Below are 57,671 nucleotides of genomic sequence, written 5' to 3' on the forward strand. Positions count from 1 at the left end.
GGGGCGCTCCTTAGGTAGCTGCTCAACAGCGTCGAGGGTGCCACACGCTCGCCGCCGCCCATAGCATCTACAGCGCTTGTGGAGGGCGCGCTCGCGAGCGGCTTCGCTACCGCCGAGCTACACCCTCTCTTGCAGGTGACCTCGTTCGATACTCAGCCTCTTTCACTCGGCTCCTCGTTAGCTTTCTTCCGCAAACCTTGTCGTGTCTGGAACGGTCATGAATGTCGAAATCCCTACCAAGGGTAGCCTCAGAAGGGCCGCTACAACGGAGATATGAGCAGCGCCAATGGTGCGCTTACTCGGCACGCAACTTGCTCGATTTTGTCATCGGAGACGTGTCGGCGGTGCGTCGCGGAGCCCAGCGGTGACGAACAGCCTTGCGATCTCAGCCGAGCGCGTAAACGCCTGAACGCAGGAGAACCAAATGGCGACCAACCCGGTTCCAGATCATGTCCCGCCGGAAATGGTGGGCGACTTCAGCCTCTTTTCGTCGCCAGGCATGGCTCCGGCGCCCAACGGCGACCCGCACGCAGCAGTCGCTTGCGTGCATGCCGGACCGCGAATCTTTTATTCGCCCTGGAACACGCGTACGGGGCAGGGTGCTTGGGTCATCACTCGCGCCGCAGATCAGCGCCGGGTGCTGCAGGAGACCGAAAACTTTTCCAGTCATCGCAACGTCTTCGCATCCGCGCTGGGCGAAGACTGGCCGACGATCCCGCTCGAACTCGATCCCCCTTCCCATGCAGTCTTTCGCTCATTGCTCAATCCGCTCTTTTCGCCGAAGCGTGTAACGGAACTGGAGCCCGCCATCCGCGAGCGAGCGATAACGCTTATCACGAGGATCGCCTCTTCGGGCACAAGCTGCGACGCGATGAAAGATTTCGCCTACCCTTTCGGAGTCAGCATCTTCCTTCGCTTTATCGGACTGCCGGAGCACCGCCTTGAGACGTTTGTTGCCTGGGCGAGAGATCTGCTCCACGGCGATGATGTGAGACGGCCGGCGGCGGCTCGGACGATTGTAGCGTTCATAGACGAGCTGGCGGCGATGCGCCGCAAAAAGCCCGTCGACGATTTCATGAGCTTCATTGTGCAGGCGCAGGTCGAGGGCCGCGGGCTGACAGACCAGGAGGTCCGTGGCATTGGCGTGCTCGTTTTGGTGGCCGGGCTCGACACGGTCGCTACAGCCATAGGCTTTGACTTGGCCTACCTCGCGCGAAACCTGGAAGATCAGGAATTGCTCCGAAAAGAACCGGACCGGATCGTGCGCGCAGCCGAAGAACTGCTGCGCGCCTTTCCGACCGTCCATTTGATCCGCGTGGCACGGAAAGATATCGACTTCGAAGGCGCGCCGATCCGCAAGGGGGACTTTGTTTCCTGCGCCACCATGATTGCAAATCGTGACCCGGTGGAATTCGAATCTCCCAACACGGTCGACCTGACCCGAGAAGGCATCCGCCACGCCTCCTTTGGCTATGGTCCCCACCGTTGCCTTGGCTCACATCTCGCCCGGCGGGAAATTGTCATTGGCCTGGAGGAGTGGCTGGCGCGCCTGCCGCCCTTTCGGATCAAGGAGGGAACAGCACCCATCACCCATGGCGGCCAACTGTTCGGGATTGAAAATCTGATCCTGGAGTGGGGCTAAACCTAGCCCGGCCTGAAGCCGGGGCACAGACGTTGGAGGTCGCCTTGCGCATCATCGTTCACCAAGCCAGATGTCAGGGTCATGCGCAATGCGCGGCGCGAGCGCCGGCAGTCTTCAAGCTGGATGAGGCGGGTTACATCCTCCCCGGTGACATCGAGGTTGCGGACGGGGAGCAAGTGCTTGCGTCGGATGGGGTGCGATCCTGCCCCGAACTTGCGCTGGAAATCGACGATCCACCCGCTGCGCGAATCGTTTCGGAGGCCACCCTCAAACCGAAGACAGAGGTCCCGGAACACGTCAGAACCGCCGAATTTGCGACAGACCAGACGGGCCAAGCAAAAATTGTCGAACTGCTCGACCGCGAGGCGATCCGCGACTGCCTCTATCGGTATTGCCGCGGGACAGACCGCGCCGATGAGGCGGCGCTACGCAGTGCGTACTGGCCCGACGCACATGACAGCCACGGGGCGTTTCGCGGCTCGGCGGAGGGCTTCATTCGGTTTGCGCTCGATGTCTTCAAGGCCGGACCGCGCAACATCCATCAGATCACGAACATCCTGATCGAATTCATCAACGCGGCAGAGGCCACGGTCGAGAGCTATTTCACCGCGCTGCAACGCGGACCCGACAAAGACGGAGAAGTACGCCAGAAGCTTCTATGTGGGCGCTACTGCGATCTGTTTCAAAAGAGGGAAGGGGAGTGGCGGATTGCCGAACGCACCGTCGTGTATGACTGGCTCGAAGAGCAGATCCCATCGTCGGTGCTGGAGGCAGAACGCTTCGGCACGCGACAGCCGATCGGAACACCGTATCCGGACGATCCGGTCTATGCGCTCGGGAAGCCTCGCACTGCTTCTCACGACAATGCCTTCACAGCTTCGGAACCGCATCAGTGGGACGACGGACTATGAATACTTTGCAACGCCACAGCGACACCCTGCAAAGTAAAGATGCGGCCGGCAGGGACCCCGCGACGGCGTGACTGTGACAGCGCTCTGCTCTGCCACCACGATCGCACCAGGGACGCCGGTGTGCATCGATTTGCTGAAGCTTGGCAGAGCCGCTCATCGATCCTGAACCGGGTCAGATCGTGTTACAGAGCCAGTTGGAAGAATTCGACCAGGGACAATGCTGCCAGACCGAATTGTGGTTCGATCAGACCATTCCCGCCATCAACAACGCGCTGGGTCATGCGCGGGTTGAGTTCGCAACGGGTTGTACTTCTTGCGGCTTCTTGGCCGTTCAGATGGCATAAACGAACGTCCATCGGCCGCTCATGACCGGACGCTATAGATGCCTCTGATGACTAGCGCTTTCGGCACCCTGGACGGCTCCTGACGGGCTGCCCGAATATCTCACCTGCCGAGGCTTTGCTTGCACGGGGTAATGCCGCTGCTGAAGGGGGCTGCTCGAGCGCGGTCCCTTCACCGAGTCTAACCCAGGGTGAAGTCCTCGCGCTTGCGACGGTAGCGCGGTGACTTCGAAGGCGAGCTCAAGGCGTGGTCATGGCGGTCGACCCGCGGCCCGCTGTATTGGGCTGTATGGGGTCGAGCCTGCGCCGGCGCGTGCCCTAGTCAGACACATGTGCTCGCGGCGAGGCCGCTGCATCACGAGAGCAAACCAGGAGAACGGGACCATGTCCGCCCATAAAGACGCATGTGTCGGCGCCGGCCAATGCCCCACCATCGAGCCGGAGAGGGGGTTCGACGAGCATGTCCTTACCTGCGTTCTCTCGTGTGCGCTCAAGGAGGTCGAGGCTGGCGAAGCGACAGCGACGGAGTCAACAGGGCTTTCCGTTGCCGATCTGCGCGAGGTCCTGCCCCGGGGTTTGTCCCCAACCGCTATGGCGGCCTTAGCATTGGAAGACGTCAGCGATCCTGAGCCGGGCATGGAGGAAGAACTTCTGCGCGGCCTGCTGCTGGCGCATGCCCGGCCGAGCGACCCGGCGAGCGCGCGCTTCGCTAAGATCGTCGCCCGGCGTGCCATGCACGATGACCATCTTTGGCAGGATCTTGGTCTTCTCAATCGGGCCGAGCTCAACCGCCTGCTTGCCACGCATTTTCCGATGCTTGCAGCCGGCAATACCCAAAACATGAAATGGAAGAAGTACTTTTACCGCAAACTCTGTGAGGCCGAAGGGTTTTCGCTATGCACTGCGCCCAATTGCCGGGAATGTAGTGATTTCGACGGTTGCTTCGGCCCGGAGGAGGGCGAATGTGAAGAACGCGTCACATTTGATTTAGGGGCCGCTTTTGGTCACGAGGCCTTGAGGCCTTGATCGCCGTCCCGCCACAAGCGCTTTTCCCGGCGCCGCTGTATGGAGGAGGGGATGTTCATCGCCTCGCGATATTTGGTGACCGTGCGGCGAGCGAGATCTATGCCGCATTCCTTGAGTCGGTCGGCGATGTCATCGTCAGAAAGCATGTTGTCAAGCGATTCTTCGGCGACCATCGCTTTGATCCGATGGCGGACAGCTTCAGCGGAGTGCGCATCACCGCCTTCACAGGAGGCGATCGCGACAGTGAAGAAATACTTGAGTTCGAACACCCCGCGTGGGGTAACCATGTACTTGTTCGAGGTCACCCGGCTTACAGTCGACTCATGCATGTTGATCGCGTCAGCGACCGTCCTGAGATTGAGGGGCCGTAGGTGGGCGACGCCATATTCCAGAAAGGCATCCTGCTGGCGCACGATTTCGGTGGCAACCTTAAGGATCGTCTTGGCGCGCTGATCGAGGCTGCGGATCAACCAGTTCGCGTTTTGCAAGCATTCATTGAGAAATGTCATGTCTTTCGATTTTTTGGCGGCTCGGCAGGAAACCTCCGCTACATAGCTTTGGTTGATCAGCACCTTGGGCAGCGTGTTTGGATCAAGTTCGATCTGCCATCCACCTCCGGGCGAGCGCAGGACCCATACGTCCGGTATGACGCACTCCGGCGTTCCAGACTGGAATGTGTTTCCAGGCTTGGGGTCAAGCGCGCGGATTTCCTGCAACATGTCGAGAAGATCTTCTTCATCGACGCCGCAGCGCTGCTTCAATGTCTGAAAATCGCGTCGCGCAAGCAGATCAAGGTTGGCAACCAAAACCGCCATCGCCGGGTCGAAGCGGTTTTTCTCGCGTAACTGTATCTCGAGACATTCGCTGAGCGATCGTGCGAAGATTCCCGGAGGATCGAGGCGCTGCAAGAGGCCTAGCACCCGTTCCACTTGAGCCGGCTCGACCTTCAGGGTCTCAGCCAGATCCGAAGGACTCACCCGAAGATAGCCAGTGTCATCCAGATGACCGGCGAGTTGATGAGCTATCACCCGCTCGTGCGGTGTGAAGGCGGTGAGGGAGATCTGACGAGCGACATGGTCGTGCAACGTTTCGGCTAGGGCGACAAACTCCTCGTAGGCAGGACGTTCGCCCGGCGTGGCGTTTGTTGCGTTCGACTGGGATTTCCCTTGCCTGGGCAGGTCCGGCGACCCTGCCCAGGTCGGTCCTTCAACCTCGCCAGACAGCCCTTCTTCGTTTGGCGCATGCTCCAGAAGCGGATTTTTCTCGAGCTCCTGGTCCACGAACTGATGCAGTTCGGCATGCGTCAGTTGCAGCAGGCGAATCGACTCGATAAGTTGAGGCGATGCCGCAAGAGACTGTTTCTGAAGTAGGCTGAAGGACGATTTCATGGTCAGTTCGGTATCCTGTCAAAGAAGCTCTTGGCCGTGGCTAATTGGATCTCTCACAGGTCGACGCTTCTAAGCCGCGTCACGTTTGAACGACCTCACGGGACGCGCGCTCCAGAGCTTTGCGCTTTGCGCACAGTGTCGTCCAAAACGCAGTTGCGCATGGTCGATGTGCACAGGTCACGCAGCGTTCTTCAATGATTGAAGGACGTTCTGCGGGGATGAGACGCCATAGGGGTCGGTCTCGCAGTTGTGGGAGAAACCTTCCTCCTCAAACCACTGCTCCACCACGCCATTATTGAGCAGAGCCGCGTAGCGCCACGAGCGCATACCGAAGCCCAGATTGTCCTTGGCAACCAGCATGCCCATTTTGCGCGTGAACTCGCCAGACCCGTCCGGGATCAGCTCGACCTTCTGCAGCCCCAAGGACTTTCCCCATGCATTCATGACAAAGGCATCGTTGACCGAGAGGCAGTAGATCGCGTCAACTCCTTCTTTCTTGAAATCCTCGTAGAGATCTTCGAAATTGGGCAGTTGGTAGGTCGAGCAGGTCGGGGTGAAAGCGCCAGGCAGGGAGAACAGGATGACGCGCTTGCCGGCAAAGTAGTCGTCGGATGTTTTTTCTTCCCAGCGGTATGGATTTGGCCCCTGGATTGAATCATCGCGAACACGCGTGAGAAATGTGACGAATGGGACCTTCTTTTGACCGGTCATCAACTTGCTCCTTTTGAAGAAACTGGCGCACTGAATTTTACTGAGGCTGGCGCATACCGCGCTGGGGTGCTGCCGGGCGCGAGACAATGCCCACGCGGCTCCCGATCCTTTCCCGTTCGGGTGTATGGGAAAGGGCCCGGCTCCAGATGTTCGGATCTCCAAACCGGGCGATGCCAAGTGCTCAGCGAGGACAACCACCGCCGCCTTTGTCGATCGTTTAGAGCTTCGCGTGCCAGCCATGGTTCGGTATCCGCTTTCATCGTGTTCAAAGGGCTCTGAGCACGAGCAGCAAGAGGCATGCCATTTGCAATGAAGCTGCTTCTGCACCAACGTTTCCCTTTCGGACGACGTCTTTCGCCAGGCCGGATGCGCGCCATAGCCGTCGCGTGTTGTAGCGCGGATATTTACGCTTTCGCCGCGGCAAACGACGGACCACACAGCGCAAGCCATGCCAGGGCGCAGCCGCGGGCCCCACCGCAGCGAGGTGGCACAGTGTGCGCCCTAGCGGTGTTCGCAGAGGCAGGACTGACGCGAACGCACGCCTGTGGCAGCAATTCATGCGGCCGCTCTACGGCGATCGCCATGATCCCCAATCGATGAGGATCGAATTCGGCTCGGCCCCGATCATGGTATGCTTGGCGTTCCAACTGGCTTCGCCGGGCGCGTCGATCGAAACCTCTGTGTCGGAAACGGAACTAGAATTGTCGCAAGGCCGACCGAACGGTCGGCAAGAAGCGCCGCTGTTTAGCGCGAAGCGGCAGAACGCAACGGAGCGCCGACGGGCACGCAAATTGCTTTAATGATCTTGTCGGTGGGACGTCCGCGAATTCGAGGAGAGCCTCGGCTGCCCCTAACGACCCTTGATGCAGAAGCGCATTTTTCTTCCGCTCAACTCGACTCGCAAAAAGGATCTGCTATGACCGATATCGATCGCTTTGCCTGGCTGGCACTCAATCGGCATTTCAAAACCGATGATTTGACAGGTCTCGCTAGCTCGCGCCGAAAGTTTGCTGCCCATTTGCTGCCGGACGTTCAAACTGTCATTGAAGAGCAGATTGCGCCCTTATCTCCCAAACTCGTCGGCGTCCACCAGCGGCACGAGTTCGATGCCATGAAGCTATCGGACATGGTCATTCGCGAGGGTGGAACCGTCGTTGCGCTGACACCCTTGCAATATCAGGACACCGATATCGGCGAAGACGTGCCCTACGCGTCACTGCACAATGGCCTGTGGTTATTCCTTATCGGCGAAGAGCCTGTCGCGGTCCTCATGTCGCAGTTTTTTGACCGCTGGGGCGGCCGAACAGTTCAAGTGGAAATCGCTTATCTGCCTGGCGAGCAGGCCTGTGCCTTCTCGCGTGGATTTCTTTGCAAAATCCAGGCGGCAGGCGAAAGCTCGCGATACTACCGCAACAAGGTTCTCTCTTTTGAATACGATGCACGCAACTCCGGGATGCCGGGAGCGATGCGGGTTCATCGCCTTCCTGCCGTACCCCGGAACGACGTAGTGCTTTCGGAAGCAACTATGGCGCGTCTTGATGCCAACATCTTCGACCTTGATCGACACCGAGAGGGGTTGAAGCGCCTCGGCCAACACGCGCAAAAGGGTATTCTGCTTTATGGTCCCCCTGGTACAGGCAAGACACACGTCATCCGTTATGTTTCTGCCAACCTGCCCGGACGCACTACCGTTCTGGTTACGGCTGAGCAGACAGCGGCGATTGGGTTCTACATCGCGTTGGCCCGCACCCTTCAGCCGAGCATCGTCGTGCTCGAGGACGTCGACTTGGTGGGTCGGTCGCGAGAAAACGTATATAGCCCGAAAGCCGAACGTCTGCTCAACCGTCTGTTGAACGAAATGGATGGTCTTGAACCAAATGCAGATATCCTCTTCCTCCTGACGACGAACCGGCCGGAGGACATTGAGGACGCGCTCGCCTCGCGCCCAGGCCGCGTCGACGAAGCAATTGAGATCCCGCTTCCCGACGCCGGCTGCCGCGAGCGGCTGATCGCGCTTTATGGTCGTGCGCTCGTCTTCGAAAACGGAGCGGTGGCGGACGCCGTCGCGCGCTCGGAGAACAGCAGCGCGGCCTATATCAAGGAAATGGTCCGCCGTTTGGCTCAACGGAGCCTGGCACGGGATAGCAATGATGTCGTCTCGCGCGAGGATGTGGAGATGGTCTTCGGCGACACCCGAACATTGTCGAGCCGTCTCAATAGGCGCCTTGTCGGCCTCGGCGAGAAAACCTTAAAAAGACAAGGAGCCGAAGAAGATGAGAGTGGCTGCTGTGGCTAATGTTCTGCGGCCAGAGTTCGCCTTGCGCTGATTTCCAATGCTGAGCTCTTGCACGGCGCCGAAGGCGCCGCATACGTGCGGCCTCTTTCGGGCCGTCATGCCCCCGCCAGGCCACCTTAGCGATCGTCCCTTATCGAGCACGTCGCTTCCATCTCGGCGCGAGTCCATTCCGACTCAGGTGGACCCCCGCCCGTGAGCCGACGGCCTCAATTCCGGCCGGGTGGGCTTGCCACCGGTCGCACCGAGGCGCAAGCGCTTCGTCCGCCGCTCTGCAGGTCCAGGAGGCGCTGAAACCCGATCGTTTGGGCCTTCATTTCTGTTTGGGCGGATCTTGAAGGTGATCTGGCACGGTGGCTATGCGCATGCCGGTTCACCACCGGGCTGAAGCTGGCCGCGATCATTGGGGCCCGCGCGGCATGCTGGTCGGATAATCCGCTGTCGCTGCGCCTCTCGCAGCCGGTTCAGTGATCTCCCGGGCCGGCCATCCGTCCAAAACGTCGGCTGCGCGACACCTTGTGTGTCGGATTTGTCAGGTCCGCGCCACAGGCTCGGCGACCCAAGTCTGTGTTTGCCGCAGGCTGTAGCTCGATCCGCCAGATTGGCACGAGCTTTGCTCCCTCGGGGCGAGACCACGGCAGCAGCCGACGGGCCCTCCTATCGCGGGTCCCGCGATGGATACAACTAACGAAGGAATCCACCATGGCACTGCCGCACCGCATCTTCGAGAGCGGGTCACGAGATGGGTGGGCTGCAGCTCGGTTGGTCGGCATCGACCTTGCTCGCGGCTTGGCTGTCTTCGGCATGTATGCCGTCCATGTGGGTCCCGGCAGGGGCGAAGGACTGGTCGGGCGTATGATGGACTTCCCCTTTGGGCGCTCGTCCGTCCTGTTTGCCGTATTAACGGGTTTTTCGCTCATCCTGATTACCGGCCGCAACCCGCCGAAATCGGCGCTAGCCGGTAGACATGCCATTGCCAAGGTTGCAATTCGCGCCCTTATTCTGCTCGCGCTTGGCGAAATCCTGACCTATGTCAAGGCGCCGGTCTCCGTCATTCTGGCATACTACGGAGTCTGCTTCCTGTTGGTCCTGCCGCTATATCGGCTAAGCGCACAGCGGCTCGGGTTGATCGCGGCGGTGGCAGCATTGGTTCTCCCGCAGGTGCGTTTCCTCCTTCTCAAAACGTTTGGCTCCGGGAGCTCGGACCCCGAGTTGTTCACCCTCCTGGTCAGCGGCAGCTATCCCGCCTTGACCTGGGTTCCTTTGCTGATCGCAGGCATGGCCATTGCGCGCTTTGACCTTCGCACGCGCGCAATGCATTTGCGCCTTGGTGTAGCCGGCGTCGCGCTGGCCGTGTTGGGCTTTGGGGGATCCTCGCTCGCGCTGCACTTAATGCCTGGTGTAAGCGCCGAGTTGGCCGATTTGCGGGAACTTGACCTCACTCCCCTCTTCTGGTGGTGGCTGGACTTGGACGATCTCACAGCGAGTTGGCTATGGGTTGCCTCGCCTCATAGCGAGACGACGTTTTGGATTTTTGGCAGCGCCGGTTGCGCAATGATCATCGTGGCGGCTTGCTCGCTTGCTATGGATGCGCTCCCGTTCGTGCGAAAGCTGGTCTCGCCGATAATCGCGGTCGGCTCGATGCCTTTGACGGCCTATCTTCTGCATATTCAGGGAATATATGTGCTCGGAGAACCTCACTCGCTGTCCGCGCTCTTTGGCTTGATCGTGGTTGTAAGCGCTTTCGCGGTGCTTTGGCTGCGCTTTTTCCAGCGAGGACCGATGGAAGCGCTGATGGGTTGGATCGCAGATCGAGCGACGCGACGTCCGCTGAGCATCACGTCGGCCCGACTTTCGGATCGACAGTGACGCTCGCCAAAGGAAGGCGACTGACCGATGGGCCGACATAGCTGACAACTAAAATATCGCGCCCGCTCGGTACCATGGTGGTGGCTACCGCCGCCTTGGAAGCATTGGCCCGCGCGCCGCTTTGAGCATACGAAGTCCGAGTATCCTGGCGCATTGTGCGCGGTGTGTTTGATGCATCGCGAAAGTCCCTACTTTCGGATTGAGCGAAGCCCTGTCGATCTCCACGATAGGAGGCTGGCAACCTAGCGAATACGCCCGTTCCGCCGCTGAAGACGAACTCGCATTGAGATCAGGTGGCGCCATGCGCGCAAGTGCGTGGCAAAGCCCTCGCTGTCGGTTGACCGTGCCGTGTCGTTGGCTTGGTAGAGCCTGCGGATGGGCCACCGATGTGCCGTATGGCATTCGCTTGCCTTCTTTTCGAGGAAGTCTTTCGATATGAAACTGGTTAGTCGCTCTCGAAGAGAGATAGTCGCACGGGCTGAGAGCGAGTTGACGCTCCGCAAGTTGGATCCGGCGGGGCAACGCGCATTCTGCGCGCGCTTTTCTGTCACGGCCTGCTCGAATTTCTGGGCCTTCGGCATTCGCGCAGCTCATCGCGGGTTCGACTTGAGTTTCGGATCGTGCAGGCGTGCTGTCGGGAACCGCCTCTCAGCGACTGTTGCGCGCGATAAGGGTGGCGGGCGCAACGGTCGAACTACGGGCCGGCCCGGCGTTTTTCATGGCGGGGTTTTAAATCGAGACCAGAACGAGGCGACGCCTCAAGAACGGCACCTGCCAGCCATCCAAGCGCGACCCGCGCTCGCCCGGGCTGCGTAACCAACTCCGCCCGGGCGATCGCTGATGCACTTCCTGTAGCCGCGAACGGTGAAGCCGTCGAGGCGAGGCGCCCGGCACTGGTCGGGCCCCAAGCGGAGGCAGTAGCAGCGAACTCCACGCGGCCTATCCGATAGGCGAGACGAAGCCCTGAACCGACAAGATAGTCGTGGGCAGGATCGCGCCGCACGGCTGGTGCGATTGCATTGAGGGCTGAGCTGAAGGTCTCTCCCGTCAGGAGGTGTAGGTTGCGGCTTTCGGGCCGAATAGGAACGCTGTGAGAGCGGCGAGGAACGTGGCTACTGCGCTGTAGGCAAACACACTGGCGACGCCGGCATTGTTCACTAGCAATCCGCCGAAAATCGCACCGGCTGCGATGGCAATTTGGAACGTTGACGTCATCAGCACACCGGCGCTTTCGGCCTGCTCGGGAACAGCGCGCAGCACCATCCAAGTCTGTACCCCCACCGGCACCGCACCGAAGCCAAAGCTCCATACAGCAACCGCAATTGCCGAGGCGGACGCCGATGCTCCAGGCATCAGCAACGAGACAGCGGCTATCGCCATGAGCAGGGGCGGCAGCGCCGCGACTGCCTTGAGGCTGTGTTTCGCCAGGAATGCGCCGGCTAAATTGCCGAAGAAGCCGCATACGCCAGAAACGAGCAACAGCAGCGAGATCGTCTCGATATGGAGCGCCGGAATCTTCTCGAGGTAAGCCCGGACATAGGTGAAGCTGGCGAAATGCCCAGAAGCGACCAGCAATACGACCAAAAACGCGACCTTGATGGTTGGCTTCTTGATTACATTCAGCAGACCGCGGAATCCAGCCATTTCAACCGGCGGCAACGTCGGAATGGTTACGAGTTGCACCAGCAGTGTAACGGCATTGACGGCTGCGGCGATCGCGAAGGTGGCTCGCCATCCCCAGATGTCGCCGACATAGGCGCCGATCGGAGGCGTGCAAACGATGGCGACCGAAACGCCGGTGAAGATTATTGACATGGCGCGCGGCAGGAGGTGATTTGGAACGAGCCGCATCGCCAGCGATGCCGAAATCGACCAGAAGCCTCCAAGCGCAATGCCGAGCACGACGCGTGCCGCCAGGAAAACCGGCAGCGACCACGCGAGCTCAGCCAGAAGGTTGGACAGGATCTGAAGCAGCATCATCGCCCACAGGACGATCCTGCGGTCCAGGCGCTTTGTTATGAAGGCGACCGTCGGCGCAGAGATCGCCGCGGCAATCGCCGTCGCTGTCATCGTCTGTCCAGCCGCACCCTCTGTGACATGCAGACCATGCGCGAGCGGCGTCAGCACGCTGGCAGGCAAAAGCTCTGCCGCCACCAGCCCGAAGGTGCCCAGGGCAAGCGATATGACCGCGCCCCATGCGGGACGAGACCGCTGATCCGGCTTTTCTGGGCCGTGCAGAAAAGTCTCCATGAAGCCTGTCGCGGATTCGGTCATGAATAAGCTCGCCAGCTTGGGTGCACCTGCAACATGGGTTCGCTGCAGCGACCCGCATTCATGGAGCACGCCGTTGCCGGCGGCGTCGCACGAAGGGAATGTTCATCGCTGCCCGACATGTTGTGACAGCGCCGCGTGCAATATCAGTGCCGGTTCTCCGAGCCGGACGAGGATGTGATCGTCGGCAGTCGTCGCATCTGGCATGTTCCATGCCGACTTCGCGGGGGCCAGTCTCGAACCAGCCATGCGCAACCAGCTACCGAGCACGCACGTCTGATGTCCCGCGGCGGGAGGCGCGCAAGCCGGTCGCTTTGCCGCCGCCTGTATGCAGCCAAAGGTCGGCTCTAGCTCGAAGGCCCAGCTTCCTCCCTAGCGGTCTCGAAGCTGACGCCTTTTGTCGGGCTTTGTCGGGTCCGCTACAGGACTTGTCCCGACAATCACTTGTTTGGCAGCAAACACTTGTGGGAGCTCAGGCTGACTCGCGGGATATAAACGAAAAAATCCCTGTTGGTTATAAGCCAGTCTACTTGGCACGAGTCTTGAGACCCATTCGGTGTGAGGCGGCAAAAGCTGCCCATTGGCATTCATATTGCGGCCAGCCGCGACGGATGGAACGAAGGAAGGAAATCTATAATGTCAGGTCTGCGTCAGATCGCCTTTTACGGAAAGGGCGGCATCGGCAAGTCCACCACCTCCCAAAACACGCTCGCCGCCCTGGTCGACCTCGGGCAAAGAATCCTCATCGTAGGCTGCGATCCCAAAGCCGACTCCACCCGCCTGATCCTGAACTCGAAGGCTCAGGATACTGTCCTGCATCTGGCGGCACAGGAAGGTTCGGTGGAAGATCTCGAGCTGCAGGACGTGCTCAAGATTGGCTACAGAGGCATCAAATGCGTGGAATCCGGCGGCCCGGAGCCGGGTGTTGGCTGCGCCGGCCGAGGCGTCATCACATCAATCAACTTCCTCGAAGAGAACGGCGCCTATGACGATGTCGACTATGTCTCCTACGACGTGCTCGGCGACGTGGTTTGCGGCGGTTTCGCGATGCCAATTCGCGAGGGGAAGGCGCAGGAAATCTACATCGTTATGTCCGGGGAGATGATGGCGCTCTATGCCGCCAACAACATTGCCAAGGGCATCCTGAAATATGCCCATTCGGGGGGCGTGCGGCTCGGAGGCCTGATCTGCAACGAACGTCAAACCGACCGTGAGCTCGACCTCGCTGAAGCCCTGGCTTCCAGGCTCAATTCCAAGCTCATCCACTTCGTGCCGCGCGACAACATCGTCCAGCACGCCGAGCTCAGGAAGATGTCAGTTATCCAGTATGCGCCGGATTCCAAGCAGGCCGGAGAGTACCGCGCGCTGGCCGAGAAGATCCATGCCAATTCTGGCCAGGGCACCATCCCGACGCCGATCACCATGGAGGAGCTCGAGGACATGCTACTCGACTTCGGCATCATGAAAACCGACGAGCAGATGCTTGCCGAGCTTCAGGCCAAGGAAGCGGCCAAGACGGCCGCCCAGTAACGACCGATATTGGTCGCCTCTCGAGTTGGGGCGCCTTGCAAAGAACGGGCGCCTCATCGGTGGGGCGTCATCAGACACCTTGAAAGGGGTCCCATGAGCCTGGAATACGAGAATGATGGTGCTCTCCATGCGAAGCTTATCGAGGAGGTGCTATCGCAATATCCCGACAAAGCGGCGAAGCGCCGCAAAAAACACCTCAGCATCGCAAAGAGCGGGGATGAGGCTGGCGGGGAAAGTGAGATCCTTTCCGAATGCGACGTCAAATCGAACATCAAGTCCATCCCCGGTGTGATGACAATACGCGGCTGCGCCTATGCCGGCTCAAAGGGCGTGGTCTGGGGCCCAGTCAAGGATATGGTCCATATCTCGCATGGCCCCGTCGGTTGCGGCCAATATTCCTGGTCACAGCGACGCAATTACTATGTGGGCACAACGGGCATCGACACTTTCGGGACAATGCAGTTCACCTCCGATTTCCAGGAGAAAGACATTGTCTTCGGCGGTGACAAGAAACTGGAACAGATAATCGACGAGATCGAGATGCTGTTTCCGCTGAACAACGGCATCACCGTGCAATCCGAATGCCCGATCGGTCTCATTGGTGATGACACCGAGGCAGTTTCTCGCAAGAAGGCCAAGGAGTACGAAAAGACCATCGTGCCGGTGCGCTGCGAGGGCTTCCGCGGCGTCTCGCAATCACTCGGCCACCACATCGCCAATGACGCAATCCGCGACTGGGTCTTCGACAAGAAGGACGTCGAGTTCGAGGTCGGTGCTTACGACGTCAATGTGATCGGCGACTATAATATTGGCGGGGACGCCTGGGCCTCGCGCATCTTGCTTGAGGAGATAGGATTGCGCGTGGTCGGCAACTGGTCGGGCGACGCAACACTGGCCGAGATTGAGCGCGCGCCAAAGGCCAAGCTCAATCTCATCCACTGCTACCGCTCGATGAACTACATCTGCCGGCATATGGAAGAAAAGTATGGCGTCGCCTGGATGGAGTACAATTTCTTCGGACCGTCCCAGATCGAGACCTCTCTGCGCAACATAGCCAAGCATTTCGGGCCGGAAATCGAGGAGAAAACCGAGACGGTGATCGCCAAGTACAGACCGCTTGTCGACGCCGTCATCTCCAAGTACCGGCCGCGTCTCGAAGGCAATACCGTCATGCTCTACGTCGGCGGCCTGCGCCCTCGCCACGTCATCACAGCTTACGAGGACCTCGGCATGGTCATCGTCGGCACCGGCTACGAGTTCGCCCACAACGATGACTATCAGCGCACGGGCCACTACGTAAAGAACGGCACGCTGATCTATGACGACGTTACCGGTTACGAGTTGGAGAAGTTCATCGAGGGAGTTCGCCCCAACCTCGTCGGCTCTGGCATCAAGGAAAAATACCCGGTGCAGAAGATGGGCATCCCGTTCCGTCAGATGCACTCCTGGGACTATTCGGGCCCCTATCACGGCTATGACGGCTTTGCCATTTTCGCGCGCGACGTGGATCTTGCCATAAACAATCCGGTCTGGGATCTCTACCAGGCCCCTTGGAAAGCCCGCCCCGTGGGCGGGCGATAGCTGCCGAATAGACGCGCTGTCCCTGGCCTAGTCTCCCCAGAGAGACGATGAACGCCCGCGGCCTTGTGAGCCTCGGGAAGCCCGAAACGTCTCGACGTACCTGAGCTGCCGTATGGCGCGGCCAGATAAAAAAGAGGTAACACCAATGCCGCAGTCGGCCGAAAAGATTCTCGACCACGCTCCCCTGTTCCGCGAGCCGGAATACAGGCAGATGCTCGCAGAGAAGAAGCTGAATTTCGAATGTCCGCACCCGGATCAGATCGTTACCGATCAAGGCGAATTCACCAAGACCTGGGAATACCGCGAGAAGAACCTCGCCCGAGAAGCGCTTGTGATAAATCCCGCCAAGGCCTGTCAGCCCCTCGGCGCGGTATTCGCGGCTGCGGGCTTCGAGCGGACCATGTCCTTCGTCCATGGCAGCCAGGGCTGCGTAGCCTATTACCGCTCGCACCTTTCGCGCCATTTCAAGGAGCCTGCTTCGGCGGTTTCCTCCTCGATGACCGAGGACGCGGCAGTATTCGGCGGCCTGAAGAACCTGGTCGACGGGCTCGCCAACACCTACCAGCTTTACGACCCGAAGATGATCGCAGTGTCGACGACTTGTATGGCGGAGGTCATAGGCGACGACTTGCACAGTTTCATCGAGAACGCCAAAGACGAAAATTCGGTCCCGCGCGACTTTGACGTGCCCTTTGCCCACACGCCCGCCTTCGTCGGTAGCCATGTCGACGGCTATGATGGCATGCTGAAGGGCATTCTGGAGCACTTCTGGAAAGGCCAGGAGCGCACGGAAGCCAAGGGAACCATCAACGTCATTCCGGGCTTCGACGGCTTCTGCGTTGGCAACAACCGGGAACTGAAACGCCTGCTCAATGTGATGGGTGTGTCCTACACCTTCATCCAGGACGCGTCTGACCAGTTCGACACGCCATCGGACGGGGAATACCGTATGTATGACGGCGGCACGAAGATCGAAGAGGTGAAGGGGGCACTCGACGCCGAGGCGACGGTTTCACTGCAGTACTACAACACCCGAAAAACCCTCGACTACTGCGGGCAAGTCGGGCAGGCCACGGCTTCGTTCCATTATCCGCTCGGCGTCCAGGCGACTGACGAATTCCTGATGAAGATCTCGGCGCTTTCCGGGAAGGAAATCCCCGAGGCAATCCGGCTGGAGCGCGGCCGACTGATTGATGCCATGGCGGACAGCCAGTCCTGGCTGCACGGCAAGAAATACGCGATCTACGGCGACCCGGACTTCGTGTACGCCATGGCTCGCTTCGTCATGGAAACGGGCGGCGAGCCGACACATTGCCTCGCCACCAACGGCACCTCGGCGTGGGAAGCCGAGTTGAAGGAACTGCTTGCATCCTCGCCCTTCGGCAAGGACGCTCAGGTCTGGGCGGGCAAGGACCTTTGGGCTATGCGGTCACTGCTCTTCACCGAGCCAGTGGACCTGCTGATCGGCAATTCCTATGGCAAGTATCTGGAGCGCGACACCGGCACGCCGCTGATCAGGCTGACGTTTCCGATCTTCGACCGGCACCACCACCATCGCTTTGCGATCATGGGCTACCAGGGCGGATTACGCGTGCTGACGACGATCCTCGACAAGATCTTCGACAAACTCGATCGCGAGACGAGCCAGATGGGCGTGACGGACTATTCCTATGACCTCACCCGCTAGAAGACACGGCCGGCTTTTCGCACAGGCGGTTCGTTGCCGAATTGGCTTTGGGGACTGACGCGATGACCTCGCTCAGTGCCAAGATCCAGGACGTTTTCGACGAGCCCGCCTGCGACAAGAACCGCGGCAAGGATGCCAAGGCACGCAAGCAGGGCTGCACAAGCCCGCTGACGCCAGGAGCGGCAGCGGGCGGTTGCGCCTTTGACGGGGCCAAGATCGTCCTGCAGCCGATCACTGACGTTGCGCACCTAGTCCATGCGCCGCTCGCCTGCGAGGGCAATTCCTGGGACAACCGCGGTGCAGCTTCGTCTGGGCCAACCTTGTGGCGCACAAGCTTCACGACCGACCTTACCGAACTCGATGTGGTGATGGGGCAGGGCGAGCGGAAGCTCTTCAAGGCGATCCGCGAAATCAAGGAAGCGTATGCGCCGCCGGCAGTCTTTGTCTATTCGACCTGCGTGACGGCGCTCATCGGCGATGATATCGAGGCCGTCTGCAAACGCGCCGCCGAAAAATTCGGCTTGGCCGTGGTCCCCGTCAACGCGCCGGGCCTGGCCGGCTCCAAGAACCTCGGCAACAAGCTCGCCGCCGAGGCGTTGCTCGACCATGTCATCGGCACGGTGGAACCCGACGACGCCGGGCCGTACGACATCAACATCCTTGGTGAATTCAACCTTTCCGGCGAATTCTGGCTGATAAAGCCGCTCCTCGATCGGCTCGGGATCCGGGTTCGCGCCTGCATTCCGGGCGACGCGCACTATCTCGACATTGCCTCTGCGCACCGCGCCCGGGCGGCTATGGTGGTGTGCTCGACGGCCCTCATCAATCTAGCCCGCAAGATGGACGAGCGCTGGGACATCCCTTTCTTCGAGGGCTCCTTCTACGGGATCTCGGACACCTCGGAAGCCCTCCGCAAAATTGCTGAGCTGCTGGTGAGGAAGGGCGCCGATCGGGAGATCCTCGACCGCACAGAGACGCTGATCGCTGAGCAGGAGGCGATTGCATGGGAGAAGCTCGAGGCCTACCGGCGGGGGCTGCAAGGCAAGCGCGTGCTGCTCAACACGGGTGGTGTGAAGTCCTGGTCAGTCGTCCATGCGCTGATGGAGATCGGCATGGAGATCGTCGGCACCTCGGTCAAGAAATCCACGGTCGAAGACAAGGAGCGCATCAAACAGATCCTAAAGGACGACAACCACATGTTCGAGCAGATGGCAGCGCGCGACCTTTACGCCATGCTCTCAGAAGGCAAGGCCGATATCATGCTGTCGGGTGGGCGCACGCAATTCGTCGCGCTCAAGGCCAAGACGCCCTGGCTCGACGTCAACCAGGAGCGCCAACACCCTTACGCCGGTTACGACGGCATGGTGGAACTCGTACGCCAGATCGACCTCGCCATTCACAACCCGATCTGGTGCCAGGTGCGCGAGCGGGCCCCGTGGGAGTGCCAGCCTGGTGTGAAGGACGAACAGCCGAGCACCAAAAATGACACGGCGACGGTGCGCGCTGTCCAGGAATTCGCCGGCACGACGCGGACTATTTCGGCTGGTGTTGAGGAAATCCGATGACCCGCATCCTTTCCCAGACCAAATCAGCTTCGGTCAATCCGCTGAAATCGTCACAGCCGCTGGGTGCTGCCTTGGCCTTTCTAGGGATCGACGGCGCAGTGCCGCTGTTCCACGGCACCCAGGGCTGCACCAGCTTCGCGCTCGTGCTCTTCGTGCGGCATTTCAAGGAAACGATTCCCCTACAGACCACCGCCATGGATGAAGTGACAACCATCCTCGGCGGGTCGGACAATCTGGAAGAGGCGATCCTCAATCTCAAGACTCGCACGAAGCCAAAGCTGATCGGGGTCTGCACGACGGCGCTGGTGGAAACCCGTGGCGAAGATTCCGCAGGCGACATCGCCGACATCAGGCTGAAACGGGCGGAAGAACTCGCGGGTACGGAGATCGTGCTGGCCAACACGCCGGATTTCAGCGGCGCCCTCGAAGAGGGCTGGGCCAAGGCTGTCACCGCGATGATTGAAGGCATTACGCGGCCTGGCGAGCGGGCGCGCCAGTCAAAGAAGATCGCAATCCTGCCCGGCTGGAACCTCACTGTGGCTGACATCGAGCATTTGCGCGAGATGGTTGAAAGCTTTGGGCTGCAGCCGGTGATTTTGCCGGACCTCTCAGGCTCGCTTGACGGTACTGTACCAGACCACTGGGTTCCGACCACCTATGGCGGTACGAGCGTCGAGGACATCCGTGAGTTCGGCGCGGCCGAGCACTGCATCGCCATCGGCGAGCATATGCGCCGGCCGGCCGAGGTGCTGCACAAGGTGAGCGGCGTCCCTTACGTGCTGTTCGAGTCGCTGACCGGATTGAAGCGCGCCGATCAGTTCGTTTCCCTGCTGTCCACGATTTCTGGCGAGCCTGTGCCGGCAGGCGTGTGCCGTCGGCGGGCGCAATTGCAGGATGCGTTGCTCGACGGACATTTCCATTTCGGAGGCAAGAAAATTGCTATCGCTGCTGAACCAGACCAACTCTATCAATTCGCAACCTTCTTCACGGGCATGGGCTCCAAAATCGCGGCGGCGGTCACGACGACCGATATGTCGGAAATTCTGGAAAAGGTACCGGCGGAGTCGATTCAGATCGGCGATCTCGGCGATTTGGAAACGCTTGCCGGCGGCGCTGATCTTCTGGTCACCCATTCACATGGACGCCAGGCGTCGCAGCGCCTTGGCATTCCGCTCATGCGCGTCGGCTTCCCCGTGTTCGACCGGCTCGGCAGCCAGCACAAGCTCTCAATCCTCTATCAAGGGACCCGTGATCTGGTTTTCGAGGTTGCCAACATGTTCCAAGCCGACCGGCATGCGCCGACGCCTGAGGAACTTGATCCATTCCGCAAGCGGGAAACGCCAGGTGGGCCCCGTTCGTCGCCTCTCACTCGTCACTGACGAGGTTCAAGGTCCGATGCGTGAACGACAAGCAGGTGCTTTGCGCGTGGCAATCGCAACCCAGGACATGAAGGAGCTCAATGCACATTTCGGGTCCGCCAAGCGCTTTGTCATCTACGATGTGACGCGCGAGGAATGGAACCTCCTGGAAGCCCTTGCCTTCGACGACGTCTCCGACGAAAGGGGGAAACATCGGACCGAGGGGGATGACCGCATCGCACCGAAGGTGGAAGCGCTGAAGGGCTGCCACCTCCTGTTTTGTCTGGCGATCGGCGGACCTTCGGCAGCCAAGCTTGTCTCGGCAAAAATCCATCCAATCAAGGTGCCGCAGCCACAACCCATCCAAGAGGTGCTGTTGCGCACGCAGACGATGCTGAGGACATGTCCTCCGCCCTGGCTGCGCAAGGTGCTGGCCGAAGCTGGTGTCGCCGGAGAGAAACCGTCCTTCGAGGACGAGGACTGAAACGAGGAAGAGCGAAATGTTTGAAGTCGCGGTTAGCCCTGCTGTCAACGAGGACGAGGCGGCCCTTGCCAGCCCGTTCGTCAAATGCCTCGTGCGGTTGATCCGTGCTCAAGATTCCCACGGGTCATGGGACGGCAAAGCGGACGCCGAGTTGCTGGCCGACTTCATCGTCAGCAAGGAACAGCGCCGTACGATTCCAATAATCGGCGATCCCGATCCGGACGTGCTGTGGAGGCTCGACAAATTTTACACTGCCGTCGCCCTTGCGATCGAAGAGCGCTCCGGCGTGATGGCATCGCCGATGATCGAAATGAGCCATGAGGGCTTCGGGCGCGTGCTTTTCACCGCCGGGCGTCTGGTCGTTCTGTCCAAGACCGTGCGCGACGTGCATCGGTTCGGCTTCGAGACCCTCCGCAAGCTCGCCGAGGCCGGCACGAAACTGGTCGGCGACGCAATCGCAGCCATCGAAACCTATCCCGAGGTAGCACGCGCGTGATGGAAGCAGGCGTCGATGGCCACCTTACGCCGCCGACCCGGTCCGGGCCGATGGGGCTCTTGGGATAGTGCCGATGAAGCCGCTGGTGCTGATCTGTTCGGACGATGCGGAGTTCTATCTGATGTATAGCCACGTTCTGGAGGCGGACGGATTCGCCAGTGAGCCGGCAGGCTGCGTGAAGGATGCATTTGCATTGGCCGACCAGCGGGACTTCAAGGCTGTGGTGCTGGACTGCGGGCCAGCGAGCATAACCGGGTCTGCAATCTGCGCCCGGCTCAAGGGGGAGCCGCGGACCGCCGACCTGCCCATCATTGCCCTGATCGCGCCGGGCGCGGCGAACCAGCACCTCGATCTCCTGAAGGCTGGCATTGACGAGAGCTTTGTGCGGCCGATCGCCCCGGCCAAGCTGCTCGACTGTCTACGCGCGAGGCTGGCGCTGACCAAGCGGGGTGCAAATGGTCTTGAAAATGGCGGTTGGCTCTCCTGTGGCGGCCTCGAGATAAAGCTCGACGCCCACCGGGTTCGCGGTAACGGCCACGACATCCACCTCGGACCCATCGAGTTCAACGTGCTGCGGCTTATGATTGAAGCTCCCGGGAAGGTCTTCAGCCGGGACGAACTTATCGGCGCGGCCTGGCCGCCCAACATCCATGTCGGTGCACGCACCGTCGATGTGCATATCAGTCGCATCAGAAAAGCCCTGAAAACGGCTTCGCCCGGCAGCGTCATTCGCACCGTCAGGTCGGCTGGCTATTCGCTCGAGAAGCCGGACGATTGAATTAAGTGCTGGGTGTGGTGCCACTCCCCTCCCGCGCGCGGTGAGCCGGTCCTGCGGCCTGAAACGCCCTAAACGAATACTCAGGAGAAGCAGGCAAATGGCTTTTAAAAGCGTACTCTGTGCGACCGGCGCTGACAATTCCGATCAGGACGTCAGAACTGCCGCCGGCTTGTGTGCCGAAGTCGGCGCGCACCTTTCCGTACTGGTTATACCGCCTCCGATGCTCCTTATGTCGTATCCGTCGATCGGAGATGGTGTCCCCGAGTGGCCTGGAGGACGTGGACAGGCAATTGCCAGATTGAATGACCGGTTTCGACAAATCGACCGATTTACACAGGACGTGGCCAGAATGGAAAGACGCTCCAAAGATATCCAGAGACTGCTGAGAGCTATGTCGCTCGCCTATGACGTTGATACCGACTATTGCGATCCGGCAAGCCTCGGCGAAGTGGCACGAAAGCGGGCGCTCTGCGCCGACCTCACGATCATCGGACCGTGTCTCCTCAATGACGAGAATCTCGGACCTCCTGTTGTCAACGGCTGCTTGTTCGATACGGGAAGGCCGGTGCTCGTTGTGCCGAAGGGCACTGAGGCGACCTTGTGGCCACGGCGCGTCCTGGTCGGTTGGGATTCGCGAGTCGAGGCGTCCCGTGCGGTTCGGGAAGCGCTGGGTGTCTTATGCGCTGCTGAGGAAGTTCGTGTTGCCCTGGTCGATCCGAAGGCGAACTATAACGGGAACGGCGCGGAGCCTGGAGCCGACATCGCTGCCTATCTCACTCGGCACGGTGCTCGGGTGTCGGTTGACCTGTTGCCAAGTGCCGGCAAACCGGCGGCCACGGTGCTTGCGCAGCACGCAATCGAGACGTCTGCCGACATGATAGTCATGGGCGCTTATGGCAGCCGTCGGCTGCGTGAGCGGCTCTTTGGCGGCGTGACGAGATGGATCTTTGAGAAGCCGACATTGCCGCTGTTTTTGGCTCGCTGACTGGTTGCGGAGCCGCACCGATGCTGTTCGAAGCTCTACGGTGATGCGTGGATTCATATCGTAGATGCGCTCCATCGAAACAATCGAGTTTACGGAGAGTAACGAACATGAAAAAGCTTTGCTCAGGAGGCGACGCCCACCGGAAATCTCTCCAGTCATGCGCAAGGCGGAAAGTGGAACGGAGTCCTCCCAGTTCTGATGCCCAGGGTACACCACTCAATTTGACCGCTCGCTTTCCTGGCGCATCCTGCAGCACCACGAGCTGACGATTGTGCTCGCGACCGCGGGACGCATTCGGTCCGCAGCTTTGTCGAGGCTGACTTCAGGCGTGTTGGCAGGGGGATCGTCTGGAAGGGGAAGGCGTTGACGAGGTAGGCCGCGAACGCCGGAGTAAACAGGCGCTGATCCGGATAGAAGCGGCTATTTCGGTCCAGGCCGAGGTGGACCTGCCGATTGGCGAGGGCTGCTAAGGCGGCCACCAAGCACGGTTGGAAGCCGAAGACGACTTTGATGAGCTCGTCTAATGGTCGAGACCGATTGCCACGCTTCGGAATCACGCTCGTTTAAAGGGAAAGATAATGATCTCGCTGGAGGGCAAACGCGTCTGGTCTCCGGCCACGGCCGGCATGGTTGGGGTGCGCAGGGGTGCGCCGCTGTCCGGCGCGCCCGAGGCAAAGGCCCTACGTGGCTTGCCGTTGTAAAACCAGCTCGCCGGATAGCCGGACACTACGCTGGCGTTGTCAACGGAGTTCGGGTCAAAACCGTCTCTGTAGAACCCCACCGTATGAAAGATGAAGGTATCTCGTTCGATATCGACGAGAGCGATGATGTGCGGCTTCCACCCGAACCTCGGGTCGAAGCCGCTCATCCGATCCTGGAGCCGTGAGTCAACGCCCGCTGTCAGATAATCCTTGCTGCTTCCAGCGTAGAGAACGTCTGCGCCGGATCCGCAGAGCTTGTCATTGTCCCTCCCGAAAATGCGCGGTTCGTCGCGGCCATTGTCACCGGAGAGTTCGTCCCATGCCTTCTCGCCGCAGGATCCGTGATCGCTTTCCCGGGTCAAAGATTGGTCGTCGCCTCCGCAATCGGCGATCCGGTCGATGCCACTAGAACCTAAGCTAACATCGTGACGCTCGTTGCCGAAGGCTTCGGAAGCTGGTTGACCGCTAAGAAACCGTTTCAGCTGTACGATGAGTTTTTTGATTTCAATTCTCACAGATGCAGCCCACCACGCGACGAAGCGCCTCCATATATCGCTCGTCGAGTCATCGCTCTAATCGATTGCCATTATGCTCTCATTTGCACAATGAATGTTCCCAGTGCATTTCGCCTTTCCGCCGAGCAGTGCGCATGGCACTGCGGCGGCCCCACTGGGTGGCCAATCATCTGAACATTCGAGATGCCAAACCGCCGACCGTGGGGTGGTCACGTATCTCGGCCACATCGTCGAGCAGGGCACAACAGACCAGATATTGTCGCCGCCCTACCACCCCTATACCGATGCACTTTTATCGGCCATCCCGATCGCCGACACCTGTGTCGTCTAGAAACACATTGTGCTCGAAAGCGACATTTCCTCGGCGATGGATCCGCCGAGCGGCTGCCCCTTCCAGACGCGCTGTCCGCGCAAGCATCTCGTTCCCAGAGCAATTTGTGAGCATCGGGATAGGATCAATTCGCGGTCGTGTGTGCGCCAGCTGCTGTGCGGCCGTGTCGACGTCTCTAAGGTGGACACGCTTGTCGTTGGCGGCGGCCAAGGGGGAGTGGCTATGAGCGAGCACCTGAGCAAGTGCGGGGTGCCTCATCTAATTCTTGAACGCGGCCGGATTGCCGAACGCTGGACGCTTGGAGCGGTGGGACCTCCCTCGTTGCCAATGGCCGGGCCTGGCATGACCGGTTCCCGGACATGGAGTTTCCGGGGACCGGTCCCGATGACTTTGCCTCCAAAGGAGGAGGTCGCCGACTATTTTGTCGCTTATGCAAAGCAAATCAATGCGCGATCCGCTGCGGCGTGGAGGTCAAGCTCGGGCGAAGAAATGTCGGGCGGCCCGGATTCCGCGTCGAGACGCCGGACGGCGTGATCGAAGCCAACAGCATCATCGCCGCGACCCGACCTTTCCAGATCCCCGTCACGATCGCCCGCCGCGGGCCTATTGCGGGCGCGACTTCTAATGGTGGCTGGGCGCCCTCGGCAAGTGGGACGCCGAGACCCCGAGACCCGGCACCGAACACGTCACGGTTGCGGTGAGCGGCGCGCGCGAGACGATCGACTTCGGTCGTCTGGCCGCGCAGGGGCTTACGCTCCTCGGTATGACAAGCAAGTACCAGGACGGCGTGATGAGCTTCGCGCCCGATCTGGCGAACAACATTGCCCGCGGCGACGCAAGCTTGATGTCGCTGCTGGATGAAGCCGACGCCTATGTCGCTCGCAGCCGTCTCGACCTCTCGGAAGAGCCCGCGGACCGTTGCATCGACTAGGATCCGGAATGCGTGACCAATCCGATCCGCGAGCTCGACCTGGCCGAGGCCGGGATAGCGGCGATCGTCTGGGCGACAGGTTTGCTGTCGACTACAGCTGGCTGAAGGTCGACGCCTTCGACGAGAAGGGCCGGCCAAGGCACCACCGTGGCGTCTCGAGCGAGCCCGGCTCAATTTCCTGGGTTTACCTTGGCAGTCGCAAAGAGGGTCCAGCTTCTTCTGGGGCGTCTGACATGATGCCAAACACGTGGCCGACTGTATTTCGACGCAGTGAAACTATCTGGCCTACCATGCTGCCGCGAAGGGCCAGCCCGTGGATGCCAGACCTGACCCTGCCCGGCCTGCGGTGTGGAAGGGTCACTGCCGCGAGCATCCATCTGCCCGCATCGTCGATTATCCGACAATGTCGAGTTCCGGACGAGCTGGAATTCGAGAACTCATTGCTTGGGCAGACTTCTTTTCCGGCACGCTTCATGCATGGGAGTTTTCGAACGCATTTGTGAGATGTCATCCCATGCTAGCCCCTCGAAGAACGAGCCGCGCCAGTTTGAAAAAGCCAAAACCTGTGGTGGAGGCGGCCGCTAGAAGCCGCCCTAACATCCGGAAAAGCTGCGCGACAGCATCACACGCGTCCTTCTCGCCCTTGGCGTGGGTTTGGCGCCCGCTGTCGATGTCGCCGACCTTGAGCCCAACGAGGACAGGCTTTTGCCTTCCTCGCAGTCGCGACCGCGGACGGCAAGGCCATTGTCCTGGTGAGCGACGATGGCAGCCGGCATTTCGCCCAGCAACCGGGCGCGCATCTTCGAGCCATTCTTCACCACGCGCCGCGATTCAGGCGGCACCGGAATGGGCCTCGGCATCGTGCTGGCACTGCCGAAAGCGCATGATGGCACGATTCGCCTGGTTGACTCCGAGCGCGGCACGCGCTTCGAGATCATCCTGCCGGCTGCATGATCGACACGGGCGGTTCTAACCGGAAAGGCGAAAAGAAAGTGCGCTACGACATCGTCATCATCGGCGGAGCCATCGTCGGCTCCTCGATCGCCTATTATCTGCGCGCGGAAGGGTTTTCGGGCTCGATCGCGCTGGTCGAGCGCGACCCGCAGTTCGCCCATGCGGCGACGACGCTGTCCTGCGCTTCGATCCGCCTGCAGTTTTCGATTCCGGAAAACATCCGGCTGTCGCAGTTCACGCTGAAACTGTTCCGGCGGCTTACGGAAGAGTTCGGGGCCGACGCCGATATCGGCTTTCGCGAAGGCGGCTATCTCATCCTTGCCGGCGAGAACGGGCTGCCGATCCTCAAGGCCAACCACCAGACGCAGATGGCCGAGGGCGCCGACATCGTGCTTGAGGATGCGGAGGCGCTCGTCCGCCGGTTTCCGTGGCTGTCGGCCGAGGGCATCACCGCCGGCGCCTATGGCCGCAGCGGCGAGGGCTGGTTCGACGCGCATGCCATGCTGATGCTGTTCCGCAAGGCGCTGCGCGAGAAAAAGATCGATTTCATCTCCGCCGATGTGATCGGCATCGAGCGGCAGGGCGACCGCGTCACCGGCGTCAGCCTCGACAATGGCGAGTGGCTCGACGCCGGCATCGTCGTCAACGCCGCCGGGCCGAATGCCGGTAAGGTTTCGGCAATGGCCGGACTGGCGCTGCCGGTGGAGCCGCGCAAGCGCAATGTCTTCATCTTCGAGGCGCGCGAGAAACATGACGACATGCCGATGCTGGTCGATCCCTCAGGCATCTATGTCCGACCCGAAGGCTCGGTCTACATCACCGGCGGGGCCGAACCCGAAGAGGGCGACGGCCCCGCCGACCCCAACGATTTCGAGCCCGACTGGCCGCTGTTCGAAGAGGTGATCTGGCCGGTGCTGGCGACCCGCATTCCCGCCTTCGAGGCGATCAAGCCGACGCGCGCCTGGGCCGGCCATTACGATTACAACACGCTCGACCAGAACGCGGTGATCGGCCCGCATCCGCAGGTGCAGAATTTTCTCTTCGCCAACGGTTTTTCCGGCCACGGCCTGCAGCAGGCGCCGGCGGTCGGCAAGGCGCTGGCCGAGCTGATCGTGCATGGCGGCTACGGCACGGTGGACTGCTCGGCGTTTGGGTATGAGCGCGTTGCCGAGGGGCGGGCTTTCAGGGAGTTGAATGTGATCTGAGGCTGGCGGGACAGCCCCCTCTGTCCTGCCGGCCATCTCCCCCGGGGGGGAGATGGCAGCTTCACTGGCGGCTCCAAACTTCTAGCCTTGGAGATTGGCGAAAGCAGCGATGACGGCCAATCTCCCCCCTTGCGGCCCGGGCTATCGCACTTGAGTCATGAGTAGAGATAAGCATCGTTCCAGCCTGCACGCATCATTTTGCCGCGCATGGTGTCCTTTTTGCTGTCGGCTCGAAAGGTATTGAGGCAGAAGCGCCGAAGCAGAGCGAGGTTTTCGGGGCCGTGACCCTTTCTGGTCCGGTAGTCGTCCTCGCGGAAGATCATGTCGAGCTGCCAGCGCAGGCCATTCTCGACAGCCCCAATGACGGCGCACGACGGCGAGCAGGTCGTTGGCGGACATCGGCGAGAGCACATAGAGGCAGCGCTCTTCCTGCCGTTTGCGGTCGACCACATGCGTGCGCTTGACTTCGCCGATGGCCGCGAGGCCGGCAAAGCCGTGCTTGCGGCCAAGTCCTGGCGCACGCACGACACGCGCCGTCCGCCGCTCCAGGTGTCCGTGGCTCACCTCCTCGGTAACGGCCAGCGCCGCCTGGGGCGTTGGCCGTCCTGCGTCAGCCGCTTTCCACCTGCTCCTCGTTGCTGACATCCATGCCAACCCCGAGCGCACGTTTGCCCATCGGATCGATCTCGGACGCGGCCTTTTGCGCCGGGCTGTGATCACGATCCGCAATGGCCACTCTCGCCCCCTCGCGAGCGAATATGAGCGCAATCTCTTTGCCGATGCCGCTCGCGGCTCCGGTGATCATCGCCACCTTGTCGAGAACCCGGCCAACCCCGCTAGCGTGCTTGTAAGATGAAATTTCATTCTGCGAACACACGGGTTCTTCCTTTCCGATAGTGAGGCTCGGCTTCCGCGAGGTAGTCGTGGACGACCTCCCCGAGCGCGAGCGTGAGATCGGCGACGATGTGAACCGCCGAAACGACTTCCAGCACCGGCAGCTCGGCGACTGGGGCCAGGGCGTGGGACCAAAGGTTCAGGGCTGCCGGACCAGTCCACGCACCTCTGAGCTCGACGTCCTCCAAGTGATATTCCACGAGCTCACAGATGCGCGGCGTGCCGTCGACATGCGGAATGATTTTGAGGAGGAAGTTCGGTTCGGCGAGCGAGGCCTTTACGCTCGCGAGGTCCGCGGCTCGGTGCTTGTAGCCCATGGTACCAGTCGCGACGCGGACCGGGCCGTAGTCGAGCGTGCCCACCAGAGTGTCGGTTTCGGTCCGAAGAGTCGGACTTGCGAGCTTCTTGGGAAAGCCCCACAGCTCGCGCCCGCCGGCAATCGGCGGATGGTCGTTGAGAAACATGCAATGGGTGTAGCTGCCCTTGCGTCCGCGGAACGTGACCGGGATGACTTGCCCGCTTTCCGTATAGTCGCCGAAGCCGGTCGAGTCCGGCATGCGAATGAACTCGAATTTCACGAGAGCTTCGCGCACCCGAAGCGGCTCCGGCACGAGGTCGCGCAGTTTCTGCGGATCGGTGCGATAGGTGATGATCAGATACTCCCGATTTCGGAAGCGATATGGGCCGGCCGGGTAGGCCGGGCTGGTCAGGGGCATAGCGAAAGCTCTCCCACGGACGGTATCTTGGTGCATGTTTGAAATTCCTTTGTGCTGGATCAAGTGGGCTTAGATCGGTCTGCATGATGGCGGCGAGGCTCTCCGAGGTGCTGTCGTAGCCTCGTAAGGGATGCATGGCGTAATCGCGCGTAGCCATTTTGCGCCGGGCAATTGCATTGGGGCGCGATCATTGGCGATGGTCGGACGCGGTTCCATGGCTACGGTTGTGGTCGAGACGCAAGATCCGAGGTAAAGTGATTTTGTTCCTCATTTGAAGGCGCTGCTTTCCGTCTGCCCTCGTGATAGGAGGAGGTGGAGTGGCGGCCAGCTCCGATTTTTCGTTATGACGGGGTTTGCGGATCGATGCGCATGCGCCATGCCAAATGAGAAATCGTTCGAGGCCCCGCAGGACAGACGGCCTCGGCGAGCCAGTCGAGAGAGAAGGTCTTCGCCTCACGCGGATCAGATACGAATTCCCGAGCACTGCGGTGATGTAGCAGGAAGGCCTGCGACGCCACCAAACCTCTGTCGCGAAAATATGGAGGTGACGCGGTATCCGCCGTCTAGCGAAACAGCATACGCAGCATCCGGCAGCACGCACTCGACGGCCGGGCCTCACGCCGGCTTCAGGAGAAAAGATCAGCTATGAGCCGGCAGGCAATCGCTGCACGCGGCGGTCAGGTCGTGTAGATCTTCCGCGCACACAGCCGGCGCCGAAATGATGCTAGATGATGAGCCGACGCCAACATTACCGCAGGGGAGACAGCCAAGTCTGTCCTCAAGCGTCTGACGATGAGTGATCCAGTCCATAAGCTGACAGCGACAAAAAAACATGTCTGGTCCAAACACCGGCCGCCTTGGGCGAGAGGTTCTCGAAGCCTACTCATGCAGTTGCTGCGGCTAAGCGCGCTGGCACGGCCTTTGCTGGAGATGCGGCAATATTGAGTGGGGGCTGACCGCATGAGAACGCGCGATACGATTGATGGTCTGCTACGCCATCTCGGCGGCGCGCCCGCTCAACGGTCACGGCTACACCTTTGGCAATGGCTGACGCGCGACATTGCGGTTGCGCCGCCCTGCCGCGCCGATGTGCCCAAAGTTCGTTCATAGTTCGCTCGGCAGATTGAGGAAGCCGGCCGTTGACTGCTGCCCAGGCGGAGATGGCTGGGTTCATTCGGAACGTCTTGACCGTCGGTATCATGAGCCAAAGACACCATGCTGGACGTTATGAATGGCCAGACGAGTGGGAGTCATAACAAATGATTTTACCGGAACTGCGCTCTGCTATCCCAGCCGGCAGAGTTTTGGAGATAACGACGACCACAGGATGCATCGTGGGATGTTCATATTGTCCGCAGGACAAGTTCGCTGACCGGCAAAGAAAAGTATCTGATACGAAGCATCTTAGTCTTGGAGATTTCAAGCGCTGTCTGGCGCGCGTACCAACCTCCGTCGACATTAGTTTTGCCGGGTATTCTGAGCCATGGCTCAATCCGGATTGCACCGAAATGGTCGAGCACGCTTTCGCCAAAGGCCACGGCATCAGGATTTTCACGACGCTTGTGGGAATGAAGGGGCGGGATCTACAACGCTTGCAGGCGCTGCGGTTGGGGGTATTCGTGGTTCATGTTTTTGATGATGGCGCCCACATGAATAGCCGCCTTGTCGGAGACAAGTATCGCGATTTGGTTGGTCAACTCGTCGACGCCGACATCCCATCAATTCGATTCGTAGTTTTGGGCGAGCCCCATCCCGATATCGCCGACATTATCCCTGCCGAAGCCCTAGTTCGCGCGCGACCGGTGAGCAGCAGGGGTGGAAGCGTAAATCCCAAGATTGTAGAACCACGGCAGCCAGTCGTCGGAGCGCTGATATGCGTGGACGAACGACAGTATCGGAATGTTCTCCTTCCAAACGGCGAGGTTACTCTCTGCTCCATGGATTTTGAGCGGCGTCACGTACTGGGCAACCTTCTATGCGACGAATACGGCGATCTCTTTAAAAGCCCAGTTTTTTGCGAAATCGTCGATCGCATGAACGGGGCGGATGGTTTTCTGCTCTGTAGGATGTGTGAATTTGCCGATCCAAACGACCGGCTGCTGACTGGGTGCCGGCCGACCGCCTGAGAGAGGCGGGCCGGCGAATGCTGCTTTGGACTGCAAATGCCCGGCGAAATCATTGCGTTTTTCGCGTCACGCGAGCGTGATCCCGTACGCGCGGGAGTCGGCCTCGATCATTTACGAGGCGAGCTCATCGAAAGTAGTCGTCGGCCTCCAATCGAGCCTGATGGCCGCCTTGGAGGCATCACCGATCAGCAGTCAACCTCGATTGGCCCGAAACAACGTTTGTCTATTTAGATCAGCGCCTGGTTATTCCTGCGTTCGCGGCCCAACTCGTCAACACCTTCGCCTTCCCAGAATATCTCCTTCCCGACCCGCCTGGAGGCAGCCTCGACAAAGCTGCGGACGAATGCGTCTCACTGGTCGCGAGCACCGTCAGGCTCGTGGTGCTGCAGGATGGGGCACACGGCCTCGACATAGCTGTGTGACCGTCTTTAGCTGGATTCTGCGTCTCAAAAATCCGGATCTCGCCTCCATCTTCCGCAAGAGCGAGAGACCTCCTGGGACCCCCGGCTTCCGAAGGCGCCTTTTCAGATTCCCGCCGCGAGAAGTGGCAAGAGCCTTTTTCCGCGCCACAGTGCATGAACCTGGGTTGCTGGCCGTCCTAAGGGAAAATTCCGATGCGAAGCTGCCCTATTAGCTACCGGCTCCTGGCAAGAGGACGGCGACGCGGCAAATCGGCCACCGGCGCAAGGTTTCCCCCTCATTGTCGGATACCCGACAGGATCGCGCACCCGCTAACCGTTGCTTTCATGAAAGTTTCCTTCTGGCACGTTCGATGCAGGGGATCTTCCGAACACATCAGCGGATGCCCTCCTATGAGCAGGCTCAGGGAAAAATGCTGTCGCCGCATTCGAGACCGCGCCCTCGCTGACCGCCAAGTCGGCCAAAGGTCGGCGCATCATGGTGGAGGCGGGCGACTTCGCCCGTTAAAACACGGAATAAGGTTGGAAACCATCTCGGTGACTGAGATGCGATCATCGAAGCGGGCGGAGATACGTCGATCCCGTCCACGCACACAAGTCGTGGACATGAGTGTCGATCTCATCACTTGGCCGGGATCCATGGGCTTCGTACCCGACAATACGAAAGCGCGATCAAACTCTAGCAAATCCAGCAGCACCGAGGTCGAGAATGCCCGCATGGACAGTAAGCCCAATGGGCATGGCCGGTATTCGCCGCGAACATCACCTAATTGGGAAACACCTATAGGAGCAAGGCAAGTGGAACTCTCTTGCGTTGGAGTGGGTGCTGGGCCTTCTAATTTGAGCCTTGCGTGCCAGATGCACGAGCAAATTGGGCAAGGGGCACTGTTCTTGGATCGGCAAGTCGACTTCCGCTGGCACCCAGGCAGCGCATTCGATTCCTCGGAGCTCCAGGTCAGCCACTTCAAGGATTTGGTCACGCTGGTGAACCCGCGATCAGCCTACACTTTCGTGAACTACCTGCATGAGAACGGGCGTCTGTACCACTTCCTGAATGCACAGTTCGAAGCCGTGCTCAGAGCTGAGTTCGAGCAATACCTGAACTGGGCCTTCTACAGGAACCCGCTTGTCCGCGGCGGCGAGACGGTGCGCGAAATCCGCTTTGACGGCGAGTTTCGGGTGCGCACCGATAAGGCGGTTCTCGGCGCCAGAAACGTCGTGGTCGGCATTGGCAAGCAGGCGCATATTCCGCCGCAGTTTCAGGGCTGGACTGGACGCAATCTGTTCCACTCATCTGAATTGCTGCATATTCATCCTGAGGTGCACAAAAAGCATGTCTGCGTGGTCGGCGGGGGACAGTCCGGAGCCGAGGTGCTGTTGCACCTTGTTGGTCTGCCAAAAGAACGGCGGCCTGTCTCGATAACCTGGGTCTCGCAGCGCGAAAACTACCTGCCCATCGACAACAGCCCGTTCACAAACGAGTTGTTCATGCCCTGCTTTTCGAATCGTTTCGCGGCAATGAGCGAGCCGCAGCGCAAGCTGTTCCTGCGGCGCTTCGTGCTTGCTTCGGACGGCATTTCGGAAAGCATGTTGCGCACGATCTATCAGGCGCTATACCGCCACGCGTTTCTAGAGCCAAACCGATGCGAAATCACACTGCGGCCGGGCTGCACTGTCTCGCATTGCATCAACGCCGGCGCGGGCCATAGACTCACCCTGCAGCACGGCATGGAGGAGGTCGAAGAAGTCACGGCCGACATCGTGATCCTGGCCACCGGTTACGAGAACGCGGAGCCAGGCTTCTTGGAACCGATGGCGGACCGGCTGGAAAAGATCGACAACGAATTGGCTATTCGCGAAGATTTTTCAGTGTGCTGGGACGGACCGCGTGACAGCCGCATCTTCGTACAGAACGCGAGCCTAGGACAGCGTGGGCTGGCTGATCCGAATCTAAGCCTGTTGGCCTGGCGAGCGCGTCGCATCCTCGACAGCCTTCTGGGACGCGCGCCGCGCGCCAACCCCGAGCATCCCGGCTTCATCAGCCCTACCTCTGTCGAGAGCTGGTCCGACACCGTCGCAGAAGAAATGGGCAGCGGGATATGACCGGCCGACTGCGGATCATTGGCGGTGGCATCCAAGGAATGATTCGCCTTCACTGCAGCGAGGCCTGAGAGCGAGACGCACTTAGCGTCGTCCCATATGCCGTGGAGTACTGTTTCCGTCGACCCACAACCTGACCAGCGCCCGATTGCCTAACCGGAACGTTCGACCAACCAGTATTTCCAACAGGAGGATTTTCGCATGTTGACTGATGCACAAAGAGAAAAGTGGCACAAGGCGCATATGTAAGGCTCGAAAGATTCTTCGATCCCGCAGCTCTGGAACGTATCTCCAGCTTTGTTGAAGATGTATCAGGCTGGGATGTCAGCGATGATAATTGGCTCATGTGGTTTGAGAAAACGACGGACAATCGAAAGATCATCTCCAAGACCGAAAATCTTCTAGCCTTCCATGATCCGTTGCGTCATTTGCTCCTAGGAGATCAGCGCATACAGTCTGCGGTCGAGGATTTGCTTTGCGAAGATTTGCGCAGGCTCAAGGAGTTGCTGATTTTCCACTATCCCGACAGCGGCGGCTATCGCCCGCATCGGACATTTATCACATTCCACACAGACTCCCCGACCGGATGTCGATGCGGTCGTTGCCATAGGCATCGACGACTCCGACCCGGGCAACGGCGGGCTTTTCTTCAGCCCCGGCAACCACCAAGAAGGGGATATTTCCCATGGATGCCGGTGGGGTGATTGATCCTGAGGTCGCCGAAACATTCTCCTGGGAACCCGTAGTATGGAAGGCTGGCGACATCTTCATCTTCGACGATTACGCACCGCATTACTCGCAGCCGAATAAAAGCAATCGTTCGCGGCGGACGCTCTACTTGGTCTTCCAGCGTGCTTCAACCGGTGGACCGACCCGCGCTGAATATAATGTGCTTAAGCGCGTGCTTAATCCGCCAGAGGGCAAAGTGGCCGATCTAGACAATCTCAAGCCGCCAAACGGAATTTTCTATCGCGATTTAGCTCACGCAACCAGACCGAGGCATGCACGCGAAACTGATCGACCGCTCAAAAAATGCGGGAAGCATGCGTTTTGACTTGTGGGCTACTGGAGTATCGCCGCAGCCCCGTTACGACGCTTCGGCACGTCGGATGGAGGTAGTCGCCGGGCGGTCTTCTCTGACGCCTAAAACCTACTGGCGCGCCCGTCTTCGCCCGCCTGTGGGCTAGAGCCGGATTATTCTCGCGGGGGCCGCCAACGGGTCCGGGCTGCCGCCTCTCTTCCCGACTTGCAGCAGAGGCTGTTGTGTTGGCAGCCGAAGATACCACTGCTTCAACGGCTGAGGTTCGTCATGCGCAAATCCACGTTTTCTCGAACGGAGCTGTCGCGGGCGTTCGGTATCGACATGGCCAAGCTCGGAACGGGAAGCACTGGCACGGGGTTTTCATTCGGAAAGGTTGGGCCGGGCGTCACATGCGAGCCCCATCGGCACGACGAAATCGAGGCCTTCGTGGTCCGTCTGGCGCGGGCAAGGTCAGGACCGACCTTGGGGAAATCCCGGTCGAGGCCGGCGATGTCGTTCTGTTCACCCTTTTGAAGCGCATGTGCTCCGCAACCATTGGCACGAAGACCTAAATTTCGTCGATGTCTACTGGCGTGACGGCAAGGCGGCCCTCGAGTCCGCTGCACCGGTCGCGGCTCCCCGCCGGCCGATCTTCGTCTTCTCCACGCCGCGGACGCCTAATGGCGATCTGCATCTAGGGCATCTTTCTGGCCCTTATTTTGGCGCCGATGTCTACACGCGTTTCCTGCGCGTGAAAGGGGTCGAAGCCTATCACCTCACTGGAAGCGACGATTACCAGAGCTACGTTGCCACGCGTGCCGATGCCGATCAATCGACGCCCGCAAAGGTGGCGCGCCACTATGCGGGCGAGATTCGCACCACGCTTGCACTTCTTGAATGCGAGGTCCACAGCTTCCTACCCACGTTGGGCGATGACGGTTATGCAGAGTTTCAAGCCGCGTGTTTCCATAGTCTTCTGAGCAGCACGGCGGTAGATCTGCGCGAGAGCCCTGCGTTTTTCGATGCAGTGACAGGCGACTACCTTTACGAATCGGATGTAAGCGGCCTCTGCCCCGATTGCGGCGGCTCCACGAGCGGCAACATCTGTGAGGAATGCGGCTCGCCGAATCTATGCCACGACTTGCGTGCAGCCAGGTCCCGTCAATCGGCCGAGGCGCCGGCGGTCGGCTCCGTGCTCCGTGCCGAACTTGCGCTGGAACGATGCTACGACAATATCGACCGGCATTTAAGGGCGTCAGGCGCCCCCGCTCGGATCATGGACCTTTTCGCGCGTCTGCGCCAACGCGGCGACTTTTCCGTGCCCCTCACCCGTCGGACTGGGGCCTACCGGCCGAGGAGCTCCCGGGGCAGGTAACCTGGGTCTGGCCAGAGATGGCTTTTGGTTTTCTTTACAACATCCAGGTGCTGGCTAGCTCGCTCGGTCGAGATTGGAATGCGGCCCTGCCCAGCAATGACTGGGAGATTGTCCATTTCTTCGGCTTCGATAATTCCTTCTACCACGCGCTACTTTGTCCGGCGCTTTATGCTGAGGTCTTCTCTCACTGGACGCCGCGCATCCGGTATCATGTGAACGAGTTCTACCTGCTTGACGGCCAGAAGTTCGCGACCAGCCGCGGCCATGCGGTCTGGGGCAAAGAGGTTCTGGGCCCAAAGACAGTCGATGTCGTCCGTCTTCATTTGGGCCTGACACGCCCAGAAGGTGAGCGGACGGACTTCACGCTGGACGCGCTACGCCGCACTGAGAACGAGGTGTTCCAAGGGACCTGGCTGAATTGGCTTGATGCGCTGCACCGGGAAATCAAGCAGGACTTTGGCGGCTGTGTGCCCGACGCAGGCGACTGGGCTCCCGCCGATCGCGCTTTCTTTGCTCGGATAGAGATCCATCGCGCGGCAATGGAACGCGCCTATTCGGACAATGACTTCTCGGTCCGGCGCGCGGCCGCGCAGGCCTGCGATTTCGTGAGCGATTGTGTAGTCTACCGACAGGTGCAAGACTATGAAGCGGCGCGACGTCTGTATCCGGCCCGCACCCGCACTTCGGTCGCCCTTCAGACGACTGCCGCTGCGATCCTGGCACAGACACTCGCGCCGCTGATGCCCCGATTCGCCAGCACGCTCGCGCGAGGCGTCGGCGGCATGTTAACCGAATCATGGCCGCGGTCGGTCCAGAGGCTTGCGCCTGCAACGACCTTTGATCTCGGACCCTTGCTGGCGTTCTATGCTAGAGCAGACATTCCTGTTCTCAGCGAGGAGGAGGCAGAATAGCCTATCGTAATTTCGACCAGATCCCGAAGCTTTACTCGCTACCACTGGGTGCCGAAGGCCACTACCGGACCATAGACACAAACACTAGCCGGCCTTAACCAACATATCGTCGAGACGCTGGCCCGCGCCTTGGAGGATCGCTCGATTGACAGCTTTCCAGCGCTTGCCATTCGTGCGGCAAATGCCGAGAGGGCTCCACTGCGCTGACCAGCCGGTCGAGAAGGTCATGTGGTTCGGGGCGCTGGGTCAGCCTAGCGCGCCCTGGATAGTGCCCAATGGCGGGGCAACGCCTCTCGTCTATAGGTATGACCGGCCCCAATTTGCTGGCCGAATGCCTATTCGAGCCAATCGAGCTTCTAAGGACGACGGGCCATCTGCGGCGCAGATTAGTATGGTCGCGCTCGAACGTGAGCCGATCGTGTCGCTCGATACCCGGCTGGAGAAGGGGAGCCAGCGCAGAAACAACCGTACTTTGGTACAGCATTGCGTATTGTCGGCGCTCGACGCCGCGCGGATCGAACGCAATGCCGCCGACTTGGCGATCGGGTGGTGAATTGAATATACGCTGCAAGCTATCATCACATGGCTGCGCTTCTAGACAGCTTGGATCTCGGCGACAGATCACGCACGCTCTGGTGGACGACTGGGCAAGCGTGGGGGCCTTTGGAACGGTCGGATGCCATGTTGCGTTCCCGGTCAAGCTGTCGATCCCGGTTTCGGGCTTTCATCGCGGGGCATGCGCCCCTCGGTGGCAGTGATGCGGCGCCCCATGGGCAGAAGCGATAAGCCCAGCCACATTTGGTCCAAGCCACCGAATCGAAAAGACTTACGTCGTGACCCGTGTCTTGGGCGATGTCACCTTCCGCATGGGGCCGGGTGAGATCCACGACCTTTTCAACGGCATCGTCGGGCTTACCCGTCGCGACACGGGCATCCGCTTCGCCTCGCAGCGGAAGCAGACGCGAAATCCTGAGCACTGCGGTGGTGTACAGGAACCTGTAACGCTTCCCAACTTTTCTCACGAAGATTTGGGAGGTGCATGCGGCAAGCTGCATCCAGCGTCTAGCGAAACAGCACACGCAGGATCTGGTGCAAGGACTCGACGCGCTGCGCCTCGTCGGCCCGAGAAAAGATTAGGCATGAGCCAGCTGCCAGGCGCTGCATACGGGACCCAGTTGTGGAGATCGCCAGCGCATCGCCGGCGCCGAATGATGCTAGATGAGCCGACGCCAACATTACCGCAGGGCAAACGGCCAAGCGGTTCTCGCCCTCAAGCGTCTGACGCATGATGCGTGTCCAAAAGCTGACAGCGGCAAGAAAACATGTCGGGTTCAAAACCAACGCCGTCTTGGGCTTGTGAGGTTTTCGAGGCAGAGCATGCATTTACTACGGGCAAAACGCTGGCACGACGTTTGCTGGTTGAAATCGGCAATACTGAGTGAGGGCTGATCGCATGAGAACACGCAAGACATTGATGGTTCCTAACCGGTGCGTTCCGTTTCTGAGAGATGAACCAGCTCGCGCATAAACGTCAGGAAAGGTGTGGGAATGGAGAACAACATGTTGCGTAGTGGGCCCCCGGCTCCTCCGATCAAAGTGGACGACTGGCTGCGTGGCGAACCCTTACGAACTTTCAGCCCGGCAAGGTGTAGGGATGACAGGTGGAATGGAACCCTGGTCAATTCGCCACTTTCTGCGGCGCGCCCGCAGTAACTATGTCCATGGAGCACAGGGTCGATCGTTTGCTGCAAGTCAAGGCTCGGACCTTAATGACCTACAACCGGATCGCCGCGGCCGCGATATTCGACGCGAATTTTGGCCCGTCGTTGAAGACGTCACAGTCCAGGACGTGTTCAAGGTCGGCCAAAAGGACGGCATTTACGTGGAAACGAGCCCGGCAAGCCGGACGTCGGCTGGGCAAGCGGACCAGACGTCCGCGTACCCGAAAGCAGAACTCCTCCGTTGAGGACGAGACCTGAAATTTAGGAACGAAATGTCTCACGCAGCGATTGGCCCTGCCGGTCAACAAGGACGGAGAGGCCCTTGCCCGCCCGTTGGACAAATGCCTCCTGCGGCTGATCCGTGCTCAGGATTTCCACGGCTCATGCCAATGGAAATCGGACACCGGGCTGCTGGCCGATTTCATCATCACCAAGGAACTGCGCCGGAATATCCAATCATTGGCAGTTCGGATCCGGACGCGCTGTGGAGGCTCGACATGTTTTAGACCGTAGTGGAGCTTGCGATCGAGGAGCGCTCAGGCGTGATGAGATAGTCAACAACAGAAATGAAACCGACCGTGCTCCGGGCGCGTGCTTTTCACGGTCGGGCAGTTCGCCTGTCTGTCGAGGCGTCTACCGGTTCGGCTTCGAGACTCTCCGGAAACTCGCGGATACCGGCGCGAAACTGGTCGGCGATTCGACTGCAGCTATTGCCTATCCCGACGTGGCGCGGGCGTGAAGAAACCGGTTTTCGAGGAAGGATCATGTCGAACCTGGATGAGATGGTGAAGAAAGTCCGAAAGCTTCAACTGCGCGCGGCAATTGCCAAGACGAACTTGCGCGACCTTGCCGAGTGTCTCCCGGTCAAATGGACCGAGATAGAGGAAGTCGCCGAAAGAACGCACGCCGTTTATGCCGAGTTGGATGGTGCCAGGAGAGAGCTCGCCAAAATGAAGACTTTGCGATGAGGAGCACATTCATCAGCCGCGACGGCTCCACATGGGTGCCGGAATATCTGACCGCTATAGATGGCGCGACCTGCATCGGCTGCGGCCGCTGCTTCAAGGTCTGCTCGCGCGAGGTCATGCACCTTCATGGCGTCGATGAGGCAGGCGAAATCCTCGGCGCCTGCGACGGCGGTGACGACGACTTCGATGGTGAGCTCAATCGCATGATCATGGTCGTCGACCATGACGGCCGCTGCATTGGCTGCGGAGCCTGCGGCCGCGTCTGCCCAAAGAACTGCCAGACCCATGTCGCGGCCGACCAGATCGCAGCATGAGCTGCATGATTTGACGAGACAAAAATCAGGAGAACGGCATTGCGCTTCATCACATTTTGTCGGCTCCTCGGGCTGGTCCTGTGCGGCAACGCTGTGACGGTTTACTTCGCCTCGCGTTATTCGTTCCCTCTAGCAGTCGTCACGACGCTGGGCTGTTCGCTACTTCTTCAGCTGGGCTATTTCGCAAGTGTGCTCTTTCTGATTTGGCGATCCAGCTGCGCTGGAAACGCCGGGCAAGGGGCTGAGCTCTTCGATAGGTCCCAGGAAGTTCGCTACCAGTCGCGCGACGATCATGAGCATAGGAATGAAACTCAAGACGTGAACAGCGCAATCAAACGCCGGGCATATTGCTGCTCCTCCCTTGATGCGCCGTAACAAGATCAGAGCTCAGATTCGTCACTTTGTTCAAGTTTGATTATTGACGTAATGGTTCCCTGGTATTGGGGGCTCAGCGGCCTTCCAGAAAAGAACCGAGACTCTAATCGTCGCCGGACGACACTTCAGTGGCGGCCACCGCTTCCTCCAGTTCGATAATCCCGAAGCTTACCGCCTTCATAGCAGCGACCGTTCTGCTGCCCGTGTCCAATTTCCGCATTACGTTTTTTATATGAAAATTGACGGTGTTTTCGGACCTGTTAAGTATTCTCCCTATCTCCCAGGACGATTTCCCTCTGGCTGCCCAGAGTATGCACTCTATTTCCTTGGCAGAAAGCAGGGGAACTTCTTGTACCTGAGGGCGTTCCATTGTTCTTCTCCGCAACCGTTTGCGACGAATATTGTGAACGACGCACAAAGCTGCGGCTAAGGCTCGCGCTCCGTCCTTAGCAGGTCGGCCTTAGATCTTTATCACGGAGTTGCCCTAGGGAGAGTTATCGGAACGTGAAATTATTTATTCGTTATATTGCGCAATTTAAAAAGGTGAAACATCATATATTGTGCATGTTTGTGTATGGATTTCCCGAAAGTCGGTCTGATCCAGTTGATAAGGTGAGCGTGGCTCCTGGTCCGCCCACCAATCCGATGGGAGGACGAACATCTCGAGGGCAATCCTTTCGACTTGCATTGGTAAAATCAAACCTCAGTTCCCTGTGCCTCGTCGCTTGAGCCGGCGATCCCCGCGGTCGCGTGTATGTCGCGTCCGATGCCTTCTTGGAACCTGCCGGATGCCACATGCCAATGGCCATTGCGGTCTTGACCAGCGCTACGCAGGACCACAGCGTCGCCGGAATGGCGGCAGCTCAAAGCGTTAGCGTAGCAATAATGCCACCGAACCTGTCGCCAACCCGAGCTCAACCTCCATAGAATTTGCAACTTGGTCGTTTGATAGTCACTGAGGCGCTGAGGCTCACGCATGGTAGAGACTCTCGAATGTGTAGTATTTGGAAATTCCATTCACCGGGCCGAGAGATCTCATACCGTATCCCATTCCGGCTCGATCAGTCTTGCGATGCGGCCCATGATCGAGAGTCGGCTGTCGCCACAGTATTCTCACCGGGCGCCCGCAGTGATGAGGCACGAACCGTCTTCAACAATTCGTCTCGCGTCAGCCAAACGAGCCAATCGTCGTCATCTATCCCGTGCGCGGGCATGTGCAGGACTGATCCGTGTGGCTCCTGATGTAGATACCCATATTGATCGGCAACGCCTTTTTTGATGTGCCAATCGGCAACCAGCGCATAGATGAAGTCCGGCGACCATTTAGCCCATGCTAGTCCAAATGCAATGCGACCGATAAAGCTAGAGAGACCGCGGCCTCTGAAGTCATCGCGCAACCAGATGTCGCCATGATAGGCGACCAGCCCAGTCATGCTGCGGCCAGTGGGCGCATCGCAGCGAGACGAGGAGCCAGGCCCGGCTATGAAGGTGGGATCCGCGAACCAGGCTCTCAACGAGCCAAGGTGTCCAGCAACGTCTGTGTCGGACAGATGATATAGACGCATTGCTTGGACATGCGCTACTCTTCCATCCCGATCCCGCCCGACGATCCAAAAGGCCTTTCCAGGCCGAAGATGAGAACAGTCGGGACGGAAACTTGGATACGTCGGTGACTTCCCGGGAAGTCTTCTGGTAATCCCAACGTACTCTTCAAAATCTTCGCCCATGGTAATGTGAAGGCCCATCTTGCGCCCCAACTCGTCTGCCCCACAGATGCACCTCGCAAGCTCTAGGGTCGTGACGTTGCTCTGCATGTCGATGCACCCTTCAGTGCGCTGAACACACCATGGCTTGTAGAGTTTGCGGGAAAGCACTGATACTACGGTATCTGGTGGTTGACGCGTCCGCTTATAGGCGGGAATGACTTTAGCATGAGGAACAGCAAGCGCACGGAACATAGGAGATCCGCTTCGGGATCCTCGCTCGTCCGAGCGCCAGGCCTTAAAGCGGCGCGCACACGGTCTCGCCACGGGTGGCGCAACGTGCCGGCGCGAGCTGGAGAAGATCGGCCAGGTCGCATCGGTGGGGTGACTGCAAGATAGCGGCTAAACTTGGCGGAATTGCTGCGTCATTTGCGGAACCGATGCGTTCTTGATCTGCGTCGGCTTTGAGGGCTCGCCTCGGCCCTTCGGTAATTTCCCTATCTGAGGAGTTTAATTCAAGTTACCATTCTCAGTAAGGAATCCCCTACATCACTCGGCCATCTCGATATTCATCCACTTTCCATCCTAGCTGATTCTCGGCCTCTCACCAACTACTAGGGTGTACTGTGGATTTCCCACGGCACCATCAGGTATTTTGCTGCCTGACGAATGATCCTCTGCGGGGGAGCCTAATGGTGCCCGGTATCCCTCGTCCGAGCATCATGCAGGTAGTGGGAGGCTTGTGTGGTTTTCGATTATATCGTGATCGGTGGCGGTTCCTCTGGATCCGTCATGGCGAGCAGGCTCTCCGCCGATGGACATCGCGTACTGCTGATCGAAGCCGGTCCTGATACGCCCCCGCATGCCGTCCCTGATGACATCCTGGAAGGCAATCCAACACGTGCTTACTTCAATCCTGGTTATCAATGGCCTTCGCTCGACGCGACCACGGTCCGGGATGGCCGCAAGCCCATTCATTACGAGCAGGCCCGGGTGATGGGCGGCGGCTCCAGCATCAATGCTCAGGTGGCTAACCGCGGTGGTCCCGAAGACTACAATGACTGGGCCTCGAGCGGTGCAGCGGGCTGGAGTTGGGAGGAGGTTCTACCCTACTTCCGTCGCCTCGAATGCGATCTGGATTTCGGCGGCGAATTTCACGGCAAGGCTGGTCCGCTGCCAATAAGACGGGTGCGGCGATCAGACTGGTCCGGCTTTATCCGAGCGGTATCGAGAGCGTATGAAAATGAGGGTATTCATTTCAGGCCGGACTTCAATGGGGTCTTTGGAGACGGCTACTCCGTCGTTCCCTTGACCAACCGAAACGGCCACCGCGTTTCCGCTGCGATGGCCTACTTGTCCGAGAGCGTCCGCTCTCGACCCAATTTGACAATCTTGCCGGCAACGACGGTTGTGCGTCTGGCCTTTTCAGGCCGCGCCATTGCGGGGGTCGAGACGGAAAACAACTTCGGCCAGCAGTCGTATCTCGCTTCCAGCGTGATCCTCTGCGCCGGAGCTATCCACTCCCCCACCATATTGATGCGCTCCGGGGTCGGCCCGGCCGAGCATCTGACAAATCTCGGTATTCCCGTTGTTGCAGATGTAAGAGGTGTGGGCCAGAACCTTCAAGAACATCCAGGGATTGCCGTTTCGGCGTATTTGAAGCTGGGCGACCGCATGGCGCCTAATGTGAACGGCCACATCCAGATGCACGCCCGTTACTCGTCGGGCTACAATGGGTGCCCGTCGACCGACATGGCAATATCTGGGGTTGCCAAGTCGGCCTGGCACCCGCTGGGCAAGCGCCTCGGCTCCCTCTATTTGTGGGTCAACCGAGCCTACTCGACAGGAACGATTGTGCTCAAGGATCGCTCTCATACCGTAGAGCCGCAGGTAGATTTCAACTGGTTGAGCGACAAGCGGGACGCCGAGCGACTGAAGCAGGGATTCTGTTTCATGGCCCGCCTACTGAAGCAGGATTCCCTGTCGACGGTCGCGCTTGACCCGTTTCCGTCATCTTGGAATGCACGAGCGAAGCAGGTCAGCAAGGTCAATTGCGTTAATTACGGGCTAACCTCGGTGCTTGCTTTGCTCATGGACAGTTCTCCACGCTTGCGCCGCGCCCTCATTAGCCACGTCATGACCGATGGTCATAGCATTTCAGATCTGATCAACAACGAGGAGCGTCTCGATCGATTTGTCCGACAGAATGTGACCGGCAACTGGCATCCGACCTCGAGCTGCAAGATAGGGCCAGCTTCCGACGCTGCTGCGGTGACTGATCCGTCGGGCCGTGTTCGTGGCGTTTCGGGCTTGAGGATTGCCGATGCTTCGGTGATGCCGTTCTGCCCCCGCGCCAATACAAACATTCCAACGATCATGGTGGCTGAGAAGATGGCTGACGCAATTTTGAAAGAAGACCGGGAATAGTCAGCGAAAAGGTCATCAAAAAAGCTTTTTGTGGCCGGGGTCATCTTTCGCCAAGCCGATCCAGGTTTATGAGCTGTCAAATGCCAGACAATTCCCGAAGAGGTAACTTGCCGCCGCTTCCACTCACACGCATTTGGGAATTCCGTCCCTATCAACATCCATACTACTGCTTGCTGTTGCGCATTGCCAACGCACTGGAGCGTGGTGGTCGTGGCGTCTGTATCGACATCACAAGGCCATACGGGCTGCGTGTACGCCGTCCACACCGAGTCCAGCGTGAAATTTGGGCAGATTTCGCGCATATCGTCGAACATGCTTTCGCATTGGCAGGAAGTGCTCATCGCACTTATGAACTCGAGGGGGGTCATAGACTTCGCCTGCTGGGATGTGAAATGACATAAATGAATTGCACAGTAATGTTGCATATTCTTAATGTATTTTCTGTTGCGCCGGCGGGTAATATAGAGGATATCGCTGATGATAAAGAATAGACCTGTGTGGGCAGGACAGACTTTGGTTTAGATAACCCCAAAGGTCACACACACCGACGGAGGAGCGACTATGACTACGCTGCCGCAAATTTCATTGGCGAAACTGTCGTCCGACGCAACGCGAGGTGAAGAGCAACAGCGCTTACGCACGGCGTGCGAGGAGTACGGGTTCTTCTACCTTATCGAACACGGAATCCCGAAGGAGCAGATCGCAGAAGCGATCGACGCTTCCCGGCGTTTCTTCGCGTTGCCACTGGCTACGAAGGAACGCTATGGTCACGCCTTTCAAAACGTCCACCCCACCACCGCCCGTGGATACAGTCCGTTGCACGGTGAAATGCTACATCCCGAGGCTGGGCCGGACCCAAAGGAAATGTTCGACCTCGGTATCGAGAATGAAAGCGACCGGCGTCCATTTGCCGGACACACACGCCTTCCGGACGACGCCTTAGCTCCAGGTTTCGCGCGCAGCCTCCTTGCTTTGCAGGCTACCGTGCTTAATGGCGTCGTCCCGCAGCTCGGGAACGCGCTGGCCGACCTGCTCGATATGGAAAAAGGCTGGTTCCGACGCTATTTCAGCCCGCCGACGGTTCTGCAACGCGTGATCCGCTATCCGTCTACCGGTGGCGCGGCCGCTAAGCATACCGACAATGGCTTTTTCACGCTGCTGCTGCAGGAGGAACTCCCCACGCGCTCCTTGCAGGTGTGGTTCCACGGGCGTTGGATACCGGCGCCAACCCTCCCCGACAGCATCGTGGTAAATCTGGGCGACATGCTTCAGGTCTTGAGCGATAACCGGTTCAAGAGTACGCCGCATCAGGTGGTGCACAGTGGTCCGGCCGAACGAATTTCCCTGCCCTTCTTTATCTATCCCGACATCGACGCTCGCCTGACTTCCCGACAAGGCAATCACACCTTTGGTGTCGCGGAAATGATGCTGCGCAACTACGAGTCGATATGGGAAAAGGGGAATGGCGCTGGACGCGCTCGAGAGTTGCTGTAAGTGGCCGAACTCTTACGTTCGCAAGATTCACACAGGCGTTTAATCCGAACGCGTTTGACGCGCTATGAATGTCGACAAGCTGCTGCGGCTACAGGTTTACCAAGAAGACGCTTCGCAGCTCGTCCGATGGCGGCCCCATTCAGTCAAGAGCTGGGTTTCCAGGACATCGTGGGCGTACGTTCGTTGTGGTGCCGCTTGTTGACAAGTGCCTCGAAAATGGACCTTTTCATGCATATCCTGGAAACGCCACGGTTAATCCTCAGGCCGCCCTCGCATGGCGACGAGTTTCTTCTGCATGGACTTCATAGCGATCCGTTCGTGGCAAACGCTATCGGGGATGGAGCCTGTCCGACGAGAGAGCAATCGAAAGCCGCATTGCTTCGGTTCATGAATGATTGGCAGCATAACGGTTTTGGTTTTTGGATGGTGTTCGTCAAAAGCGAAGGTCGGTCGAGAAAATTCGCTGGTTATTGTGGGTTGGCGTGCAGCGGCCAGAATCTACCCGAAGATCCGAACAACGTGGAGCTAGTATACTGCGTCCACCTTGCGGCCTCGGGGAAAGGGATCGCCCCCGAGGCTGGCAGGGCAGCAATCCAATTTGCATTCGAGTATTTGGCGCTTGAGCAGGTCACTGCATTTATTCGCCCAACCAACACGCGTTCGCTTCGTGCAGCTCCGAAAGTCGGACTTTGCTACATCCGAGATAGAATTTACAACAATATGATTATGAGATATTTTGAGGCGTCTCCTGTAACTGTGGTCAAACAGAAGTGTTACGCGTTTCTCCCTGCGTGAAGTTAAAAGCTATTCCAAGTGGTTAGTGCTGCGACCGAAGCGCATGGCGAGTAAGCTGCTTAACTCAAGGGTCTTACCAGAACGGCTAGACTGATGGGCGCGAGGCCAAGCCGCCGCGCAGAGGACTAGACACCGATTGATGTGCAGGATTCGCGCTTCGACCCACCCATTATCTACAGGCCTGAAACGCAGGCAGATTCTAGAGGATCTGTCCGCATGAGCAAGGAGAGTGCCGCTATGCCCAATAGATGCTCGCCTTCGAAGGGTTCGACCATCGCGATTTTTGAGCGCCTCGAGTCTGAGGTGCGCGGCTACATTCGATCGTTTCCGATCCTGTTCGACCGCGCGGTTGGCACTACCCTCATAGATACAGACGGTCATGAGTATCTCGACTTCTTCGCTGGGGCAGGCGCCCTCAATTATGGGCACAATAACCCGGCCTTCAAGCAACCGTTGCTGGATTACATTGAGCGCGACGGAATCGTGCACGGGCTTGACCTTGCCACCAGCGCGAAGAAGGCCTTCATCGAGGTCTTTGAACGGTGTATTCTGAAGCCACGTGGTTTGAATTACAAATTGCAGTTCACTGGACCCACGGGTACAAACGCGGTCGAGGCGGCACTGAAGCTGGCCCGCCAAGTGACCGGCAGGTCGAACGTCGTCGCCTTTAGCAATGCATTCCACGGCGTCAGCGCTGGATCATTGGCGGCGACCGGAAACAAAGAATACCGCAGTGCCGCAGGCTTTCCCATCGCGCACGTTACATTCCTGCCTTATGATGGTTACCTCGGCCCCTCAGTTGACACGCTCGATTCCTTTGAGAAGCTTCTCAACGATCCTAGCAGCGGGCTCGATAAACCTGCCGCGGTTATTTTGGAGGCGGTCCAAGGTGAAGGAGGCATCAACCCTGCTAGTTTTCAATGGCTGCAACGGCTGCGTGAGCTGACGTCGCGACACAAAATCCTGATGATCCTCGATGACATCCAGGCGGGTGTCGGTCGCACCGGCAAATTCTTCAGTTTTGAAGCGGCTGAGATCGTCCCGGACATCGTCACTCTGTCAAAGTCCTTGTCGGCGATTGGAACGCCGATGTCCCTCGTTCTTCTGAAACCCGAGCTGGATATTTGGTCGCCTGGCGCCCACAGCGGTACGTTCAGAGGCAACAACCTTGCTTTCGTTACTGCTCGCGCGGCGCTTGAGACCTATTGGGCCGACTCCAAGTTTGAAGAGGAAATCGCGAGTAAGTCAATCATTCTAGCGGAGGAACTCAAGTCAATTGTGAACGATTTCCCTCACCTTGGTTTGAGTGTGCGCGGCCGGGGATTGATGTACGGACTCGTTTCCCAAAAGCTCCACTCATTACCGGTCCTAATCTCCCGCGAAGCTCTTCATCGCGGTTTGGTCATCGAGACCTGTGGTGGGTACAATGAAGTTCTTAAGTTCCTTTTCGCTCTTACTATTACCGAGGCTGCTATGCGCCATGGTCTCTCAATTGTTCGCGAGAGCATTGCCGCTGTACAGGACAATACGAATAACAATCGGGCCCAAATCACTGCAGACCTTGATTTGATCCGTAGCTGACCTGATGTGGTGGACGGCTCCGCTCCCGGCCTCGCAATTTGCCAAAGTGTGACTGTCGAAAGTCACATAAGGGAGAGCCGTCCATGGAGAAGGTTAGCACAGTCGGTTTGGATATCGCCAAACACGTCTTTCAAATCCACGGTGTAGACGCGTTGGCGTGGTAGTCCTGCTGGTTTCTTCAACGCTTGCCGTGCCTAGTGGGAATCGAGGCGTGCGCGACCGCAGCCGAGATCACTGCGCTCGATCAATCGACGCGTTCCGACCGCGACCGCGCGTCCAGCGGCCCACGCTCGCCGTCCACCTGCTGCAAATCGCCACGCCTGGCGGCTATCTCGCCCGCAAGCATGTCCTGCCTCCCGGCAACATGGTCGTCTGGCGCGGCATGACCTGCTTGCACGACATCGCCATCGGCATCTCCATTGGATCAAGATGTGAGTAATCGGAAGTTGGCGAAAGCTTCACCGGATGCGTACACAGGATCATGCCGTGGAGGACGCGAGCGTTGCCGGTCCGCGCAAAACCTTTCTCGCGCCTGCGTTGGCCGCTCTCATCCGGCGCTCCGCTCGGTCCCGGCATACGGGCGACGGCTCCCCGATCACGCAGGCCGAGTGAGAGAATCTCATTCACCAGCATGTCCGCAGTCTCAATACCGACACCGATTATCCGCGAAAGAAGGCGAACCATTGCGAGCGGACCCTTCTCCGTGTCCGGAACGACCGGAGCTGCCGCAGCCGCTCCTTTTTCAATCTCGTGGAGTTGTTCGCGCAACAGGTGAAGCCGTCCGAGATATGGCGCAACTCGGCTCGGCTTGCGTTCTGGCGGGGCATACCTTAACCGCCGTATGCAGAGCCTCCAGTTTCTCGGCAGCTTTGCGCAGATGGGGTTTGAAGGCCCGAATGCTGAGCGAGCGAGGATTGCCTTAATGGGGTTGACATCCGTGTACGTTCGCGGACGAGACTGTCTCGTTCACGGTTCGGACGGCGGGCTCCTCCTCATTGATGGGCTGGCGGCATGGCTGCCATGCTGCAGTGGCGCTTCTCGCCCCGCAGTCAGCCAAGAAAGGCGCATTAGCAGTTCGGTATCGAGGCGATCGGCCTTGGGGCGCCGATGTTCGCGGGACACCGCGACGCTCTATGGATGTATGACATACGCCTCCATAGCGTGCGGCTGGAGCTCGCCGGACTTCGCGCCCGACTTGGATGACTTCGCTGCGCCAGCGGCGCAACAGCCTGAGCACCGAATCCGGGTCGGCATCGAGCTTCGTTGAGAGGTGCGCTCAAAGCCAGGGACCGTCGCAGCAATGAGCCACCTTGTCTGGCTCTTCCCACTCACTGCGGCCTTCAAGGGGAGCAAGGGATTTTCGTGCATCAAAGGATGGTGACATCGGGCGCCACCTTGGGTAGCTGCTCAGCAGGGCCGAGGGTGCCACCCACTCGCCGCAATTCGCCGCCGTTAGTCTGGGGGGTGCAAGCGGAATGGCTGAGCTATTGATCACGACCAACTACCACCTTTAGTAGGTGCATTGCTGTCACTCTTCAGGTACTTGGATAAAGCGATTTTGGGGAGACAGGCCTATTCGAAGCCGTTACTTGAGGGACTCTGGGTTCCAGAACCCGGCGGTGAGTGTTGCACGCAATTCTATCAGGCAGATCATCGTGACTGCCAGGAATCGAGCGTTAAGGCTAGCTGTCTGCTTACCGGAGGAACACGGCCGCGAGAGCGTTGTTGGTCAGGATAAAATCTTTTGTGACGGAGATGCCGCATGCGACGCAACGGTGAAATGAAGCTCGGGCTTTATCTTACGCGAGGGGCGGGATATCACCAAGGTGCATGGCGCGATCAGGACGCGCCAGCCAACAGCGGAGCTGACATCGACCAGTATGCGAATTTCGCCGCACTTGCCGAAGGCGGCGCGTTTCATTTCGTGTTTCTTGCCGATCATCAGGGGGTGATGGTTGATGATGCAGCCCTCGCTCGTCTAAGTGACATTAATGGGCTCGAGCCTATTACTCTGTTGTCGGCGCTTTCATCGAAAACACGGGACATCGGCCTTGTTGCGACAGCGACAACGACGTACTGCCAGCCCTATGTTCTTGCGCGCATGCTCGCATCACTTGACCATTTATCTCGGGGACGCGCAGCCTGGAACATAGTCACATCGGCAAGTAATTTCGAAGCTCAAAATTTTGGTGAAACGGACCTTCCCGACCACGAGTTCCGCTACGCTCGAGCAAGGGAATTCGTAAGTGTGGTCAAGGGTCTTTGGGACACGTGGCAGGACGACGCTTTAGTTTGCGACAAGCAAAGTGGTATTTACACTGACACTACAAAGCTGCATCTGCTCAATCATCGAGGCAACCACTTCTCAGTTAAAGGTCCACTTAACATTGCAAGACCCCCCCAAGGCTACCCCGTGTTGGTTCAGGCTGGTGCATCTGATGCCGGGATTTCGTTCGCTGCAGAAGTGGCCGAGGTTGTGTTCACCGCCGAGCCGTGTTTAGAGAACGGAAAAAAATACTATGCACATCTCAAGGATACAGCGCGCGCATGTGGAAGAGAGGTGCTAGTCATGCCGGGCATAGTGCCTATCGTGGGGAGGAGCAAGCAAGAAGCATCTGAGAAACTTGTAAAACTGCAGTCGAACACCCACATCGACGTTTTAATCGGGGAGGCGAACCTGTTTTTGGGATCTGTCACCGACCTGCGTTCGGTTGATCTTGACGCGTTTGTCCCCGAAGTTCTGCCGCAGACCAATTTCATCCAGAGCCGGCAGAAACTTCTCATCGACTTGGCGGCGCGGCAGAAGTACACCTGGAGACAACTAGTCCGTTTGATTTCGGACAGCCGCGGCCATCGGATGGTTGTTGGAACTCCCGATGAGATAGCCAACGCCATGATCGATGTATTTGATCAATATGCGGCTGACGGTTTTAACATATTGCCGGCGAGCGCTCCTGGCGAAATCAAGGACTTTGTTGAACTCGTCGTTCCAGAGTTGCGCCGAAGGGGAAAATTCAGGTCCGGATACTTTGGACAGACTCTGAGAGAGAACCTCGGTCTAAAACGGCCACCCGACCGGCCGGCGCAGGCTGGAGTTTGAAGTCAGCAGGCAATCGCCCCAAGGGGGCGGGAGGTCCTCGATATAGGCCGGTGTGAAGGGGTCTGCGACATGGTTGTTGTGTAAGACCGTCCCACTTCCGCCGATGAGGTGGCTCGCCCTACACTCCGCGTCCGAGGGTTGCTTCTCTATTCGGCGTGTTGAAGTCAAGCCCTTGTCGAGCCTTCCATTTCGCCGGCGTTGCGCATCTTTCGCGGGCCTTGCTTCTCTCCGGGATCGGCGCTTTGGCCCTACCCTTAATGGGGGTTCAGGAGAATGAGGCGGAACAATCTCGGACGCGTCCTGATCGTTGTGATGCGACCGGTACTGCAAGCCTCGCAAACTCACCTCATTCATCGTCCTGCGAAGGACGCTTTTCCACCGGCTGGTGGAACCTTATAGGGTGATCCTTGTCACGCTCGCCTCTGCGATTATGTGCATCTCCGTGTTCGACCGTCCCCGACCTGGCTTCGGCTCACCCGGCGCACCCGGGGCCGGTCGAGGGTGGCCGAAGGTCAGCGCAACTCGACTTGCCCTTGACCGGCCACTGCGCGCGCCGGCACGCTTCTCTACCGAACTGTTTGAGCGCTACCAGCGTTCGGAGCGAGCCTTGGTGGCGACGCTGGCGGAGATGTATATGCAAGGGGTCTCGACCCAGAAGGACAAGGCGATCAAGAGCTGTGCGGCCATCTCTTCTCGGCATCGTCGATCTCGGCCATTAAAAAGCGGCTGGAGGGTGCGGCCAGAGTAACCGAGCGATAGCCGAGCCGCTCCGGCGTCCGCTCGCCCTTCGAAGCACCCAGTGCCTCAGCATCTCGGCCTCGAGCACCTCCGGCATCGCACGGATCACTTCATGCAGTCCATCCGATGGTGGCGTTCCTTCCAGCGAATCGGGACGTTGAACATCACCAGCCTGCCAGCCGTCGCTGGATCAGCGCCAAATCCGGGAGTGGCGACCTGCCACTGGATTGACCATGGCGACAGGGGCAAGACACATCTGGCGGTGGCTCTCGGCGCGAGGGACCTGGCAGGACCATAGCGTCGAGTTCGTCACGGCGGCCACGCTCGTGGCCGATGCTTTGCCAAGCCCACGATGACGGTTCACTCGAAAAGCAGCTGACGACCCTGTCGCGGCCGAAACTGTTGATCATCGACGAGTTCGGCTATCTCCCGTTCGAAGCCAATGCCGCGCATCTGTCACATATCAGATGCAATCAGACTTGATGTGAAACCCAAGCCTTCAGGGGAGAACGCTATTGCTGATGTTGGATTTCGGATGGGTATAGCCATCGCTGGACTAAGTTTTCCTTCATCGATTCGTGGGCTACAGGTAGAAACCTGCGAAATTGCGTAGGAATTTGCAGGATTCGTTCTATGCGGTACGGATTTTTCGCTACGTGATCCGAGGCAGTGGTCTACCCTGCGTGAGAAACATTGAACCGGCATTGTTGTAGATATCGGAACTGTCCCGCTGGAACGCAGCTTAGGAATGGCAAATGAATATCATGGAAATCGCGCAGAAAGACCGGAACACCGTTCTGCACCCGTTCACGCATCTTAAGGATTTCGCAACCGGCAAAATGGGTGATCCCACAATCATTGAGACGGGGAAGGGGATACGAATCCAAGATGCCTACGGGAAGCAATTGATCGACGGATTTGCTGGCCTCTATTGCGTCAATGTCGGGTATGGTCGCACCGAGGTCGCAGATGCCATTTCCCGTCAAGCCCACCGGCTTGCATACTATCATTCTTATGCCGCGCATACTACGGACGAACTCGCAATTCTCTCTGATCGTCTGGTGAGGATGGCGCCGGGGACAATGAGCAAGGTGTTTTACGGCATGTCCGGGTCGGACGCCAACGAAACGCAGGCCAAGCTTGTTTGGTACTACAACAACCTCCGTGGCAAGCCCACCAAAAAGAAGATTATCTCACGAGAGCGCGGTTATCACGGCTGCAGTGTGGTATCGGGCTCAATGACCGGGATGAGCTTCTATCACGACCACATGGATCTGCCGCTTCCGCAGATTGCTCACACTGGCGTGCCTCACCACTACTGGGGTGCAACGCCTGGCGAGACTGAGCTTGAGTTTTCAGCACGACGGGCGGAGGAGCTCGATCAGCTTATTGAGCGCCTTGGACCAGACAATGTTGGAGCATTTATCGCTGAGCCGGTGCTCGGCACCGGTGGAATTACGCCTCCGCCAACGGGCTACTGGGAGGCGATTCAGCCAGTGCTTAGAAAGCACGACGTGCTACTTATTGCAGACGAAGTCATTACAGGGTTTGGCCGCACCGGCTCAATGTTCGGATCGCTTCACTACGGCATTGAGCCGGACCTGATCACCGTGGCCAAGGGGCTCACGTCCGCATATTTTCCTCTATCCGCGGCGATCGTAGGCGAAAAGGTATACCGGGTCCTGGAGGACGGGGCTGATCGGGTGGGGGCCTTTTCGCATGGCTATACGTATTCCGGGCATCCAATCGGCGTCGCCGCCGCAAACGCTGTGCTCGACATCGTTGAAAAGGAAGATTTGCCAGGAAATGCCCGGGAGGTGGGGGCGTTCTTTCAAGCGCTGATGCAGGAGAAGTTTTCACAGATTCCTATCGTTGGCGAGGTAAGGGGCGTCGGTCTCATGGCTGCGATCGAGTTTGTCGTTGATCGCGATCACCGCAGGCGTTTCGACCCAGCACTTAAGGTTGGAGCCCGCATTTCGAAAGCAGCGCGCGACAGAGGCTTAATAGCGCGAGCCATGCCGCACGGCGACATCCTTGGCTTCGCGCCTCCGTTGGTGGTGACCAAGTCAGAGATCGAGGAGATTGTTGGAATCGCAGAAGCGGCAGTACGAGCTGTATTGGATGAGCTCGTTAGAGAAAAAGGCTGACGAACCCAGCGCGCCGAGCAGTATACAGTAGAGTTTAAGCCCCATCGTCAGAAAGAGAAGTTCTGTGCCGATCCTCAATCGTGTTGCTGACCTGCATCCGCAAATTGTAGCCTGGCGCCGCGATTTGCATGCTCATCCTGAGCTAGGATTCGACGTCCATCGTACGGCGGCCTTGGTGGAAGGACGCTTGCGTGAGTTTGGGTGCGATGAGGTCGTCGCGGGCGTAGGAAAGACCGGCGTCGTCGGTGTCCTTAAGGGACGGGACCCCACTACAGACGGCAAGCTACAGGTAATTGGGTTGCGGGCCGATATGGATGCCTTGCCTATACCAGAAGAAACCAACCTTCCATATGCCTCACGGCGCGAAGGTCTAATGCATGCATGCGGGCATGACGGCCACACGGCCATGCTCTTAGGCGCGGCCCGTTGTCTTGCCGAAACGCGGGCATTTGCCGGAACGGTGGTTTTCATCTTTGAGCCGGCCGAGGAAATCGGCACAGGGGCGCAGGCGATGCTCGATGATGGGCTGATGGAGCGTTTCGGAATAGAACAGGTCTTTGGCATGCATACCCTGCCGGGCATGCCGGTGGGGTCGTTTGGCATCCGCAGCGGTCCCGTCATGGCGGCAACGGACAGCATCGAAATCAAGATTGAAGGCCGCGGCGGTCATCCGGGAATGCCCCACGAAACTGTGGACGCGATTCTGGTGGCCGCTCAGCTTGTGACGGTGATGCAGCAGATTGTCGCTCAGAACGTCAACCCTTTTGAAGCCGCAGGGATTTCATTTCATGAACTGATCGCTGGCACGCCCCAGAGGGTTATCGCGCATACCGCAAGGCTCTGCGGCAGCATGCGGACGCTGGATCCTGAGGTGCGGGAATTCGTGAAGAGACGCGTTCGGGAAGTTTCGCAAGGCGTTGCCCAGACGACTGGCGCAAGGATCGACGTTGTCATCGAAAACAGCGATGCCATTGTCTTCAATCATACCGTCCCGACGTCGCACGCGTTGAAAGCCGCTGTCCGGATCGTTAGGAAAGACCAGGTGATCGAAACTCCACCCAAGCTTGGTGGAGAGGACTTTTCATACTTGGCGCAGGCGAGACCTGGAGCCTTTATTTGGTGCGGCAATGGAGACAGTGCCGCTTTGCACCACCCAGCTTATGATTTCAATGACGAAGCTGCCCTATTCGGGGCTTCGTATTGGGTAGCTCTCGTCGAGAGCACGCTAGCCGCCTGATTGAATCGCAGACGACATTTTTCGGCCGCCCTGTTGCAGCCGACACCAGCAACCGCTTGAACGAAGAAGGGGCACTGGCCGCGCCAGCAATAGATAGCTTCGGGCAAACGAGTGTTGTGAGCCCAGTCCGCGCGAGAAACTTTGCCGGGATGGCAATAGCGGTGCCAATTGAAGGACATTGACGTGCTTCACTCTCGTCAAGTCTCTTGACCGGCGGCAGAGAGCCGAACGCGATAGGACATAACTTTCAAATACTTCTTGCCGCTGCAGTTCGGCAAACCGCGGATTGGTGGAGGGGCAAATCGACAGCCTATCGGAGCCTCGCGTTGGACGGCGCCGCCCCGTGCATCCCGTCCTGCTTCAGAACCATCCTACTCTATGTCAAAAATCGCCGGATTGCACACGCCAATAGCGAGAATTCGCCGTTTCTCTGCGTAATGGGTCCAAGATTGAGATAATCAAAGCAATTGCCTCTGCTAATTTCCCTACGCAGGCACCGAACAATCCCGCGCAACATTGGCTGGAAGGTTCAATGTGAGGGATGCAAGCTCACGTTGCCATTAATTTGATCCTAAGAAACGGGGTAAGTGATGAAAGTACTACTAACGTGGCAGGCGACGTCATCGGAGATTGATAAGTTCAAACAACGACTGCCAGGCGCCACAATTGTCGCACAGCCCGAGCACAGAACCCTGTCGCGCTTCGATTGTACATTCAAGTCCATCGAGCCGCACCTTGAGGATGCGGACGCGATCGCAGGGTATGTATTTCCGGAAGGTGCGATAGACAGGGTAAATAAGTTGAAGCTCATCGCGTGGATGCACGCAGGCTGCGATGAACTGCCTCTTGCACGGCTTAAAGCCATAAACGTGAAGGTTACCAACAACCGGGACTGCAACAGCGTCGCGGTGGCGGAACACGCTATGGCGATCCTACTTGGGCTCGCAAAAAGATTGCCGATGAAGCATCAGTCGGTGATCGAGGCGCGCACCTTTCCTCTCTTTGAGCCCGACTCCCGATCTTTCATGCTGAATGGGCGCACGCTGGGAATCATTGGTGTCGGCGGCATCGGGGGCCGCGTCGCGAGGCTTGCCAAGGCTTTCAACATGAGAGTGCTGGGAGTTAGACGGCACCCCGCCAAGGGCCCAAATGGAGCGGACGAGGTGTTCGGCATTGAAGAGCTTCACTCAGTCCTTAGCAAATGCGACTATGTGCTGATTAGCACTCCGATAACAAAAGATACCGACCAGTTTTTCGGAGAAGCCGAAGTTGCTGCAATGAAGCAAGGTGCATTCCTGTTGAATATAGCCAGAGGTAATCTTACGCAGGAGGGGCCTCTGTACGATGCACTTGTGTCGGGGAAATTGTCTGGCTACGGCTCGGATGTTTGGTGGACCTACAACAATTGTGTTCCCCCCACATATCACTTCCCGGTGCCATCCCGTACGGGCCTCCACAAAATGCAAAACGTCCTCGGCACCGGCGATCAAGCCTCTAATGCGCAAGATGTACTCGACCTCGCGATCGAGCGCAGTATTGAAAGCCTTTCACAGTTGCAGGATGGAAAGCCTTTGAGCTGGGCGATTGACCTTGACCTCGGATATTAACAGGTCCCTGTAGGAGTCACAATTGCCAGTACTGGCGGCCTCGCCGCCAGTACTGTAGTGGGCTCCGCTTCGGCCCGGGCAGCCTGGCCGCCAAAGTACCGACGATTTCCTCTCGCCACCAAGTGGCCGAACATTCTTCTTGAGGAGCCGTCCCTCAAACCGCCAGCAGCTGGCCGGCGGCCTCTGGTGGCTTTTGTTGCAAAGAGCATCTTGGGCGCATGAAGTCAGCGTCTGAGGCGAAATCTCGCAGGAAAGAGGCGTGACAGGCGGATTTTTCGCCGAGCCGCGCGCGCTCTCCAGTGTACAAATTTTATGTTGGCCGCCGCTTGGGAATGGCACGCTCGCCAAC

General features: G+C 58.9%; 42 protein-coding genes and 8 pseudogenes. 40 read left to right on the top strand and 10 right to left on the bottom strand.

Annotated elements, in window-relative coordinates:
* Positions 1 to 424: 424 nt before the first annotated feature.
* From AC0L3O_RS27385 to AC0L3O_RS27395, 3 genes and pseudogenes are all read left to right on the top strand, one after another.
* On the top strand, positions 425 to 1,642 hold the full coding sequence (locus AC0L3O_RS27385) for a cytochrome P450 (protein ID WP_473617144.1): 1,218 nt from the start codon (positions 425 to 427) through the stop codon (positions 1,640 to 1,642).
* A pseudogene (locus AC0L3O_RS27390) lies at positions 1,633 to 1,809 on the top strand (ferredoxin); the annotation flags it as partial. The gene AC0L3O_RS27385 and the pseudogene AC0L3O_RS27390, both read left to right, overlap by 10 nt.
* Before the next feature lie 174 nt (positions 1,810 to 1,983).
* A complete protein-coding gene (locus tag AC0L3O_RS27395) occupies positions 1,984 to 2,553 on the top strand; it encodes a nuclear transport factor 2 family protein (RefSeq protein ID WP_473617225.1) in 570 nt (189 codons plus the stop codon).
* 182 nt (positions 2,554 to 2,735) lie between these two features.
* On the opposite strand, the gene AC0L3O_RS27400 is transcribed toward AC0L3O_RS27395, so the two are convergent.
* Positions 2,736 to 2,909: a hypothetical protein gene (locus tag AC0L3O_RS27400; protein WP_473617145.1), complete on the bottom strand. Its 174-nt coding sequence runs from the start codon at positions 2,907 to 2,909 to the stop codon at positions 2,736 to 2,738.
* Positions 2,910 to 3,278: 369 nt separating this feature from the next.
* Between AC0L3O_RS27400 and AC0L3O_RS27405 the strand changes: the two genes are divergently transcribed.
* Positions 3,279 to 3,920 (top strand): nitrogen fixation protein NifQ, encoded by a 642-nt coding sequence (locus tag AC0L3O_RS27405; protein ID WP_473617146.1) that lies wholly within the window; start codon positions 3,279 to 3,281, stop codon positions 3,918 to 3,920.
* On the opposite strand, the gene rpoN is transcribed toward AC0L3O_RS27405, so the two are convergent.
* Positions 3,899 to 5,308: an RNA polymerase factor sigma-54 gene (rpoN, locus tag AC0L3O_RS27410; protein WP_473617147.1), complete on the bottom strand. Its 1,410-nt coding sequence runs from the start codon at positions 5,306 to 5,308 to the stop codon at positions 3,899 to 3,901. The two genes, AC0L3O_RS27405 and rpoN, sit on opposite strands and share 22 nt — an antisense overlap.
* Before the next feature lie 177 nt (positions 5,309 to 5,485).
* The gene (locus AC0L3O_RS27415) at positions 5,486 to 6,019 is read right to left on the bottom strand and encodes a redoxin family protein (RefSeq protein ID WP_473617149.1); all 534 of its coding nucleotides are present in this window, start codon (positions 6,017 to 6,019) and stop codon (positions 5,486 to 5,488) included.
* A gap of 916 nt (positions 6,020 to 6,935) precedes the next feature.
* Here AC0L3O_RS27415 and AC0L3O_RS27420 point away from each other — a divergent pair.
* Positions 6,936 to 8,315, top strand: a complete 1,380-nt coding sequence (locus AC0L3O_RS27420; protein ID WP_473535564.1) for an AAA family ATPase — start codon at positions 6,936 to 6,938, stop codon at positions 8,313 to 8,315.
* 699 nt (positions 8,316 to 9,014) lie between these two features.
* The gene (locus tag AC0L3O_RS27425; RefSeq protein ID WP_473617150.1) at positions 9,015 to 10,181 is read left to right on the top strand and encodes a DUF418 domain-containing protein; all 1,167 of its coding nucleotides are present in this window, start codon (positions 9,015 to 9,017) and stop codon (positions 10,179 to 10,181) included.
* Between the two features lie 1,047 nt (positions 10,182 to 11,228).
* Here AC0L3O_RS27425 and AC0L3O_RS27430 read toward each other — a convergent pair.
* Entirely contained in the window at positions 11,229 to 12,455 is a 1,227-nt protein-coding gene (locus AC0L3O_RS27430) for an MFS transporter (protein ID WP_473547887.1), read from the bottom strand.
* 633 nt (positions 12,456 to 13,088) lie between these two features.
* On the opposite strand from AC0L3O_RS27430, the gene nifH reads away from it, so the two are divergent.
* The 9 genes from nifH to AC0L3O_RS27475 all read left to right on the top strand — a co-directional run bounded on the left by nifH (position 13,089) and on the right by AC0L3O_RS27475 (position 22,916).
* Entirely contained in the window at positions 13,089 to 13,982 is an 894-nt protein-coding gene (gene nifH, locus AC0L3O_RS27435; protein WP_404926324.1) for a nitrogenase iron protein, read from the top strand.
* Between the two features lie 93 nt (positions 13,983 to 14,075).
* Positions 14,076 to 15,563 (top strand): nitrogenase molybdenum-iron protein alpha chain, encoded by a 1,488-nt coding sequence (gene nifD / locus AC0L3O_RS27440; RefSeq protein ID WP_473617151.1) that lies wholly within the window; start codon positions 14,076 to 14,078, stop codon positions 15,561 to 15,563.
* Between the two features lie 145 nt (positions 15,564 to 15,708).
* Positions 15,709 to 17,250 (top strand): nitrogenase molybdenum-iron protein subunit beta, encoded by a 1,542-nt coding sequence (gene nifK, locus AC0L3O_RS27445; RefSeq protein WP_473617153.1) that lies wholly within the window; start codon positions 15,709 to 15,711, stop codon positions 17,248 to 17,250.
* A 62-nt stretch (positions 17,251 to 17,312) separates the two neighbouring features.
* Positions 17,313 to 18,815, top strand: a complete 1,503-nt coding sequence (nifE, locus tag AC0L3O_RS27450) for a nitrogenase iron-molybdenum cofactor biosynthesis protein NifE (protein WP_473617154.1) — start codon at positions 17,313 to 17,315, stop codon at positions 18,813 to 18,815.
* Entirely contained in the window at positions 18,812 to 20,194 is a 1,383-nt protein-coding gene (gene nifN, locus AC0L3O_RS27455) for a nitrogenase iron-molybdenum cofactor biosynthesis protein NifN (protein ID WP_473617155.1), read from the top strand. The genes nifE and nifN overlap by 4 nt, the downstream gene beginning before the upstream one ends.
* Positions 20,160 to 20,657 (top strand): nitrogen fixation protein NifX, encoded by a 498-nt coding sequence (gene nifX / locus AC0L3O_RS27460; RefSeq protein ID WP_163603092.1) that lies wholly within the window; start codon positions 20,160 to 20,162, stop codon positions 20,655 to 20,657. Before nifN ends, nifX begins: the two co-directional genes overlap by 35 nt.
* A gap of 16 nt (positions 20,658 to 20,673) precedes the next feature.
* Positions 20,674 to 21,153 (top strand): NifX-associated nitrogen fixation protein, encoded by a 480-nt coding sequence (locus tag AC0L3O_RS27465; RefSeq protein WP_473617156.1) that lies wholly within the window; start codon positions 20,674 to 20,676, stop codon positions 21,151 to 21,153.
* Between the two features lie 73 nt (positions 21,154 to 21,226).
* Positions 21,227 to 21,931 carry a response regulator transcription factor gene (locus AC0L3O_RS27470; protein ID WP_473535558.1) on the top strand — a complete coding sequence of 235 codons (705 nt, stop codon included), beginning with the start codon at positions 21,227 to 21,229 and terminating at the stop codon, positions 21,929 to 21,931.
* Positions 21,932 to 22,028: 97 nt separating this feature from the next.
* Complete coding sequence (locus AC0L3O_RS27475; RefSeq protein WP_473617157.1) at positions 22,029 to 22,916, top strand: universal stress protein; 888 nt, start codon at positions 22,029 to 22,031, stop codon at positions 22,914 to 22,916.
* 553 nt (positions 22,917 to 23,469) lie between these two features.
* Here AC0L3O_RS27475 and AC0L3O_RS27480 read toward each other — a convergent pair.
* Complete coding sequence (locus AC0L3O_RS27480) at positions 23,470 to 24,132, bottom strand: hypothetical protein (protein ID WP_473617158.1); 663 nt, start codon at positions 24,130 to 24,132, stop codon at positions 23,470 to 23,472.
* 193 nt (positions 24,133 to 24,325) lie between these two features.
* Between AC0L3O_RS27480 and AC0L3O_RS27485 the strand changes: the two are divergent.
* From AC0L3O_RS27485 to AC0L3O_RS27500, 4 genes and pseudogenes are all read left to right on the top strand, one after another.
* Positions 24,326 to 24,574: pseudogene (locus AC0L3O_RS27485) on the top strand (oligopeptide/dipeptide ABC transporter ATP-binding protein); the annotation flags it as partial.
* 111 nt (positions 24,575 to 24,685) lie between these two features.
* A pseudogene (locus AC0L3O_RS27490) lies at positions 24,686 to 25,668 on the top strand (NAD(P)/FAD-dependent oxidoreductase).
* Between the two features lie 448 nt (positions 25,669 to 26,116).
* Positions 26,117 to 26,348: pseudogene (locus tag AC0L3O_RS27495) on the top strand (ATP-binding protein); the annotation flags it as partial.
* Positions 26,349 to 26,386: 38 nt separating this feature from the next.
* Positions 26,387 to 27,553 carry an NAD(P)/FAD-dependent oxidoreductase gene (locus AC0L3O_RS27500; RefSeq protein ID WP_473617160.1) on the top strand — a complete coding sequence of 389 codons (1,167 nt, stop codon included), beginning with the start codon at positions 26,387 to 26,389 and terminating at the stop codon, positions 27,551 to 27,553.
* A 155-nt stretch (positions 27,554 to 27,708) separates the two neighbouring features.
* Here the strand turns inward: AC0L3O_RS27500 and AC0L3O_RS27505 are convergent, their stop codons facing one another.
* From AC0L3O_RS27505 to AC0L3O_RS27515, 3 genes are all read right to left on the bottom strand, one after another.
* Complete coding sequence (locus AC0L3O_RS27505; RefSeq protein WP_473617161.1) at positions 27,709 to 27,876, bottom strand: transposase; 168 nt, start codon at positions 27,874 to 27,876, stop codon at positions 27,709 to 27,711.
* A 287-nt stretch (positions 27,877 to 28,163) separates the two neighbouring features.
* Positions 28,164 to 28,358 carry an SDR family NAD(P)-dependent oxidoreductase gene (locus AC0L3O_RS27510; RefSeq protein ID WP_473524434.1) on the bottom strand — a complete coding sequence of 65 codons (195 nt, stop codon included), beginning with the start codon at positions 28,356 to 28,358 and terminating at the stop codon, positions 28,164 to 28,166.
* Positions 28,359 to 28,413: 55 nt separating this feature from the next.
* A complete protein-coding gene (locus AC0L3O_RS27515; RefSeq protein ID WP_473617226.1) occupies positions 28,414 to 29,199 on the bottom strand; it encodes an acetoacetate decarboxylase in 786 nt (261 codons plus the stop codon).
* 1,223 nt (positions 29,200 to 30,422) lie between these two features.
* On the opposite strand from AC0L3O_RS27515, the gene AC0L3O_RS27520 reads away from it, so the two are divergent.
* From AC0L3O_RS27520 to AC0L3O_RS27560, 9 genes and pseudogenes are all read left to right on the top strand, one after another.
* Positions 30,423 to 31,289, top strand: a complete 867-nt coding sequence (locus AC0L3O_RS27520; protein WP_473617163.1) for a radical SAM/SPASM domain-containing protein — start codon at positions 30,423 to 30,425, stop codon at positions 31,287 to 31,289.
* Between the two features lie 1,217 nt (positions 31,290 to 32,506).
* Positions 32,507 to 33,811: a lysine N(6)-hydroxylase/L-ornithine N(5)-oxygenase family protein gene (locus AC0L3O_RS27525; RefSeq protein ID WP_473617227.1), complete on the top strand. Its 1,305-nt coding sequence runs from the start codon at positions 32,507 to 32,509 to the stop codon at positions 33,809 to 33,811.
* A gap of 198 nt (positions 33,812 to 34,009) precedes the next feature.
* Positions 34,010 to 34,862 (top strand): annotated as a pseudogene (locus tag AC0L3O_RS27530) (phytanoyl-CoA dioxygenase family protein).
* Positions 34,863 to 35,370: 508 nt separating this feature from the next.
* A complete protein-coding gene (locus tag AC0L3O_RS27535) occupies positions 35,371 to 36,204 on the top strand; it encodes a class I tRNA ligase family protein (protein ID WP_473617164.1) in 834 nt (277 codons plus the stop codon).
* 17 nt (positions 36,205 to 36,221) lie between these two features.
* Positions 36,222 to 37,115 carry a class I tRNA ligase family protein gene (locus tag AC0L3O_RS27540; RefSeq protein WP_473617165.1) on the top strand — a complete coding sequence of 298 codons (894 nt, stop codon included), beginning with the start codon at positions 36,222 to 36,224 and terminating at the stop codon, positions 37,113 to 37,115.
* A 391-nt stretch (positions 37,116 to 37,506) separates the two neighbouring features.
* Complete coding sequence (locus AC0L3O_RS27545; RefSeq protein WP_473617167.1) at positions 37,507 to 37,668, top strand: hypothetical protein; 162 nt, start codon at positions 37,507 to 37,509, stop codon at positions 37,666 to 37,668.
* 1,932 nt (positions 37,669 to 39,600) lie between these two features.
* Positions 39,601 to 39,804 (top strand): CCE_0567 family metalloprotein, encoded by a 204-nt coding sequence (locus tag AC0L3O_RS27550; RefSeq protein WP_473617168.1) that lies wholly within the window; start codon positions 39,601 to 39,603, stop codon positions 39,802 to 39,804.
* On the top strand, positions 39,801 to 40,118 hold the full coding sequence (fdxB, locus tag AC0L3O_RS27555) for a ferredoxin III, nif-specific (RefSeq protein ID WP_473617169.1): 318 nt from the start codon (positions 39,801 to 39,803) through the stop codon (positions 40,116 to 40,118). Before AC0L3O_RS27550 ends, fdxB begins: the two co-directional genes overlap by 4 nt.
* A 93-nt stretch (positions 40,119 to 40,211) precedes the next feature.
* Entirely contained in the window at positions 40,212 to 40,493 is a 282-nt protein-coding gene (locus AC0L3O_RS27560) for an exopolysaccharide production repressor protein (protein ID WP_473617228.1), read from the top strand.
* Positions 40,494 to 40,596: 103 nt separating this feature from the next.
* Here AC0L3O_RS27560 and AC0L3O_RS27565 read toward each other — a convergent pair.
* Both AC0L3O_RS27565 and AC0L3O_RS27570 read right to left on the bottom strand, forming a co-directional pair.
* Positions 40,597 to 40,842: pseudogene (locus AC0L3O_RS27565) on the bottom strand (helix-turn-helix domain-containing protein); the annotation flags it as partial.
* Positions 40,843 to 41,554: 712 nt separating this feature from the next.
* Complete coding sequence (locus AC0L3O_RS27570) at positions 41,555 to 41,926, bottom strand: hypothetical protein (protein WP_473617171.1); 372 nt, start codon at positions 41,924 to 41,926, stop codon at positions 41,555 to 41,557.
* A gap of 1,014 nt (positions 41,927 to 42,940) precedes the next feature.
* Between AC0L3O_RS27570 and AC0L3O_RS27575 the strand changes: the two genes are divergently transcribed.
* From AC0L3O_RS27575 to AC0L3O_RS27630, 12 genes and pseudogenes are all read left to right on the top strand, one after another.
* The gene (locus tag AC0L3O_RS27575; RefSeq protein ID WP_473617172.1) at positions 42,941 to 44,623 is read left to right on the top strand and encodes a GMC family oxidoreductase; all 1,683 of its coding nucleotides are present in this window, start codon (positions 42,941 to 42,943) and stop codon (positions 44,621 to 44,623) included.
* Positions 44,624 to 45,184: 561 nt separating this feature from the next.
* Positions 45,185 to 46,117, top strand: coding sequence for an isopenicillin N synthase family dioxygenase (locus tag AC0L3O_RS27580; RefSeq protein WP_473617173.1), 933 nt, complete (start codon positions 45,185 to 45,187; stop codon positions 46,115 to 46,117).
* 228 nt (positions 46,118 to 46,345) lie between these two features.
* Positions 46,346 to 46,912, top strand: a complete 567-nt coding sequence (locus tag AC0L3O_RS27585) for a GNAT family N-acetyltransferase (RefSeq protein ID WP_473617175.1) — start codon at positions 46,346 to 46,348, stop codon at positions 46,910 to 46,912.
* Between the two features lie 216 nt (positions 46,913 to 47,128).
* Positions 47,129 to 48,493 carry a diaminobutyrate--2-oxoglutarate transaminase gene (ectB, locus tag AC0L3O_RS27590; RefSeq protein WP_473617176.1) on the top strand — a complete coding sequence of 455 codons (1,365 nt, stop codon included), beginning with the start codon at positions 47,129 to 47,131 and terminating at the stop codon, positions 48,491 to 48,493.
* Between the two features lie 83 nt (positions 48,494 to 48,576).
* Positions 48,577 to 48,717: pseudogene (locus AC0L3O_RS27595) on the top strand (IS110 family transposase); the annotation flags it as partial.
* Positions 48,705 to 48,932 carry a hypothetical protein gene (locus AC0L3O_RS27600; RefSeq protein ID WP_473617231.1) on the top strand — a complete coding sequence of 76 codons (228 nt, stop codon included), beginning with the start codon at positions 48,705 to 48,707 and terminating at the stop codon, positions 48,930 to 48,932. The pseudogene AC0L3O_RS27595 and the gene AC0L3O_RS27600, both read left to right, overlap by 13 nt.
* A 1,323-nt stretch (positions 48,933 to 50,255) precedes the next feature.
* A complete protein-coding gene (locus AC0L3O_RS27605) occupies positions 50,256 to 51,593 on the top strand; it encodes an LLM class flavin-dependent oxidoreductase (protein WP_473617177.1) in 1,338 nt (445 codons plus the stop codon).
* Between the two features lie 559 nt (positions 51,594 to 52,152).
* Positions 52,153 to 52,325 (top strand): annotated as a pseudogene (locus tag AC0L3O_RS27610) (transposase); the annotation flags it as partial.
* Between the two features lie 339 nt (positions 52,326 to 52,664).
* Entirely contained in the window at positions 52,665 to 52,814 is a 150-nt protein-coding gene (locus AC0L3O_RS27615; protein WP_473617179.1) for an ATP-binding protein, read from the top strand.
* Positions 52,815 to 53,086: 272 nt separating this feature from the next.
* The gene (locus tag AC0L3O_RS27620) at positions 53,087 to 54,478 is read left to right on the top strand and encodes an aminotransferase (RefSeq protein ID WP_473617180.1); all 1,392 of its coding nucleotides are present in this window, start codon (positions 53,087 to 53,089) and stop codon (positions 54,476 to 54,478) included.
* A 64-nt stretch (positions 54,479 to 54,542) separates the two neighbouring features.
* Complete coding sequence (locus AC0L3O_RS27625; RefSeq protein ID WP_473617181.1) at positions 54,543 to 55,715, top strand: amidohydrolase; 1,173 nt, start codon at positions 54,543 to 54,545, stop codon at positions 55,713 to 55,715.
* Between the two features lie 590 nt (positions 55,716 to 56,305).
* Positions 56,306 to 57,322: an NAD(P)-dependent oxidoreductase gene (locus AC0L3O_RS27630; protein WP_473617183.1), complete on the top strand. Its 1,017-nt coding sequence runs from the start codon at positions 56,306 to 56,308 to the stop codon at positions 57,320 to 57,322.
* Positions 57,323 to 57,671 lie beyond the last annotated feature (349 nt).

The sequence above is a fragment of the Mesorhizobium sp. WSM4810 genome, from assembly GCF_055811235.1.

What these genes read in the sequence shown, in the direction of transcription:
- AC0L3O_RS27385 (WP_473617144.1), top strand. Translation starts at nt 425, where the DNA reads ATGGCGACCAACCCGGTTCCAGATCATGTCCCGCCGGAAATGGTGGGC.
- AC0L3O_RS27400 (WP_473617145.1), bottom strand. Translation starts at nt 2,909, where the DNA reads ATGGACGTTCGTTTATGCCATCTGAACGGCCAAGAAGCCGCAAGAAGT.
- AC0L3O_RS27405 (WP_473617146.1), top strand. Translation starts at nt 3,279, where the DNA reads ATGTCCGCCCATAAAGACGCATGTGTCGGCGCCGGCCAATGCCCCACC.
- rpoN (WP_473617147.1), bottom strand. Translation starts at nt 5,308, where the DNA reads ATGAAATCGTCCTTCAGCCTACTTCAGAAACAGTCTCTTGCGGCATCG.
- AC0L3O_RS27415 (WP_473617149.1), bottom strand. Translation starts at nt 6,019, where the DNA reads ATGACCGGTCAAAAGAAGGTCCCATTCGTCACATTTCTCACGCGTGTT.
- AC0L3O_RS27420 (WP_473535564.1), top strand. Translation starts at nt 6,936, where the DNA reads ATGACCGATATCGATCGCTTTGCCTGGCTGGCACTCAATCGGCATTTC.
- AC0L3O_RS27425 (WP_473617150.1), top strand. Translation starts at nt 9,015, where the DNA reads ATGGCACTGCCGCACCGCATCTTCGAGAGCGGGTCACGAGATGGGTGG.
- AC0L3O_RS27430 (WP_473547887.1), bottom strand. Translation starts at nt 12,455, where the DNA reads ATGACCGAATCCGCGACAGGCTTCATGGAGACTTTTCTGCACGGCCCA.
- nifH (WP_404926324.1), top strand. Translation starts at nt 13,089, where the DNA reads ATGTCAGGTCTGCGTCAGATCGCCTTTTACGGAAAGGGCGGCATCGGC.
- nifD (WP_473617151.1), top strand. Translation starts at nt 14,076, where the DNA reads ATGAGCCTGGAATACGAGAATGATGGTGCTCTCCATGCGAAGCTTATC.
- nifK (WP_473617153.1), top strand. Translation starts at nt 15,709, where the DNA reads ATGCCGCAGTCGGCCGAAAAGATTCTCGACCACGCTCCCCTGTTCCGC.
- nifE (WP_473617154.1), top strand. Translation starts at nt 17,313, where the DNA reads ATGACCTCGCTCAGTGCCAAGATCCAGGACGTTTTCGACGAGCCCGCC.
- nifN (WP_473617155.1), top strand. Translation starts at nt 18,812, where the DNA reads ATGACCCGCATCCTTTCCCAGACCAAATCAGCTTCGGTCAATCCGCTG.
- AC0L3O_RS27465 (WP_473617156.1), top strand. Translation starts at nt 20,674, where the DNA reads ATGTTTGAAGTCGCGGTTAGCCCTGCTGTCAACGAGGACGAGGCGGCC.
- AC0L3O_RS27470 (WP_473535558.1), top strand. Translation starts at nt 21,227, where the DNA reads ATGAAGCCGCTGGTGCTGATCTGTTCGGACGATGCGGAGTTCTATCTG.
- AC0L3O_RS27475 (WP_473617157.1), top strand. Translation starts at nt 22,029, where the DNA reads ATGGCTTTTAAAAGCGTACTCTGTGCGACCGGCGCTGACAATTCCGAT.
- AC0L3O_RS27505 (WP_473617161.1), bottom strand. Translation starts at nt 27,876, where the DNA reads ATGATCTTCCGCGAGGACGACTACCGGACCAGAAAGGGTCACGGCCCC.
- AC0L3O_RS27510 (WP_473524434.1), bottom strand. Translation starts at nt 28,358, where the DNA reads ATGATCACCGGAGCCGCGAGCGGCATCGGCAAAGAGATTGCGCTCATA.
- AC0L3O_RS27515 (WP_473617226.1), bottom strand. Translation starts at nt 29,199, where the DNA reads ATGCACCAAGATACCGTCCGTGGGAGAGCTTTCGCTATGCCCCTGACC.
- AC0L3O_RS27520 (WP_473617163.1), top strand. Translation starts at nt 30,423, where the DNA reads ATGATTTTACCGGAACTGCGCTCTGCTATCCCAGCCGGCAGAGTTTTG.
- AC0L3O_RS27540 (WP_473617165.1), top strand. Translation starts at nt 36,222, where the DNA reads ATGGCTTTTGGTTTTCTTTACAACATCCAGGTGCTGGCTAGCTCGCTC.
- AC0L3O_RS27545 (WP_473617167.1), top strand. Translation starts at nt 37,507, where the DNA reads ATGGTCGCGCTCGAACGTGAGCCGATCGTGTCGCTCGATACCCGGCTG.
- AC0L3O_RS27550 (WP_473617168.1), top strand. Translation starts at nt 39,601, where the DNA reads ATGTCGAACCTGGATGAGATGGTGAAGAAAGTCCGAAAGCTTCAACTG.
- fdxB (WP_473617169.1), top strand. Translation starts at nt 39,801, where the DNA reads ATGAGGAGCACATTCATCAGCCGCGACGGCTCCACATGGGTGCCGGAA.
- AC0L3O_RS27570 (WP_473617171.1), bottom strand. Translation starts at nt 41,926, where the DNA reads ATGACTGGGCTGGTCGCCTATCATGGCGACATCTGGTTGCGCGATGAC.
- AC0L3O_RS27580 (WP_473617173.1), top strand. Translation starts at nt 45,185, where the DNA reads ATGACTACGCTGCCGCAAATTTCATTGGCGAAACTGTCGTCCGACGCA.
- AC0L3O_RS27585 (WP_473617175.1), top strand. Translation starts at nt 46,346, where the DNA reads ATGCATATCCTGGAAACGCCACGGTTAATCCTCAGGCCGCCCTCGCAT.
- ectB (WP_473617176.1), top strand. Translation starts at nt 47,129, where the DNA reads ATGAGCAAGGAGAGTGCCGCTATGCCCAATAGATGCTCGCCTTCGAAG.
- AC0L3O_RS27605 (WP_473617177.1), top strand. Translation starts at nt 50,256, where the DNA reads ATGCGACGCAACGGTGAAATGAAGCTCGGGCTTTATCTTACGCGAGGG.
- AC0L3O_RS27615 (WP_473617179.1), top strand. Translation starts at nt 52,665, where the DNA reads ATGCTTTGCCAAGCCCACGATGACGGTTCACTCGAAAAGCAGCTGACG.
- AC0L3O_RS27620 (WP_473617180.1), top strand. Translation starts at nt 53,087, where the DNA reads ATGAATATCATGGAAATCGCGCAGAAAGACCGGAACACCGTTCTGCAC.
- AC0L3O_RS27630 (WP_473617183.1), top strand. Translation starts at nt 56,306, where the DNA reads ATGAAAGTACTACTAACGTGGCAGGCGACGTCATCGGAGATTGATAAG.